This is a genomic window from Streptomyces sp. NPDC001816 (assembly GCF_042892235.1).
GTDB lineage: Bacteria > Actinomycetota > Actinomycetes > Streptomycetales > Streptomycetaceae > Streptomyces.
Genome location: NZ_JBIATY010000002.1, coordinates 114,510 through 169,952 on the forward strand (window position 1 = coordinate 114,510; position 55,443 = coordinate 169,952).

The following is a 55,443-nucleotide window of genomic DNA, read 5'->3' on the forward strand; positions in this document are numbered from 1 at the left end:
TTCCACCACGCCTTCCGCGCCCGGGACGCCCTCCGCCTCACCTGGGCGCCCGGCCCGCTGCACGCCCTGTCGGACGCGCAGATACGCTCCCGGCTCAAGGCCGCCGTGCCCCGGCTCGGCACCCCGCCGCACGGATCGACTCCCGTCGAGGCCGAGTTCGCGTTCGCCTTCGTCGGCCACGCCCCGATGGAGGTGCTCACGGCGGTGGCGGATGTCCGCACCGACCGCGCGGAGCTGTGGTTCTCCTCCCAGACCCCGATGGACGCGCGGGACGCGATCGCCCAGGCGGTCGGTCTGCGCCCGTCGAAGGTCAAGGTCCATGTGGTGCGCGCCGGTGGCTCGTTCGGCCGCAGGCTGAACTACGACGCGGCGATCGAGGCGGCGCTGGTCTCCAAGGCGGCCCGCCGCCCGGTGAAGCTGATGTGGAGCCGCGGCGACGACATCCGGCACGGCCGAATGCGCCCCGCGAGCCACCACCGGATCCGGGCCAGTGTGGCCGGGGGCCGGGTGGTGGCCTTCGAGCAGGTGATGGCCTCGGTGGCGGAGTCGTACGACGCCGCCGGGCTGTCCGCGCAGGGAGGCGTGCGGGCCGCGTCCGGCCCCCTGCCCAGCCAGACGGGCCTGTACAACTTCGGCCGCGTGTCCGGTAATTCGGGCGGCATCGAGCTGGCCGTGCCGCTCGGCGCCTGGCGGTCGGTGGACTCCGGGACCGTGCGGACCGCCGAGGAGATCGTCGTGGACGAGATCGCCCGCAAGCTCGGCAAGGATCCGGTGGCCTTCCGCCGGACCACCTTGCGGAACAAGAAGGTCAGGGCCGTCCTCGACAAGGCGGCGGCCGCCGGGCACTGGGGCCGCACCATGCCCACCGGATGCGCCCAGGGCATCGCCGTGCACGAGGAGTACGGCTCCTGCGTGGCCTGCCTCGCCGAGATCGACGCGACCGACCCGAAGAACCCCCGGGTGACCAAGGTGGTGATGGCGGCCGACGTGGGCATCGCGGTCAACCCCCGTGGTCTGGAAGCCCAGTTGATGGGCACCGTGATCGACGGCATCTCCGTGGTGCTGCAGGCGGGCCTGCACATCGACCGGGGCGCCGTACGCGAGGGCAGCTTCGCCGACTTCCGCTACGCCCGCCAGCGCCACGCCCCGCTCGTTTTCGAGGCCCACGTCCTGCCCTCGACCGGGGAGCCGGGCGGCGCCGGCGAACTCGGCGTCCCCGCGGCGTCCGGCGCGGTCGCCAACGCCTACGCCCGCGCGACCGGCACCGCACCGCGCAGCTTCCCGCTCACCTTCTGACCGCAGACTCATCTTCCGAGGCATCCATGAGTACGTACTCCTTCACCCTCAACGGCAGACGGGTGACCGTTCAGGCCCCCGCCGACATGCCCCTGCTGTGGGTCCTGCGCGACCTGCTCGGCGTCACCGGCCCCAAGTACGGCTGCGGAGTGGGCGTCTGCCGCGCCTGCACCAGCCACCTCGACGGCGCCGAGATCCAGCCCTGCGTGGTCCCGGTCGCCGACTGCGCGGACCGCACCGTGACCACCATCGAGGGCCTGGCCGACGGCGACACCCTGCACCCGGTCCAAAAGGCCTGGCTGGACTGCGACGTGGCCCAGTGCGGCTTCTGCCAGCCGGGCCAGATCATGGCCGCCACCGCCCTGCTGAAGCGGACGCCCCACCCCACGGACGCCGACATCGACGCCATCGAGAACATCTGCCGCTGCGGCACGTACGCCCGCATCCGGGAGGCGATCAAGAAGGCCGCGGAGAGCGGTGGCTGACCCTCAGCCGGCCAACAGCCGCCGCAGCCAGTCCAGTTGGGCTGCCCGGGCCGCCTGGGACAGGGCCGCCTGCGGGGCGAAGCCGTCGAAGCCGTGGAAGCCGCCCGGCCAGACGTGGAGTTCGGCGGTGCCGCCGGCCTGCCAGATGCGGGAAGCGTAGTCGACGACCTCGTCCCGGAAGGTCTCCGCGGAGCCGACGTCGAGGAAGGCCGGCGGCAGGCCGGACAGGTCGCTCGCGCGGGCGGGGGCGGCGTGGGACGGGACGTCGGGGCCGCCCCGGCGCTCGCCCAGCAGCGCCGTCCAGCCGGTCTCGTTGGCGGTGCGGTCCCAGACGCCGAGGCCCGCCATCTGGCGGCTGGAGACGGTCTCGTTGCGGTCGTCGAGCATCGGGCACATCAGCAACTGGCCGATGACCGACGGGCCTTGGCGGTCGCGCAGCAGCAGGGCGAGCGCGGCGGTCAGGCCGCCACCGGCGCTCGCGCCCGCGATGACGATCCGGTCCGGGTCGCCGCCGATCTCCTTGGCGTGCGCGGCCGTCCACAGCAGGCCCGCGTGGACGTCGTCGATCGGCGCCGGGTGCGGGTGCTCGGGCGCGAGGCGGTACTCGACGGACACGACCACCGCGCCCAGCTCGCGTGCCCAGGCCAGCGGGCCGTCCACACCGGCCCGGTTGTCGCCGAGGACCATGCCGCCGCCGTGCATGTGGTAGATCACCGGCAGCGGGGTGGCCGGGTCGGCGGACGTGGGGCGGCAGACGAGGAGGGAAATCTCCGGTGCCCCTTCCGGGCCGGGCACCGTGCGGTCCTCCACCTCGAAGGCCCCGCCCATCGTGAGGTCGAGCAGTCCCAGCAGCTCGACGCCCGCGCCCTGCCGGATGGCGGGGATCTCCTCCATGGTGAATCCGGGCGAGATCTGGTCCTTGATCAGCTCCAGCGCGGCGGCGAGTTCCGGGTCGAACGGGGGCGGGGGCGGGACCTGGGGCATGGCTTCTCCTCACCTGACTCATGCGGCTCGGGCCATTCGTCGCACGACTCGAACGACCCGCGGTGGCTCCTGTGGCCATGATCCGCGTACCCCGAGCAGCCCGGAGGCCGCCGGACGGCGGGTGCCCGGAACAGGCCCGAGTGCCGTAGCGGCCCCAGCGCGGTGAGCAGCGCGACCAAGATGCACACCCCGGCCCGGCCGAACCGCCCGTAGGCCCGCGTGCCCAGCCACGACCCCAGGCTGCCACCGAGGTCGGCGCACGTCATGTACGCGGTGTCGAGGCGGCTGCGGACCTCCCGATCAGCGCCGAGGAGCCCCCGTTGCCGGACCGTCCGGGCAGGGGCACCGCCCCCTGTGGGAGCCGGGGCCCGCCCCCGACGCCTCGCTGCTCGGCGCGCAGCCCGCTGGGGGAGCGGCTGGCGTCGGCATGACCGCGGTGGCACGCGAAAGGAGCCGGAGCATGGCTCCGGCCCCTCGCTGGTGCCGATGGCTCAGGCAGCCGCGCCCACGTTGCCGTGCAGGCGGGCGACGACCTCGGTCAGCTGGGCGGCGACCTCGGTGTCGTCGACCGGGTGGGTCTCGGCGAAGCGGGTCACGGAGCCCGGGATGGACAGCTTGATGTCCTCGATGACCTTGCCGCCGGCGATGCCCACGGCCTTGCGGGCCTCGTCCTGCGCCCACACGCCGCCGTACTGGCCGAAGGCGGTGCCGATGACGGCGACGGGCTTGCCGCCGAAGGCGCCGGCGCCGTAGGGGCGGGACAGCCAGTCGATGGCGTTCTTCAGGACGGCCGGGATGGTGCCGTTGTACTCGGGGGAGAAGAGCAGGAAGGCGTCGGCGGCCTGGGCGGCCTCACGCAGCTTGGCGGCGGCGGCCGGGACGCTGCCCTCGACGTCGATGTCCTCGTTGTAGAAGGGGATCTCGGCCAGGCCCTCGAACAGGTTGACCTCGGCACCCTCCGGAGCGAGCTTGACGGCCGCCTCGGCGAGCTGGCGGTTGTGCGAACCGGCGCGAAGGCTGCCGACGAGCGCGAGGATACGAACAGACATGGCTGTACTCCAAGGGGGTGAAACATCGCTGGCACGATCCGGACCGGGGTCCGTTTATCTTTCTACCAGGCTAACCGGACCGCGGTCCAGTTTCATTCCCGATGCTTTACGCTGTCTTCATGTCCAGCGCCCTGCCGCCCTTCCCGAAGCCTCAGGAGCCCCTCGAAACCCCTCAGTTGCTGGAGGTCGAGTCGGCCCCCGAGGAGCCGTGCCTGCGCGCCGACGCGGCACGCAACCGCGCCCGGCTGCTGGAGGCCGCCGCCCGGCTGATCGCGGAGCACGGAGTGGCCGGAGTGACGATGGAGGCGGTGGCCGCCGCGGCCCAGGTGGGCAAGGGGACGGTCTTCCGTCGCTTCGGCGACCGCAACGGGCTCCTGATGGCGCTGCTCGACCACTCGGCGCGGCAGCTGCAGGCCGACTTCCTGGGCGGGCCGGCACCGCTGGGTCCCGGGGCGCCGCCCCTGGAGCGGCTGCGGGCCTTCGGCGTGGCCGTGCTCTACCGGTCGGCCGAGCAGCTGGAGCTGCAGCTGGCCGCCCAGCCGGAGCCGGCCCGCCGCTTCTCGCACCCCTCGTTCCAGGCCCTGCGCACGCACGTCGCGATGCTGCTGCGGCAGATCGCGCCCACCGCCGACTGCGAACTCCTCTCCCAGACGCTGATGGCGTATCTCGACCCCGCGCTGATCCACCATCTGACCCGGCAGTGCGGGATGCCGATGCAACGGCTGGAGTCCGGCTGGCACGACCTCGTGGCGCGGGTGACGTGCACGGAGCGCTCAGCCTGAGCCGTGGTCAGCCGTGGTCGGCGGTGAACATGTCGAGCAGCCCCTGCGGCGCGTCGGCGCGGAACAGTATCGCGGCGTTGCGTGCGGACTCCGACGCGGAGAACTCGGCGCGCGGGAACAGCCTCTCCTCGTAGGCGGCCAGCGCTGCCTCGGTGTCCCCGGGGTGCGCGGCGAGCGCGAGGCCCAGTTCGGCGCCGTCGAGCAGCGCGAGGTTGGCGCCCTCGCCCGCGAACGGCGACATCAGGTGCGCGGCGTCGCCGAGCAGCGTGACCCCGGGGACCCGGTCCCAGCGGTGACCGACCGGCAGGGCGTGGATCCGGCGCGGCACCAGCTCGCCGTCCGCGTCCGTGACCAGCGCCGTCAGGCTGTCGTCCCAGCCGCCGAATTCCTTGAGTACGGCCGCCTTGGCCGCCTCCGTGTCGGTGAAGTCGATGCCGTCCAGCCAGTCCTCCGGCGCCTCGACGGCGGCGTAGACGTGCAGGCTGCCGTCGGACTCGCGGTGCGCGAGGAAGCCCCGGCCCGCGCCGAGCGCGAACAGCATGCCGCCGCCGACCACCCGCGCGCTCCCGGGGTGGCGCACCTCGGCCCCCAGCAGGTCCGCCTCGACGAACGACATGCCGGTGTAGGCGGGCTGTGCGGACGAGAGCAGCGGGCGGATGCGGGACCAGGCGCCGTCCGCGCCGACCAGCAGGTCCGTGGTGAAGGCGCTGCCGTCCGCCAGTGTCACCTCGTGCCGGCCGGCGCCGAGCGGGCGCGCGCCGGTCACCTTCACGCCCCAGCGGACCGTGCCCTTGGGCAGGGAGTCCAGGAGCAGGTCGCGCAGGTCGCCGCGGTCGATCTCGGGACGCCCGCGGGTGCCGTCGTCGGGCTGCTCCAGGCGGACGGTGCCGTCCTGGTCGAGTACCCGCGTGGCCTCGCCGCCGACGTGGACGCGGGCCAGGAATTCCTCGTGCAGCCGGGCCGCACGCAGCGCCTCCTGGCCGGAGTCGTCGTGGATGTCGAGCATGCCGCCCTGCGTCCGCGCGGCGGGCGAGGGGTCCAGGTCGAATACGGCGGACTCGATGCCGTGCACGTGCAGCACTCGGGCAAGCGCGAGTCCGCCGAGTCCGGCGCCGACTATGGCGATGGGGTGGTGGGGGAGGGTGTGGGCAGGGGTGGTCATGGTGGCCTCCTGGGAGGTGAGGGGATCAGTCGGGTACGGCGGTGCGCTCGATGCCGTTGATCAGCGCCTGGAAGGCCCAGGACAGCCGGGCCTCGGGGGCACCTGACAGCAGGGCGTCGGCGGTCGCGGCGATGTGCGGGTGGGTGTCCTCGGACGCCCCGCGCAGGGCGCTGTCCAGCGCCTGCCAGTCGCCCGGGGACTCCTCCCCGGCGTGCTCGGCGGCGGTCGCGGTGGCGTGCTGCAACAGCAGGTCGACGCCCCAGGCCGCCCGCTCGCGCGGCACCCCGCCCTCGTCGAGCAGGGCGAGCAGCGTCTCGATCAGATTCAGGTAGTGCGGGCCGCTCGGCCGGGCGGTCAGCGCCGAGCGGGCCAGGCTCGGATGTTCCAGCAGCATCCGCGTGCAGTCGGTGAGCACGCGCTCCAGACGCTCGCGCCAGGTGCCCTCGGCCGGAGCGGGTCCGACCGTGCCGAGCAGCTCGTCCAGGACGGCCGCGTGCAGCTCGTCGGTGTTGCGGACGTAGACGTACAGCGAGGCGGGACCCGTGTCCAGCTCCTGCGCCAGCCGCCGCATGGTCACCTTCCGCAGGCCTTCGGCGCGCAGGATCGCCACCGCGGCGGCGACGATGCCCTCGCGGGTGAGGGCGGGCTTGGCGGGACGCTCGCGACGGGAGCGGGGGGAAGCTGTCATGCGTCCACAGTAACGAACATGTTCGCCTCGAACAAGTTCGTAGCGAACGTGTTCGCAATGAGTCGACCTGCGGTTGCTCGACGGAACCTTCGTTCAGCGGTGAAGCACCTTCCCCCGCCCGCCCCCGCCCGCCACCCCTCTGCAAGGATGCGCTCTGTCATGGTGCAGATACCGAACACGTCCCCGTCCGCTGCGCCCGCACCGCACTCCGTCCCCACGAGTGCCGATGTGGCCCGGCTGGCCGGCGTCTCGCGCGCGACCGTCTCCTACGTCCTCAACAACACCAGCGCCGTACGGATCAGCGAGCCGACGCGCCGCCGCGTCCGCGAGGCCGCGCGGGAGCTGGGCTACGTGCCTCACGCCGCCGCCCGCAGCCTGCGCGCCGGACACAGCCGTATGGTCCTGATGCCCGCCCCGACGATCCCGGTGGGCCCCCTCTACAGCCGCTTCCTCAGTGATCTCCAGTCGGCGCTCGGCCGCCTCGACTACACGGTCGTGCAGTACGGCACGGTCGGCCTCCAGGGCGACGAAGCCGCCCGCGCCTGGGCCGAGTTGCGTCCCGTCGCCGTCCTGGTGCCGGGCGCGGGGCTCGGCCCGCAGGGCGTCGCGGTGCTCAAGCGGTCCGGCGCCCGCGCCGTGGTGACCCTCGGCCCCGAACGCGTCGACGGCGCACACGCCCTGCTCATGGACCACGAGGCTGTCGGCCACTGCGCCGGCATGCATCTGTACGCCTGCGGCCGGCGCCGTATCGGTGTGATCGTCCCCGAAGAGCCGGGCCTGGAGTCCTTCTCCCGGCCCAGGCTCGCCGGTGTGCATCAGGCCCTGCACGGCACGGACGCGACCGTGACCGCGCTGCCGCTCGCGTACACGGAGCGGGCCGCCGCCGAACTCGCCGCCCGCTGGCCCGAGTTGGGCCTGGATGCGGTGTTCACCTACAACGACGAGTACGCCATGCTCCTGATGCGCGCTCTGCAGGACCAGGGCGTGCGCATCCCCGAGGACATCGCTGTCGTCGGCGCCGACGACCTGATGCTCGGCCGGCTGCTGCGGCCCCGGCTCAGCACCGTCCACATCGAGCTGCCCTCCGGCCGCGAACTCGCGGAACTCGTCGACCGCGCGGTACGCGACCCCGGCGGCGAGCCCGAGGTGCGCAGGGTGCTGGGGGCCTCGCTCGTCCAGCGCGCCTCCAGCTGAGCCGGTTTCCGGCGGCGGTCAGGGATCCGGAGAGGCGTGACCGCGATGCAGTCTCGCTCAACAAAATAGATCGCGCTCAGGCGGGCCCAAGTGCCATGCAGAGCAGGGGACTTACGTGGCGCCGTACCCCTTCCAGGGCCGCCTGGGGCTGCCGCCCGGTTGTCACTCGCCCTGCGTCTGCTGGGCGGCGATGCTCTTGCGGACCTCCTCCATGTCCACCTTCCGGGCCTGCCCGATGACGTCCGCGAGGGCGGCCTCGGGCAGGGCACCCGGCTGGGCGAAGATCGCGACCTGGTCCCGGACGATCATCAGCGTCGGGATCGACTGGATGCCGAAGGCCTGGGCCAGTTCCGGCTGGGCCTCGGTGTCCACCTTGGCGAACACCAGATCGGGGTTGTCCTCGGCGGCCTTCTCGTAGACGGGCGCGAACTGACGGCACGGCCCGCACCAGGAGGCCCAGAAGTCGATGAGGACGAACTCGTTCTCGGTGACGGTCTGGTCGAAGTTCTCCTTGGTCAGCTCCACAGTGCTGCTCATGGCGTGATTCCCTCTTCCTGATGTGGGGGCTTGTGCCGACGGCGGAAACACGGCGATGCGGTCGCCTATTCCATGCCTGTTCCGTGCGTGTTCCATGCCTGTCCCGTGGGTGCACGGCCGTGTCCCGCGCGCGTACTCGTGTGGCCTGCGCGCCGACCACCCACCAGACTGACCCCATGACGGAAACGGAATCCATCGCGTACGACGTCGTGGTGCTCGGGGCCGGGCCCGTGGGGGAGAACGTCGCCGACCGCACCCGTGCGGCCGGCCTCACCACCGCGGTCGTGGAGAGCGAGCTGGTCGGCGGCGAATGCTCGTACTGGGCCTGCATGCCCAGCAAGGCGCTGCTCAGGCCGGTCATCGCCCAGGCGGACGCCCGCCGCCTGCCCGGCCTGGCCGAGGCGGTCCAGGGTCCCCTCGGCACACCCGCCGTCCTGGCGCGCCGGGACGAGTACACCTCGCACTGGAAGGACGACGGCCAGGTCCGCTGGCTGGACGGCATCGGCGCCGACCTGTACCGCGGTCAGGGCCGCCTCGCCGGCCCCCGCAGGGTCACCGTGACCGGCCCCGACGGCACCGTGACGACCCTGACGGCCCGGCACGCCGTGGCCGTCAGCACCGGCACCCGCGCCCAGCTGCCCGACCTGCCGGGGCTGGCCGAGGTCAAGCCCTGGACCAGCCGCGAGGCCACCAGCGCCAAGGCCGCCCCCGGCCGGCTGATCGTGGTCGGCGGTGGTGTCGTCGCCACCGAGATGGCCACCGCCTGGCAGGCCTTCGGCTCGCAGGTCACCCTGCTGGTCCGCGGCAAGGGCCTGCTGGGCCGCATGGAGCCGTTCGCCGGGGAACTGGTCGCCGAGGCCCTCACCGAGGCGGGCGTCGACGTCCGCACCGGCACCACGGTCGAGTCCGTCGCCCGCGAGAACGGCAGCGTCGTGGCCGTCACCCACACCGGCGACCGCCTCGAGGCCGACGAGATCCTCTTCGCCACCGGTCGCGTCCCGCACACCGACGACATCGGCCTCGACACCGTCGGTCTGGAACCGGGCTCCTGGCTGGACGTCGACGACAGCCTCCGCGTCGACGGCACCGACTGGCTGTACGCGGTCGGCGACGTCAACCACCGCGCCCTCCTCACCCACCAGGGCAAGTACCAGGCCCGCATCGCAGGCGCCGCCATCGCCGCCCGGGCCGCGGGCACCGCCCTGCTGGACGAGCCCTGGGGTGCGCACGCCGCGACCGCCGACCACTGCGCCGTGCCCCAGGTCGTCTTCACCGACCCGGAGGCCGCCGCCGTCGGCCTCTCCCTCGCCGAGGCGGAACGGGCCGGTCACCGCGTCCGCGCCGTCGACGTCGAGTTCTCCTCCGTCGCCGGGGCCGGCCTGTACGCCGACGGCTACAGGGGCCGCGCCCGCATGGTGGTCGACCTGGAGGAGGAGATCCTGCGCGGTGTCACCTTCGTCGGCCCCGGCGTCGGCGAACTGATCCACTCCGCGACCGTCGCGGTGGCGGGCCGGGTCCCGGTGGGCCGCCTGTGGCACGCGGTGGCGTCGTATCCGACGCTCAGCGAGGTGTGGCTGCGGCTGCTGGAGGCCTACCGGGACAACTGACCGCCGGCTCAGGGCAGTTCAAAGCCCAGCGCCTCGGCCGCCGCGTGCGCGGTCGGCTGTCCCCAGCGGGCGGCCACCGCCTCGTTCGTGGACAGGGAACGCAGTTCGGCGCGGTCGATATACAGCAGGCCGTCGAGATGGTCCGTCTCGTGCTGGACGATGCGCGCGGGCCAGCCCGTGAACACCTCGTCCAGCTCGCGGCCGTGCTCGTCCTGCCCGCGCAGCCGCACCTCGGCGTGCCGGGCCACCACGGCCTGCCAGCCCGGCACGCTCAAGCAGCCTTCGAAGAACGCGGCGCGGGCGGTGCCGACAGGCTCGTACGACGGGTTGACCAGGACCCGGAACGGCTGCGGCACCCGGCCCCGGGCCAGCGCCACCTCCTCCGGCACCGGCGCCGGGTCCTCGATGACCGCGATCCGCAGCGGCACGCCGACCTGCGGTGCGGCCAGGCCCACGCCCGGGGCCGCGTGCATGGTGACGCGCAGGGCCTCCACGAAGCGGTCCAGCAGAGCGGGGCCGAGCTGACCGTCGTAGGGTTCGGTGCCCTGGCGCAGGACCGGCAGACCGGCTGCGACGATGGGCAAGGGGCCGCCGGCCGCGAGGAGTTCCTCGACCCGCTCGGCGAGCAGTTCGCGATCACTGGGAGGTGCCATCGCGTCAGGATGCCATGCCCGCCTGCCACATCCTGTGGCACAGGCCACCAACACTCCGGGGAAGCCGGTGAGTTCCCCTCAGCACGGCTCCGCACGGCAGGGGTCTGTCCTTCCATCGGCACGTTTCCGGTGCAGACCGTCTTGATCGTCATGAGCAGCGCCCTCGTCTGACCAGAGGCGACGGCCGACGTGAAGTAGCGTGGTCCGACACGCTCTCGGCACTGGCTCCGGTGCCCCGGAGGCGAACCGAGCGACAGGCAAGGGGACAGCAGGACATGGTGCGGGACGGCGGTCGGGCCCGGCGGCGCGGGCAGGGGGAACTGGAGGGCCAGGTCCTCGGCGCGCTGCGCGAGGCGGACGGGCCGGTCAGCGCCGCCTGGGTGCAGGAGCGCCTCGGCGGCGACCTCGCCTACACCACCGTCGTCACCATCCTCACCCGGCTGCTCGCCAAGGACGTCGTCGCCCGCGAACGACAGGGCCGCTCCTTCCTGTGGACGCCCACCGCCGACGTGGCCCGGCTCGCCGCCCTGCGCATGCGCCGTCTGCTGGACGGCGAACGGGACCGCGAGGCCGTCCTGGCGAGCTTCGTCACCGCCCTGCCGCCCGGCGACGAACAGGTGCTTCGGGCGCTGCTGGAGGCCGCCGAGCCGGGCTCGGTGAACAAGGGGAACACCCCGCACACCGGCGACGGTGGTGCGCAAGACTGACCGCCCATGGGGGTCTTCGTCTTCCTGCCGCTGGTGCTGCCGCTGTCCGCCTGGCCGGTCGCCCGGCTCGCCGAGGTGCACCTGCACCCGCGCACCGCCACCCGGCTGCTCACCGCGGTCGCCGTCGTGATGGCCGTGTGCAGCACGCTCTGCCTGGCCCTGCTGATGGTCGTGGGCACCGCCCAGCTGCCCGGCAACCCCCTCCCGGACGGCTGGTCCGACACCGAGGTGCGGGCGGCCGTCCCGCACGACGAGGTCGCGGGCCGCGCCGCCATCTCCGCGCTCGCCGTGGTCGCCACCGCCTGCGCCCGCACGCTGTGGCGCCACCACCGGGTCACCCGCCGGGCCCACCGCGCCCTGGCCGCCCTGCCCGGACCGACGGTGGCCGTCCTGCCCGACAGTGCGCCGTACGCCTACGCCCTGCCCGGCGGCCGGGGACGGATCGTCGTCACCACCGCCCTGCTGGACGGGCTCACCCCCGCCGAACGGCGCGCCCTGTTCGCCCACGAACGCGCCCACCTCGCCGCCCGCCACCACCGCCACCTGCTCGCCGCCCAGCTGGCCGCCCGGGCCAACCCCTTCCTGCGCCCGCTGCGAACCGCCGTCGTCTACACGGCCGAGCGCTGGGCGGACGAGGAGGCGGCCCGCGCGGTCGGCGACCGGCGCACGGTCGCCCGCGCGATCGGCAAGGCGGCGCTGCTGCCCCACGGCACCCCGGCGCCCACCCTCGCCGCGCTTGCCACGACCGGCTCCGTCCCGCGCCGGGTGGCGGCCCTGCTGGCCCCCGCCCCCGTGGCCCGCTCCTGGCCCTCGGCGTTCACCTCGGTCGGTCTCGCCGCCTGGGGCGCCGCCGCCGGCACCCTGGTGTCGGCGATGTCCTCGGCGAACTCGGCCGTCACCCTGTTCCTGACGCTGCATGCGGCGGCCCCGCTGTGACCTCGGCAGGTCGCCGATGACGGGCACGGTGCGGCGGCCGGTCCAGGACGCACGAAGAGCCCGGTTCCTTGAGGGAACCGGGCCCCGCTCACGTCGTGTCAGTCCTGCGGGAAGTCTCCCGCGAGCGCCGAGGCGATCCGCAGGTGCTGGTCCGCCTCGTCGTGCCGCGCCTGCCGCTGGAGCGTGCGGCCCAGCATCAGCCGGGCGTAGTGCTCCACCGGGTCGCGCTCCACGATGAGCCGCAACTCGGCCTCCGCACGGCGCAGTTGGGCCGAGTGGTAGTAGGCGCGGGCCAGCAGCAGCCGGGGTCCGGTCTGCTCCGGCACCTCCTCGACCAGGCCGGCCAGCACCCGTGCGGCGCCCGCGTAGTCCTGAGCGGCGAAGAACTGCTGTGCGCGCTCCCAGCGCTCGGCGGGGGTGCCGTGGTCGTAGTACGTGGTCTCCACTTGCGTCTCCACTCGTGACCTCCTTCGACGGCCACAACGGAACGCGGTAGTTCAATATTCCACTACTGCATTCCTCTCCTGCGGGGCGGCGGCGGCCGGGTCCAGAGGCGCGTCGAGCAGGGTCGTCAGCTCGCGGGTCAGCTCCCGGGTCCGGGCGCTGTCCAGTCCGCCGAGCGGCTCCAGCAGCTGGGTCAGCAGGCCGTGGACGACGTCGATCGCCCGCCGGGTGGTCTCGAGACCCTCCTCGGTGAGCGCGAGCTGCACCGCGCGCGGGTCGCGCGGGTCCTTCGCGCGCTCCAGCAACCCGGCGGACTCCAGGCTGCGGGCGAGCTTGGAGACGTACAGCGGTTCCAGCCCGGTGTGGTCGGCGAGGCGACGCTGGCTGGGCCGCTCACCGGAGCGCTGCATGCCGTACAGCGACGCCACCAGCGAGTACTGGGCGTGGGTGAGGCCCAGCGGGGCCACCGCCCGGTCGACGGCGACCCGCCACTTCATCGACAGCCGCCACACCAGGAAACCCGGGGTGGCCCCTTCGGATGTCTTGCTCATGGCAGATACGGTACATGGCTACTATGGCGGTCACGATCGCAGCGACTCCTGGAGCGCCGCGTCCCAACAAGGGCCACGACGTCGCCTACTGTGAGCTCGATGAGCCGGTGCAGGTCGGCGCCGTTGAACACGACGTTCTGCGGGTGCAGTTCCAGGGCGACCTTGACGTCGTGGTCACGGGCGAGCCGGTCGGTCTCGCGCCAGAAGTCCGCGACGATCCGCCACTGGTGGTCGAGCACGTCCAGGGCCGCGGAGTTCCACGCGTTGACGATCCAGTTCGGGCGGGACGCGCCCGGCTCGCCGCCGGGCAGGCCCGACATGGTCACCACGCGGTGCTGTCCGAGCCGCTCGGCCAGGCGGATGGAGCGGCGGATGTCCTCGGTGTGCCATGCCCTGCTCGTTGCGCGCCAGGTAATTAATAGGGAAGGTCGGCCTCCTGGGTGACGGCGGCCTGGAGGAGTGCTTGTCCGACGCCGGCGACGTTGCCGTGCCCGAAGATGCCCCACACACCGGGGATCAGGCGCTGCTCCTGGCCGTCGCGTTCGCTGTACTGGTTGGCCAGGAAGCGGACGAGAGCCTGGGCTGTGGTCAGTCGTACGGTGCTCATCGGTTCTCTCCGAAGGGCAGCCGGTCGTCGATGTCCTGGGAGTCCCAGGTCGATCGCACCCAGCCGTGGGCGGGGTCGTCGCAGATCAGCCAGGCGCGGTCCGGGCCGGGGCCGGCCATGACGTTGAGGTGGTAGAGGTCGTAGCCGGGCGAGGCGATGGACGGGCCGTGCCAGCCATGCGGGATCAGCACGGTGTCGCCGGAACGCACTTCGGCGAGCACGTCGATCGGGCGTTCCGGGGTGCCGTGGACGCGCTGGTAGCCGAAGCCGTTCTCCCCGGCGATCTGGAAGTAGTAGATCTCCTCCAGCTCCGATTCCCGCCGTCCGGGCCTGTCTCGGTCGCACCCATCACCGGCTGCGCGCCGGGCCCTGCTTCTCGCAGTGCCCGGCGCGCAACCGGCAGTCGGCACGCCTCGGTGAGGCGTGTCAGAAGCGGGGTGCCTGCGGTGTGTTCTGCGGCATCGGGACGATGTGCTGGTTCACGCCGGGGCTCTGTCGGCCGGACGGCTTGCAGGTGACGTCCTGTGCCGGCAGCTTTCCGTCACCCAGGTAGGCGTTGATGGTGCGTTCGGCGCAGGAGCCCGGGTCGGTGGCGTAGACGCCGTGGCCCTCGCCGCCCTTGACGTACACCATGCGCGAGCCCTTAAGGGCGCGGTGCATGCCGAGGCCGCTGACCAGGGGCGTCTGGGAGTCCCACTGGTTCTGCACGGTGAGGATGCCGACCTTGTTGTCCACCGTGGTGACGGGCTCGACCGGCTTGTCCCAGAACGCGCAGGGCGTGATGTTGGAGCCGAAGTCGCCGTAGAGCGGGTACTTGGCCTTGTCCTGGATCGCGTCACGCCGGTACTGCTCGGGGTCGCGCGGCCAGGCCGTGGTGTCGCCGCAGACCACGGTCCAGAAGGCGGCGCTGCCGTTGTCGGCCGGCGGCTGCGCGGCGGCAGCCCCGGACCGGCGCGGTCCCCGCTGATCGTCCGGCGCCGGGGAACGGTGGGAGACCGCGTGGCCGCCGGCGGCCTTCTTGAGCTCGACGACCGCCTCGGCCGCGCCCTTGGGGCTGAAGAACGCGGGGCGCAGAGAGGCGCGGATGTCGTCCCCGGTGACCTTCTCGCCGCCGTTGTCGATGGGCGTGCGGTCGGCCTGGGCGATCAGGTCCCAGAAGGACTTCTTCACCTTGGCCGGGGTGTCGCCCAGTCGGTAGGTGCGGTTGCGCTGCGCGGTCCACTTCGTCCAGCGGGCGAACGCCGGCTCCGTGCCCTCGGCCCAGACCTGGATCATGCCCCGCCAGACCCGTGCGGGGTCGACCGCGCTGTCCAGCACGAAGCGATCGGTCCGCTCGGGGAACATCTGCGCGTAGACGGCGCCCAGATACGTGCCGTAGGAGTAACCCAGGTAGGAGATCTTCTTCTCGCCCAGAACGCCGCGGATGACGTCCATGTCGCGGGCGGTGTTGCGGGTGGTGATGTACGGGAGCTTGTCGCCGTTCTTGGCACGGCACTTGTCGGCGACGGTCCGGGCCCACTTGACGTCATGGCTGAACGTCCGCGGGTGGTAGGGGTGTTCGATGTTCTGCTCCTTGTCCGTGAGGCCGCAGGTGACCGGGCTGCTGCGACCCACGCCGCGCGGGTCGAACCCGATGAGGTCGTACTGCTCACGGACCTTCTTGGGCATCACATCCTTCATCATGACCGGCATGTCCAGGCCCTCGCCGCCCGGGCCACCGGGGTTGAAGAGGAGTGCGCCGTGCCGCTTGCCCGGGACACTGGTCTTCATACGGGAGATGGCCAGCTTGATCGTCTTGCCGTCGGGGCGGCTGTAGTCGAGCGGGACCTTGAGTGTCGCGCACTGGTACGCGGCGGGCAGCGACGTGTCGCATCTGTGCCACGCGGGCCTCTGGCTCTCGAATCTCTTCAGCGGTTCCGCCGCGGATGCCTGAGCCGGGGCGAGGGCGGGGACCAGCGTTGCCGTGACCCCCACGGCGAGCAAGGGCGCAATGCGTCCTATCCGCACGATGGTCGTTCCTTTCCGTCAACTTCCGGGAAGGTATGACCATTTCGTGTCTGCGGGGGTCGGCGAATCCATCTGCAGGGCGGTCTTGCTACAACTCGCGGCGTACACAGAACAAGACGTGCGGAGGAGAACCCGAACGGGCTGATCACCATCCGCGCTTGTCCGTCGAGACACCGTTGCGGAGGGCGGCGCGGCGCAGTTCGGGCAGCAACTGGTCGACGAGCGCGATGTCCTGACGGCGCTTCGAGTGAGCGCGTGGAGGGTCAGCCGTGCTGTCGCCGCGTCCGGTCGCGGAGCAGGGCGGTGCCCGCCCCGAGCGAGACGACGCCCATGCCGACGCTGGTCATCACCCCCTGGGTGCCGTCGACGGCGAAGGGTGCGACCGCGGCGACGACGAGGTTGAACAGGAACAGGAACCACAGGACCGGACGGGAGGAGAGCAGCTGCTTCACGGACGTTTCCCATCGAGGTGATCGGCGAGGCCGGCACGGTGGACCAGGCGCTGGCGCGCGTCCCCGCACTGCGCCCGCAGGGAGCCGGACGGCCTGCCCGGTCTGACCGGCCGGGAGCGGGAGATCCTGGCGCTCATCGGGGAGGGCCTCACCAACCGGCAGATCGGGCAGCGCCTCTACCTGGCCGAGAAGACCGTGAAGAACCACATCTCCCGCCTGCTGGCCAAGCTCGGCGTGGAGCGCCGTATCCAGGCCGCCGTCATCGCGACGTCTGCTCCGGCCGCCGTGTGACGAGGGACCGTTGGACCCTGTCGAGCGGCCGATCAGGGACTGTTCGGCCCTATGCGGTCCGGGTACCCCTCCGACGATCATGATGCGGCGGCCGGGAGGGGAGCCAGGTCCACACCCGCACAGCACTTCCCGGCTCGCTGTCTTCATGACACAAGGGAAGGGCACCGTCCGGTGGACGAGACGCAGGAACAGCAGGTGACGGCCGTGCGGCCGGGGGACACATGGGTGGTCTCCAGATCCGCAGGGACCGTCGGGCGAACGGAGCAGGTCACGGCCGGACGGCCGTCGTGGGCGGAGTGGTTGACGACCACCGACCACAAGAGGATCGGGACGATGTACCTGGTCAGCGCGTTCGCCTTCTTCATCGTGGGTGGCGTGATGGCGCTGATGATGCGCGCGGAGCTGGCCAGGCCCGGCCTGCAGATCATGTCGAGCGAGCAGTTCAACCAGGCATTCACCATGCACGGCTCGATCATGCTGCTGATGTTCGCGATGCCGCTGTTCACCGGGTTCGCCAACTGGATCATGCCGCTCCAGATCGGCGCCCCGGACGTCGCCTTCCCGCGGCTGAACATGCTTGCCTTCTGGCTGTTCCTGTTCGGCTCGTCGATCGCGGCCTTCGGCTTCCTGACTCCTGGAGGTGCCGCCGACTTCGGCTGGTTCCTCTACGCTCCGCTCTCGGACGCCGTCCATTCGCCGGGGCTCGGTGCAGATCTGTGGATCATGGGTGTGGCGCTGTCGGGCTTCGGCTCGATCCTCGGTGCGGTCAACTTCATCACCACGATCATCTGCATGCGCGCGCCGGGCATGACCATGTTCCGGATGCCGATCTTCACCTGGAACGTGCTGCTGACCGCACTGCTGGTCCTGATCGTGTTCCCGGTCCTGGCGGCCGCGCTGTTCGCGTTGGAGATGGACCGCAAGTTCGGTTCCCACGTCTTCGACGCGGCCAACGGCGGGGCGCTGTTGTGGCAGCACCTGTTCTGGTTCTTCGGCCATCCCGAGGTCTACATCCTGGCACTGCCGTTCTTCGGCATCGTCTCCGAGGTCGTCCCGGTCTTCGCCCGCAAGCCGATGTTCGGCTACATGGGACTGATCGCGGCGACGATCTCCATCGCCGGTCTGTCGGTGACGGTCTGGGCGCACCACATGTACGTCACGGGCGGTGTGCTGCTGCCCTTCTTCTCCTTCATGACGTTCTTGATCGCGGTGCCGACCGGGGTGAAGTTCTTCAACTGGATCGGCACGATGTGGAAGGGCTCGCTGTCCTTCGAGACTCCGATGCTGTGGACCACCGGCTTCCTGATCACGTTCCTCTTCGGCGGCCTGACCGGGGTGATCCTGGCTTCCCCGCCGCTGGACTTCCATCTCTCCGACTCTTACTTCGTCGTGGCGCACTTCCACTACACGGTCTTCGGCACCGTCGTGTACGCGATGTTCGCCGGATTCCACTTCTGGTGGCCCAAGTTCACCGGCAAGATGCTCGACGAACGCCTCGGGAAGATCACGTTCTGGACGCTCACGGTCGGCTTCCACTCCACGTTCCTGGTGCAGCACTGGCTGGGCGCCGAGGGCATGCCCCGCCGGTACGCCGACTACCTGGCCGCCGACGGCTTCACGGCTCTCAACACCGTCTCGACGATCGGATCGTTCCTGCTCGGCCTGTCGATCCTGCCGTTCTTCTACAACGTCTGGAAGACGGCGAAGTACGGTGAGCGGGTGGAGGTCGACGACCCGTGGGGTTACGGCCGTTCGCTGGAGTGGGCGACCTCCTGCCCGCCGCCCCGCCACAACTTCGTTTCCCTCCCTCGTATCCGCAGCGAGTCTCCGGCGTTCGACCTGCACCACCCGGAGATTGCCGCGCTCGAGGCGGCGAAGTAGACCATGTCCCAAGCGGTACTCGCGCTTGGGGCCGCCATGGTGGCAGCGGCAGGCTGCGTCTGGTACCTGCCGGCGCTCGCCGACCTGCGGGCGGGAGCCGACCGGCCGGTGTCCCGTCGCAGGGCGGCTGCCGCCTGCCTCAGCGGCTGGACCACGGTCGGGGTTGTCGCCGTACTGCTGCTCGTCGCGGAAGCATGGTGGGTACCTTCGGGTGCGGCCGTGGCCGGCGCTGTTGTCACGCTGGGCCTTCGGGTCCGGGCGTCCCTGCAGTGCCGTCGCGAGTCGCGCGAGGCCGCAAGCCAGTGGGCGGAGTTGCGCAAGGATCAGCAACCGCCCGACACCGGCCGTGTCCGAACGGCCGTCGTCGCCGTGCTCGTCGGCTTCGGGCCGGCTGCCGCCGTGGTCGCGGCGGCAGCCATGGTGGTCGTAAAACCCGGGCACGGCATGTCCGGATGGATGCTCGCCGCCGTGCCGACCACGATCGTCGCGCTGTTTCTCGGCGTCGCGGCCGCGTCCGGGTGGATGTTCCGCCGTCGTCGCGTCAACGCGAGCGGCCGCCGTCGGTGACACCGCGCCGACGGTCCGGATCCGGCCGTCGGGCGCACCGGTCCGCATGCCTGTGACAGGCGTCACGCCCTGCACGGTGACCGGACCGACGGGCCCTGCCGTCAGGGCGGTTCGGGCGCGGTTGGCCGACCCGGCTGGCCGGCGCCGCCGGGACAGCACGAGACGGTGGTGAACCTCATCAGCCAGGTGCGCGACGCCCACCGCGACGGCAAGATCGCGTACATGGCGGAGCTGGCCCGGGAGATCACCGCCGTGCTGGGCCCCCACACCCAGGTGGAGGAGCACGGACTGTTCCCGGCGATGGCCGCCGACTTCCCCGAGAAGATCGCCGCGCTGGAGGACGAGCACCGGCGCATCGAGGCAGTGCTGGGCGAAGCGGATGGACCGTTCCTGACCGACCCGGACTGGCCCGGACGGCTGATCGAGGCACTCGATCTCCTGCGGGACCACATCCTCAAGGAGTAGGACGGCGTCTTCCCCGCCGCACTGGCGCTCCTGGACACCGAACAGTGGGAGGCCATCGACACGGTACGCGCCCGAGTCGCCACCCGCATGCCGCAGCGTTCCGCCTGACCTGACATCACCGTCCCCGTCCCACCGTCCGCCCGGCGCAACCTCTGCCGCCGGGCGGACCGCTACGATCCGAGGCTCCGGTCAGCCTGTTGGAGAGAACGGGACGACCCACTCGACGACCGTGCCACCGCTATCCTTCGCGCGCTTGCGGAGGTTGGCCAGACCGCTGCGTCCAGTGACCGCCGGATCGACTCCACAGCCGTTGTCCGTCCCTCAGGATGCCCGACGGCCTGTCAGGGGCAAGGGCAGCCCGGTGAGTCATGCCGATATCGGCGGGCCGGAACCGTTATGCCGGTGCAGCGTCCTAGCGTTCGCACGAATGTTTTACCAACCCATGGTTGCCGCCCTCGCGGGTCCGTCAGACTCTTGGTCACCATGCCGTCGGGCAGTTGGTTCTGCTGGTCACGGGGGTGCAGGGGTTCCCCCGCGCTGAGCGGGGAAGTTCATGCACCTCGAGTTCCGGCACCTCCGTATCCTGCTCACCGTCGCCGAGGCCGGCAGCATCCGCAGGGCCGCCGCACGGCTGCAGCTGTCCCAGCCGGCCACGAGCGCTCAGCTGAAACGGATCGAACACGAGCTGGGCGGCCCGCTCTTCATCCGCAGCGCCGACGGGGTGAAACCGACCGAGAACGGACAGTACGTCCTGCGCTGCGCCCGTGACCTCGTCGTCGGCTTCGACCGGCTGCGCGAGTACGCGCGATCGGCGGCCGAGGCGGACAGAAAGGCCGCCGCGCCGCTGAGGGCGGGCGGAACCGCCGGCCCCCTGGTGTCCCTGCTGGTCTCCGCCCTCTTCGAACTCGTCCCGGAGCGCCGGCTCACCATAGATGCCCGCCGTTCCGTGCATACCCTGGTGAAGTCCCTGAGCCAGTCCAAATGCGACATCGCGGTGTTCGGCGAGTTCCCCGGCTTCCCGCTTCCGGTCGGCGAGTCGGTGGCTACCCGCACACTGCTCCGTGAGCCGGTCTTCGTCCTGCTCGCCGAGGACCACCCGCTGGCACGCCAGGAGAGGGTGAGTCTTCATGAGCTGGCCGGCGAGGAGTGGGTCATGCCGGAGGCCGACGAGAGCGGTGTGCACGCGTACCTTCATCTCACCTGTAGGGCAGCGGGATTCACTCCGCGCATCGCCCATGTGACGCCGGATCTGTCCGTGGCGCAGATCCTGGTCGCCGGCCGCCGCGCCGTCTGCGGGGTGTGGCCGACCGCCGACGTCCCCGCCCAGGGCACCGTGCAACGGCCGCTGGTGGACGTCCCGTTCCACCGGCGGCTGCTGCTGGCCTGGAACACGGAATCGGTGCCTGCCGAACTCGCCGACGCGGCCGGCGAGCGTGTGCTGGCCGCCTATCTGTCGCTGGTGCGACAGCGGCCGCAGTACCTGGCCTGGTGGCAGGACGGGGGAGAGGAATTCGCCCTCGGCGAGGGTACGTGACCGGCCGGGCCACGGTTCCCGCTGCCCTATAGCTCCGGGGTTGTATCCCAGATGGAGTCACGTCAGGAACATGTCACCTGGTGAACACTTCGCGTCAACGTCCAAGGACGTCGTCACCCCACGACGAGCGAACGTCCGAAGGCGTCGTCACCCCACGACGAGCGAAGGAATCACCCCGTCATGCCCCGTCCCCTCATTGCCCTTTCCGCGATGGTCGCAGCCGGCGTCATCACCACGGGTGCGATGGCCGTACCCGCGCACTCGCAGACCAACGCGGTGCGAGGCGGAATTTCCGTCCGCGACACAGCGATATCCCAGGCCAAGGCGAACGTGACCCGGCACGCCGACACCTTCGGTCTCGGCGCGGGCCAAAGACTCCACGTCAAGGACGTCGTGATCGACGCCGACGGCACCCAGCACGTCCGCTTCGAACGGACCTACCACGGCCTGACCGTCGTCGGCGGCGACTTCGTCGTCCACCAGAAGGCCGACGGCTCGCTCAAGGGATCCACCCGCGCCAAGGCCCACAAGGTGGCACTCAAGTCCGTCACTCCCGCCGTCGACGCGAGGGGCGCCGCGGCCGGCGCCCTGAAGCGCTCGCACGGGCTGGTGCGCAACGCCAAGTCCGCCCCCGAGCTGATCGTGTGGGCCGCCGACGGCACCCCCCGGCTGGCCTGGCGCACCACCGTGCAGGGCCTGGGCGACAAGGGCCAGCCGCACGGCGAGGTCTTCGTCACCGACGCCACCACCGGCGCCGCGATCGAGAACTACGACGTCGAGCGCGAGGCGACCGGCACCGGCCACTCCGAGTACACCGGTGACGTCGGCATCGACACCACCCAGCAGGCCGACGGCACCTTCGCCCTGATCGACCCGGTGCGCGGCCACATCACCAAGGACGCGCACAACATCTCGTCCTCGTCCCTGAAGAGCACCTCCGGCACCCTGTTCACCGACGCCGACAACATCTGGGGCGACGGCAGGAAGTTCTCCACCGACCGTGCCACCGCCGCCGTCGACGCGCACGCCAACACCGCGGAGACCTTCGACTACTACAAGGCGACCTTCGGCCGCAACGGCATCAAGAACGACGGCCGCGGTGCCACCGTCTTCGTCCACGTCGGCACCAACTGGGACAACGCCCAGTGGTCGGACGCCTGCTTCTGCATGATGACCGGCGACGGCAACGGCACCACCGACCCCGAGCAGGTCGACCTCGACACCATGGGTCACGAGATGACCCACGGCGTCACCTCGGCCACCGCCAACCTGCGCTACAGCGGTGAGTCCGGCGGCCTGAACGAGGCCACCAGCGACATCCTCGGCACCATGGTCGAGTGGTACGCCAACAACCCGCTCGACACCCCCGACTACCTCTTCAGCGACCAGTCCACCCCGCCGTGGCTGCGCCGCTTCGACAAGCCGTCCCTGGACGGCCGCTCCGCCGACTACTGGTCGAAGTCCGTCGGCCGGCTCGACGTGCACAACTCCTCGGGCGTCGGCAACCACTGGTTCTACCTCGCCAGCGAGGGCAGCGGCACCAAGACGATCAACGGCATCACCTACAACAGCCCGACGTACAACGGTTCCACCGTCACCGGCATCGGCAACAAGAAGGCCTCCGCCATCTGGTACCGGGCGCTGACCGTCTACATGACCTCCACCACGGACTACAAGGGCGCCCGCGCCGCGACCCTGAACGCGGCGAAGGACCTCTACGGCGCCACCAGCCCCGAGTACGCCACCGTGGCCGCCGCCTGGAGCGCGGTCAACGTCAACTGACGCACCGCCGCCCCACCTGATCCGCGGGTGCCGGCCCGGACGACGCGTATGTGGTGCATGCTGCCCGGCATGCACGGTCGTCCGGGCCGGCCCCGCTTTCAAAATCGCCGGATCAGCCCTGGACGACGAACGTCTTGGCCTTACCGGAGCGGCTGGAGCAGGACTGCTTCTCCTTCGCGGTCATCTTCCGGGACTTGACGACCACCGCGTTGCTCTGGCCGTCCGTTCCGTTCGGGGCAGGCCCGGTGACGACATCGGGGACGAACCAGAAGTAATGGCCCCATTTCCGGTCGTCGTAATGGGTCTGCCACGTACCGGAGACGGTCTGCATGACCTGCGCACGCGAGATCCAGCCGACTTCACCCGGCTTCACCGTCATGTTGATGGAGCTGGATTCCGAGTGCGAGCTCGACCAGGTGTGGCTGTAGGTCGCCGTCACGCTGAGATCGATGATGTCCGCGATCTTGCCGCCGACGGTCACGGACACGCCCGCCGAGTCCGTGGAACCGACCGTGTCGGACCAGGTCATCGACTGGGTGGCAGCCGAGGTGCTGCAGTTGTAGAGCGAGTCGGAGACCCGGTGGAAGTCTCCGAGGTACGCCTCGCCCAACTGCGGCTCGTTGAAGGTGCACTTCCCCAGCCCCGAGTCGCAGTCGGCTATGAGCTGTGCCCGGGTGGGCTGGTCGTCGGCCGAGGCCGGGGCGGCCATCGCCGCGACCATGCCCAGGGCAGCCGCCGAGAGCGCCAGCGCGCGTCCGCTATAGCGCATCCTGCGGTTGTTCGCCATACATGTGCCTTTCGCTGTGCATGAGGGGGGTCGGCGATCGCAGGAAGAGCATCCAAGCCACCACGATCACCGCCTGTTGCGATCCAGGAGACGCAACAACTGACTTATCTACACCACCAGTTGATGAAATCCCAGCCGTGGGCGGCCTTCTGCCTGTAAATGATCGGTGGGACCCGCTTCGCAGCAGGTGGGTGCGGCGAGTCCGAGAGAGGCCAGATTCAGGCCGGGGCGGCGCAGCCACCGGCGCAGCTCCGATGGCATGATCGGCTCTCGACACTGCATGACCAACATCTAACAATCGGCCGAACAATTGATACCTAGAGTCTCGCGGGCACTCTCGCGAATAGACGGCAGAACCATGTTCGCCGCATGGCGTCAACCGCGGTCGATGCTGTGGGCCGCGGCGGGTGTGGCGGCCCTCGGACTCCTCGTCGCGCTGGAGATCGCCGCACGTCGCTATGGCCTGCCGGGGCCGATCACCAACCAGGTGAAAGGGGTGATATTCGCCCCCAAGGCGGGGCCGCTGTATGCCGGTTTGGCGTTGATGATGGTGGTGCTCACCTGGCGGCAACGGTTCATCGCGGCCGGTGTCGCGATCAGCATCGACGTCGTCTTCTTCCTGGCGCGGTGGGCGGTCGGCGCCAGGACGCCCGACGGCCATTTCTTCGGCAGCGGCGCGTTGTGGGTGATGTTGGGCTGTGCGGTCATCGCTGTCACGCGCCGCACCGGCCGGGACCGTGTCCTGCTGCTGAAGGGTGTCGGGCTGGGCCTGCTGCTGGTGGCCGCCCGCAAGACCGGCGACACCTGGCTGCTCATCACGGCGAAGACCCGCCCCCTGGTGCTCGACCCGTATGTGGCAGCCGCCGATCACGCGCTGGGCAACCCGTCGTGGCTGGTGGGCCGGATGGTCAGGGCCACCGACCCGATCGGCACCCATCTACTCGACTTGGTCTACGCCCAGCTTGCGGTGGCCGCGGTCGTCGTCGCGCTGTACCAGCTGCGCAACGTGGCGGCCGAGCGCCGCTTCCCGCGCCATCATCTGCTGCGCACCTTTCTGGTGATCGGCCTCCTCGGTCCGGGCATCTACATGCTCTTTCCGGTGGTCGGACCGGTCTTCGCCTACGGCCCAGGCGCCTCCGGCACCGGCGGCGTGCAGTGGGCGGTGGCCAACCTGTGGCCGGACACGCCACCGCCGATCAGTACCCCGCACCCGGTGCCGTACGACTCGATCACCCCTCGCAACTGCATGCCCAGCCTGCACACGGCGTGGGCCACCGCGATCTTCATCCATTCCCGCAAGGGCCCGCGCATTCTGCGGTTCGCAGGTGCGTTCTGGCTGATCGCCACGCTCACCGCAACGCTGGGCTTCGGCTACCACTACGGCGTGGACCTCATCGCCGGCGTGGTGTTCACGCTCACGATCGAGGCAGCTCTGCGCGCGCTCGACCATGGCTGGGACCGGTCGGCAACCCAGCTGGTCGCGTACGGCACAACGGTCTTCGCTGCGCTCCTGCTGTCCTATCGCTACCTGCCGACGGACATGGCCGAGCATCCGTACCTGTTCGGACCACTTCTCGTTCTGGCGATGGGCTCAGTGATCTACGGCTACGTGCGAACCACCAGACTGTGGGAACCGAAGGCCGCGCCGGCGGCGCAACGGGACCCACAACCCGAACTGGTCTGAATCAGGTGGCAGAGGTGCGGCGGCCGCCTCGGCGGTCGGAGCTGCGGCCTCCGGTCCCGGCCGCGCCACCCGTGGCTGCGCCGGCCGCCGCACGTCGGCCGGATCCGCGGACGACCTTGCCGGAGGCGGCACCGGTCGCCGCACCGGCCGCGGACCGGCGCTCTGAGCTGCGGTCGCCCGCGCCGGCGGCACCGCCCGATCCCGCCCGGCGGTCGGAGCCCCGGCCCCCGGTCCCGGTGGCAGCACCTGTCGGCGCCTTGGCCCCGCCGCCGCTGCGGCGTCGGCGGCCCGATCGCGCGCCGGGCTTGGCATCGGTCCTGCGGTCCGGGCGGGACGCCGCCGGTGCCGCCGGCTGGGGGACCTCGATGGTGACGGCCACGCCGGACGGCTCACGGGCGCCGGTGATGGTGGCCAGCGCCGCGTCGCTCGACGTGATGCGGGCCGTCCGGGGCCGGATGCCCGCATCCGACATGAGCCGGGTGACGTCCCGCTTCTGGTCGGGCAGGACCAGCGTGACCACGCTTCCGGAACCGCCGGCACGGGCCGTGCGGCCGCCCCGGTGGAGGTAGTCCTTGTGGTCGGTGGGGGGATCGACGTTCACCACGAGGTCGAGGTCGTCGACGTGTATGCCCCGGGCCGCGACGTTCGTCGCCACCAGGGCGGTGACCTGGCCGTTCTTGAACTGTTCCAGGGTGCGATTGCGCTGGGGCTGGGAGCGGCCGCCGTGCAGTGCCGCCGCGCGGACACCGACGGCCAGCAGCCGCTTGGCGAGCCGGTCGGCGGACCTCTTGGTGTCGAGGAAGAGGATGACCCGTCCGTCACGGGCCGCGATACGCGTGGTGACGGCCTTCTTGTCGGTCTCGTCCAGGACGTGGAGCACGTGGTGCTCCATGGTGGTCACCGCACCCGCGGACGGGTCCACGGAATGCACCACGGGGTCGGTCAGGAACCGTTGCACCAGGCGGTCGATGTTCTGGTCCAGGGTGGCCGAGAACAGCATGCGCTGTCCGTCGGGCCGCACCTGCTGGATCAGCTTGGTGATCTGCGGCAGGAAGCCCATGTCGGTCATCTGGTCGGCTTCGTCCAGCACCGTGATGCGTACCTGGCCGAGCACGCAGTCCCCGCGTTCCACGAGGTCGTTGAGCCTGCCGGGCGTCGCCACGAGCACCTCGGCACCGCGCCGGAGCGCACCGGCCTGCTTGGTGATGGACAGCCCGCCGACCACGGTGGCCAGCCGGAGGTTGACCGCCGTCGCGTAGGGGGTCAGCGCGTCCGCCACCTGCTGGGCGAGTTCACGCGTGGGTACCAGCACGAGGGCGAGGGGTGCCTTGGGCTCCGCACGCAGTCCGGCGGTGCGGGCCAGCAGCGCGAGCCCGAACGCGAGGGTCTTGCCGGAGCCGGTGCGTCCGCGTCCCAGCAGGTCACGGCCTGCGAGCGAGTTCGGCAGCGTGGCGGCCTGGATGGGGAAAGGGGCGGTCACGCCCTGCACGGTGAGGGTCTTCAGCAGCGCCGCGGGCATGTCCAGGCCGGCGAAGTCCTCGACGGCGGGAAGCGCGGGTGTCGTGCTTTCCGGAAGCCGGAATTCCCTCGGCGACGACGCGGACGGTCGGGGCGACGAGGTGCGCCGGTTCGGCTTCTGGGACCTGCGGGACATGCGGTTATCTGCCTTCCTGGAAACAGCACAAACCGAGGTCCGCACCATGACGGTGCGGACCCCGGTGAGCGGATACGCGTCCGGTGATCAGGCGGGGACGATGTTCTCCGCCTGCGGGCCCTTCTGGCCCTGCGTGACGTCGAACGAGACCCGCTGGCCCTCCTGGAGCTCACGGAAGCCCTGGGTCGCGATGTTCGAGTAGTGGGCGAAGACGTCCGGACCGCCGCCGTCCTGCGCGATGAAGCCGAAACCCTTTTCAGAGTTGAACCACTTCACGGTTCCCTGTGCCATGACCTTCTCCTTCAGTAGGCAGAGGCCCCATCCGGAGAAGCCGGAAAAACAAATAAGCGCCCGAGGAAAAACATTATCCGTCAGGCGCACATAGGTTCATGGGTACCACAACTGCAACTCCGAAACCCTAGCACAGCTCGGCGGCCCGTCGTGCATCACCGAGACGCGCACCCGCTCAGAGGCCCGCCGCGTGGTCGGGGACGTAGGTCTGCAGATCGCGCGGGGGTCGCTCGTAGCCGGTGGACGGCGGCCGGTCCGGGAGTTCCAGCACCGGGGGCGGCACCTCGTGGTACGGCAGGGAGCCCAGCAGATGGGCGATCATGTTCAGCCGCGCCCGCCGCTTGTCGTCGCTCTCCACGACGTACCACGGCGCCTCGCGGATGTCGGTGTGCACCAGCATCTCGTCCTTGGCCCGCGAGTACGCCTCCCAGCGGGTGATCGAATCCAGGTCCATAGGCGACAGCTTCCAGCGCCGCAGAGGATCGTCCAGCCGGCGCCGGAAACGCTCCTGCTGCTCGGTGTCGCTCACCGAGAACCAGTACTTGCGCAGCAGGATCCCGTCCTCCACCAGCATCCGCTCGAAGATCGGGCACTGGCGCAGGAAGAGCTGGTGCTCCTCCTTGGTGCAGAAACCCATCACGTGCTCGACCCCGGCCCGGTTGTACCAGCTGCGGTCGAACAGCACGATCTCCCCGGCAGCGGGAAGGTGCTCGACGTACCGCTGGAAGTACCACTGGGTGCGCTCGCGCTCAGTGGGCTTGGGCAGCGCCGCGATCCGTGCCACCCGCGGGTTGAGGTATTCGGTGACCCGCTTGATGGTGCTGCCCTTGCCCGCCGCGTCCCGCCCCTCGAAGACCACGACCAGGCGGGCGCCCTCCGCCCGCACCCACTCCTGGACCTTGACCAGCTCCGTCTGCAGACGCAGCAGTTCCTTCTCGTACACCTCGCGCGGCAGCTTCGCCGCCTTCTTACCGGCCATGCCGTCTGCGTACCCCTGAGCGCGGAGGAGTTCAACACCATGACCGTACGTGTCGGCGTCAGCGGTTTCGGGCCCCCTTCCACTGCGGCCACTGCTCCAGCGCGGTGGTGACGCGGTCCGTCAGGGGTGAGAGGACCTTGCCTGCCTCTTTGTAGGCGTCGAACAGCTGCTCCAGCATCCTCGTGTTGCGCTGCACGTCGTCCGTCTGCGAGTCGAGCACGGACGTGCACTCGCGGGCCGCGTCCCGGCTCTTGATCAGCAGAGTGGACCATGCGCGGCCCAGCTGGGGGTCGGGTACGCCCAGATGATGCTGGGCGGTGGCCGTGTCGCGGGTGAGGCCGGTGCAGACGGGACGCAGGGTTGTGCCGTCGACGGCACCGGTCTCGGCGTCGGTCGACTCCTTGAGCCACTTGGCGAGGTCCGTGTAGCGAGAGGCCAGGGCAACCATGTCGGCCTGGCCGCTCATCTTGAACCAGGCCAGTAACTGGAAGCTGCCCACCCTTTCGTTGCTGTCGGCGGCCGAGGGACGGTTGGGAACGGCCAGGGCCGTGCCGTCGCCCGTCACCGAACGTACGGCGACGACGGACGACATGACGGCCAGGACCGTGACGGCCGCCACGGCGATCCGGATCGGCCAGGACCGCCGTACGGCTTCGGCGGGCGCCGAAGGTCTTTCGGCGCGGGGGAGCCGGGCCAGGGGGGAGGCGATCAGGGCGGCGCCGAACATCGCCGGCGCGGCCGTCTGTACCAGGAGTTCGGTCAACGACCACGAGGCGTCGGGCAGCCAGTGGCAGGTGTTGCCCATGACCCGCAGCGGGCCCAGACAGCCGTCGGCGGACTGGAGCAGGAACTGCCCTGCCAGCGCCGTGATCTGGGCGATTCCCGCGGCGGCGAGGGCGCGGGGCAGCCGGTGGGTTCGGGTGGTCGCGGCGACGACGGCCGCCGTCACGGCCGCGCCGGTCCACAGGGCGACGGTCCGCCACCACATGTAGACGACTCCGAAGGCGACGCCTCGCCCGTCGAGCGGAGGGCGCCAGGAGTGGACGTACGCCATCACCACCGCCACGGCGGCGACGCCGAACACACCGCCGGCCAGTCCGGCGAGGACCGTGGACGGCAGCCCCGTCGCCCGTGGCCGCCTGAGCAGCAGCGCGGCCGGATAGACCCACAGCACCACCGCGGCCGCTGCGATCAAGGGGGCCGAGCCCGCGACGCTCGCGCTCACGAGAGCCGAGGAGATCCAGGGCAGGACCGTCGCGTACTGCTCGACCTGGTTCCAGGGGCCGGGGAAGAGCTGACGGATGTGCTGCTCCATACCGCCCGCGTGGTACAGGTCCCCGGCCAGCCACAACTGGCCCTCGCCCAGCCACCAGCCGAGACCCGCCGCCGCCACGACACACCCCGCGACGGCCGCGACGAGCACCGCCCCGCGCAGCGCGGGCAGGGTGCCCGGCATGTCCCGCAGGCGCAGCCGGGCGCACTGGGCCAGCCAGCAGACGTAGACCACGGCGCCGAGGAAAGGGAAGAGCAGTGGCTCCAGGTGCGCGGGCCACCAGCCGGGGCCGATGCCCGCCCCGGACAGCAGCTCCCCGCAGACCAGGCCGAGTCCGAGAGCCAGGCCGGCCCGCACACCCGAGGGGCCGGGGGCGTCCCGGTGCGCGGCGTACAGGGCCGCACGCCAGACCGAGACCGTCAGGAGGGCCGCCGCCAGACCCCCGATGACCCAGGCGGCCGGACGGGTTCCCCACAGGTTGCTCAGCGCGTTCCCGGTGACCAGGGTCACCGCGCCGAGCAGGAACAACGGCACGCCCGTCAGCGCGAACAGGCCCGCCGGATCCCCGAGTACGCGGCACCGCTCCTCCCAGGAGGGGTGACTGCGCCACAACGCCGAGACGCCCCGGGCCGGGCGGCCCTGTGTCACGGCGGCCTCGGCCCGCGACCGCCAGACGTCGGGGTCGGCACCCAGGGCCACGGCCCCCCGGTCGGCGTACAACTCGCGGTGGCGCAGGGTGTCGGCGCGGGCCAGGACGACCAGCAGGAACAGGAACGCGGCGGTCGCGATCTCCCTGACCAGGTACGGTCGGGCGGCGGGCCAGAAGACGGCGTCGGCGCCCATGAACCAGCCGAAGTGCGCCGCGACGAGGGTCCCGCCGACCACGAGGGTGAACGGGACGGCGGCCAGGGTGAGGAAGGCCCGCCAGAGTGCCGTCACGGCGTAGGCGATGTCCACGTCCCGGTGGCGCAGGTGGGCCAGTTCGTGCAGGACCACGGCATGGAAACGGGCCGGCTGGGAGCGGCGGACGTGCAGCAGGTCGTTGTTGAGGCAGAGGGTGCGCCTGCCCGCACGGCCGAACACCACCGCGCCGGCATCGAGGGCGGTCAGGTCGACCACGAGGGCGGGCAGGGTGCGCACCCCGGCGACCCCGGCCAGCCGGGCGATCTCGGCTCGGACCTCACCCTGCGGGTCCCGGCCGTGCAGCGGCACCAGACCGCGCCGCCGCCGCTTCCAGCGCGGCAGCAGCAGGTACACCGCGGTGGCCGCCAGCAGGACGACGACGCTGCCGGCCAGGCCGTACCAGTCCGGCGTCACGGGGGCGCCCTTGGCGCACTCCTTGATCGCCGCTGCCTGGGCGTTGCTCCGTGTCACGTTGTCGATGAGATTGCCGCCCGGGTCGTAGCCCGCCGCGAACTCGCAGAGGAACTCGACGTTCTGGGCGGGGTACGGCCGCAGGATGTCCCTCAGCATCTCGAGCGTGGCCGCCGCCATCGCGACGACCAGGACGAGGAAGCGCAGGGTGGTCCCGGCGGGCAGCGCGCCGGGGTCGGGGGCCGACGGCACGGGGGCCCGGCGGGGCTCAGCCGCCTCCGTGCCCCCGCTCACCGGACCTCTCCGTTCTCCTGGCGACCACCACCATCCCCCGACTCACCGGGCTCACCGGGCTCACCCGAACCGCCGGGCTCACCGGGCTCACCCGAACCGCCGGGCTCACCGGACTCGGCGTCGTGGGGATCTTCCGTGCCCGCCAAGGCCAGCCGTGCGACCACGCTGTCCGCGAGGCCGTCGGCCTCGGTGTCGGGGAGGCCGCGGCGGATCGCCTCCTCACGCACTCGCCGCCGTACCGACGCCAACTGCTCCCGGTCGAGGTCGGGCACCTCGGGAGGAGCGGCTGTGCGGCGGGCGGACGGTCGCAGCCGTCCGAGGGCGGTCGTGGCCCGGTTCACCAGCCGCCCGGTCCCGTCCGCGACGGCGGCGCGGCACGCCTCGTCGACCACCATCAGTACCCACGGCGTGAGCATGCTCGCGATGTCGTCGAGGCCGAAGCCCAGCGGGTCGCCCCGTCCGGCGGAGGACGCCTGCCGCATCCGCCGTATCACGAGGCCGTACTCCAGATCCGCCAGGTCCTCGACCAACTGCCTTTCCTGTGGCGCGTGTTGGCCAACGACGTCCCGCACCACATCCAGCACGGTCGCACGCATGCGTCCGCTCCCTCCCTCTGTGCGCCCCCTCAGCGAGCGCGCCTGATGCGGTATTCCCGCGGGGGCACGCCATACGCCTGACGGAACGCACAGCTCAAGGGAACCGGATCAGCGGCCGAGCAGTTGCTTCACCTTCCGGCCCGCGGCGGACTCGTCCAGCGTGTCCCACAACTTGGCCGAACCGGTGTACGTATAAACGCCCGGAGCGCCCTGTGCCGCGCAGCCGTCGCCGTACGACACGATGCCCACCTGGTAGACCCCGCGGCGGCCCGGGAGCTTCCGGAACATCGGTCCGCCGCTGTCACCCTGGCAGGAGTCCTTGCCCTCGACGCCCGCACAGACGTTGACCTTCTTGTCGTAGCTCGAGTAGGACGCCTTGCACTCGATGTGGGACACGATCGGGACGTCCACCGCTCGCAGGCGGTCCGGATAGTTCGGCACTTCCGTGTCCGTGTTGCCCCAGCCGATGACCGTGGCCTTGGCGCCCGGGCGGATGAGCGCGTCCGTGCCCACGGTCGGCAGGTTGACCGGCGCGGTACCGGTGACGGGCTTGTCCAGCATCAGGAACGCGATGTCGTACGCCTCCTGGCCCCTGGCGTAGCGGGGGTGGACGACGATGTCGGTGACGTTGCGCAGGTGGCCCTGGTTCTTCTTGGACAGTACGGTGCGGCCGACGACCGTTTCGAGCTGCTTGGGCTGCTCGTCGACGACGCAGTGCGCGGCCGTCATGACGACGTACGGGTCCAGCAGGCTGCCGCCGCAGAACTGCCGGTCGAGCGGGTTGCCCCGGCCCTTGGACAGTAGCGCCGCCATGAACGGATAGGAGCCGACGGGCTTCTCGGTGCCGCCGATGATGGGACTGTCCGGCCGGCCGGGGTGCGTCGGTGTCGCCGCGCCGGCCGTACCGGTGGACGTACCGACGAGGCCGAGCACCGCGCCGGCGGCGATCGAGACGGCGGCGATCCGTCGGGTCGCGGTTCTGGGGGCGGTGGAAAGACGCATGGGGGGTGTCTCCAATCTCCGAGGGGCCACCACGACGGACACTCCCGAGGCGCCCGACCGGGCCGGACATCGCGGGATGACCCGTCGACGGTGGCATGCCGCCCTGTCAGAGGGGATCTTGCAGAGCGCGGTTCCCGAAGGTCCTCGACGGTGCACAAGGGTGTCCCGCTCGCGGAGTGTTCAGCGCCGGTGCCGCCCGAAGCCGATGTAGGCGTAGGCAAACGCCTCGCCCGTGCGTGGCGCCCGGGTCCAGGACCGGGTGGTGAAGGTGCCGAGCCTGCCTTGGGTCAGTGCGAAGCGGGGGAGCGAGAGCCCGAGTTCGGTGTGCAGGGCCTCCAACACGCGCAGTTCGCAGTCCAGTTCGGTGTCTTCGGGGCGGAACAGCCGTGTGGGGTCCAGAGCCTCGGGTATCGCGCCGGAGCGCTCGGTCTCCGTGCCCCGCACGGTGAACGCGTACAGCTCCTCGCCCTGTTCGGCCACCGACAGGTGGAACGCAGTCGGGTGGTCACCCGGGGTCGAGCGCCTCGGGTCGCGCCACACCACCACCGCGCGGCCGGACGAGGAGGCGGCCGGAGCGGGGGACAGGAACAGGTTGTTCAGGCGGCGGTGGGAATGGCCGTCGAAGGCGAAGGCCCACCCTTCGGCGGTGCGGCCGACGGCGACCACGGCCCGGTCCTCCCAGAGTTCCACACCCTCCCGCTCGTGGGGCTCGGGTGCCTGCCAGGACGCCTTGCGCGGATCCGTGGGCGCGCTCAGTTCGGCGCCTTCCTCGCCGATCAGGGCGGGCAGGCCGGCGGGGTCGATCCCCTCGACCCAGACACAGCGGTAGCCGTCGAACGGCTGCCGGTTCGCGGCGGGCTCCGTCAGCCAGGTGAGGCCCGGCGGGTCGAGATCGGGCACCGGCTCGGGAGCGGGTCCCGTCTCCCCGGCCCGCGGTGTCGCGAGGATCTCCCGCCCACGCTCCGGGGTGATCAGCGGACCCAGGACCGGATCGGCGAGCAGGCCGATCGGGGCGATCAGCAAGGGCCCGGGAGCCTCCCAGGACGGGAGCGCGTCCCGCAGCACCCGCCACGCGGCGTCGGTCGCCCCCCAGCGGGCCGACTCCCGGGCCTCGGCGACGGCCCGGCCCCATGGACCCGGAGGCGCGTAGCGGTGGGTGCCGTCCCGCATCGCGCTCAGTACGGCCTCGGCGGTCTTCCGGGCGGCCCCGCGGGCGGTCATCATCCCGAGCCAGTGGTCGTCCCCGCCCAGCCGCCATTCGCCGCGGGCCGGCGTCATGGCCGCCACGGGCAGAATCTCGGGCAGGTAGCGCGGGTCGGCCACCAGGTTTCCGTAGTCCCGGGAGTCGCGCGGAGCCGGCAGATGCCGGAGCTGGTTCAGCAGGACGCCGCTCCGTGGCCGTCCGAAGGACAGCGCCTCCTCCAGCAGGGGCAGGGCCTGCTCGTACCGTCCGCGCAGGGCCAGCAGGCGGGCCTCCTCCACCTGGGCGTCCTGGGCGCGCGTGGTCGCGTTCACGAAGTCGCGTCTCTGCGCCCGGTCGCCGTGGAAGCCGCGGTACATGGCTTCCATGTACGCGCGGAACGACGGGTAACGGTCCGGCAGTTCACCGCTCCAGCCCTTGTAGACGTACAGCGCCCACTCGCCGTCCTGGTCGCTGTCGCCCGGGTCGAGCAGGGCGTACGACATGTCGGAGTCCGTCTCCAGCCGTAGCGCCCGTTGCCACATCCCGGCCAGCAGGACGTCCTCCTCGCGAGGGTCGTCGTCCAGGTGCTCCTCGTACAGCGGGGTCATGTCGTACGGATCCCGGAACCAGTCGATGTCCGCGGCGCCACCGAGCTGATAGACCCCGGCCATCTGGTCCACGTGCCACCCGTCGCTCACGGCCAGGAACTCCCGGTACGAGGGCGGCAGCCGCCGCCCCAGCCGCTCCTCGGCCGCGGCGATGGCCGCCTCGTCCGCCCCGGGCCTGCCCAGCGGGACGACGGTCTGCCCGCCGTTCCCGTCCCGGTCCGCGCGCGGAACCCACTCCGCCTGCCAACGTCCGAGGAACTCATGCCAGTTGAAAAACTCGCCACTCATGGCCGGATCGTGTCACCCAGCACTGACATCGGCGCCCGACTGCCTCCACGGTCACCGTCCTAAAACCGCGCCACTGACCAGCCTGAACACGTCAACGATCAAGAAATGCAGCTGCCGTGACACATATTCACACCCTCTGCATTTTTGCCTGGCGTTGACAGACCACAGTTTCGGACGGTTATATAGCTGCCATCACGGGGACGGGATGGCAAACGGGGGCGAGTGCGACCACACCCGCCAGTAAACGGATCACGGTATTCCTCGGTAAAACGGATCCCAGTATTCCGCAGAGAGCGGATCGCGATATTCCGTAAAGAACGGATCGCGGGTATTCCGTCGAGGAGTGGGCCCGAGAGTCCAATGCCGCAGACGCGTTGTGTCCACCTGCTTGCCATCTCCAGTTTGGGGGAGATGTCATGAGTAGAATCAAGCGTGCCCTGCCGATCGCTACCACCGCCATTGTGTTGACGGCTGCGAGCATCGTCGGCCCCACCTTCTTCCTGGCCGAGACGTCGAATGCGGCGCCGGCCGTGAGTAAATCGACTGCCACCACGACCCCGGCGGACCGCAGCGGTAAGCCGGCCGCCGCCAAGACCCCCGCCGAGTTGCTGCAGCTCTTGGGCGAGAGGATCAAGGCCAAGGACGTGGACGGAATCATCGCTCTCCAGGAGCCCGAAGCGGCGATCGTCAACTACGACGGGTCGATCATCAGAGGCCGCGAGGACATCAGGGCGTTCTACGTCGAGTGGTTCAAGTCGGATCCGGTGCTCACGGTCAACCCTCTCCAAACTGTCCTGGCGGGAGGGAAGCGCGCAAAGGACGGCACGGTACGCGGCCGCTCGGCGTCCATCATGGGCAAATACACCCTGGAGCAGACTCGCGCGGATGGTACCCGCGAGAGCTTCAGTGGGAATTTCTGCGACACCGTGCATGAGCAGCCGAACGGTACGTGGCTGTACGTCCAGGACAACCCGTACCCGCCCCACGGCGGAACAGCGCTTTCGCACCACCACTGACAGGGCTGCCTCGGCGGTCTCGTCTTCCTTTTGCTCGTTAGAACGGGAGTCTGTTCCGCCGTACCCAAAATCAAGCGTTTCGGGGCAACCCCTGCCACCTTATTGGGCTTTTTCATTGGCCATTGGAGAAAGCTTGAACGTCACCTCGGTCGAAGTTTCACAGGCCCCGGTTGTGCGGCAGCAGCCTCAATGGAGAGACCCGGCACAGGTCGAGCAGGTCCGGGATGTACTGGCGGCCCTTCCCCCGCTCGTGGAGGCCGAATCGCTGGGCAGGCTCCGGGAGTTGCTCGCCGGAGTTGCCGCCGGGCAGGCACAGGTGGTGCAGGCGGGTGACTGCGCGGAGGATCCCGCGGAATGCACCGCAGTCGACGTGGAGCGGAAGGTGGGACTCCTCAACGTGCTCGCCGGCGTCATGAACGCGATCACTCATCAGCCGGTGGTGCGGGTGGGCCGGATCGCAGGCCAGTACGCCAAGCCCCGGTCGGCGCACACCGAGCGGGTCGGTGGCGTCGAGCTTCCGGTGTACCGCGGGCACATGGTGAACGGTCCGGAGCCGAACCCGGAAGCACGGCGGCACGATCCCCGGCGCCTGTTAGCGGGCTACCGGGCGGCGAGCCAGCTCATGGCCAACCTCAGCCCGACGCCACGGGCGCGCATCGATCCGGCGGTGTGGACCAGCCACGAGGCTCTGCTGCTCGACTACGAGATTCCGATGCTGCGCCGGGATCGGGAGGGCCGAGTCGCGCTCACTTCCACCCACTGGCCGTGGGTCGGCGAGCGAACCCGCCAGCTCGACGGAGCCCACGTCGCGCTGTTGGCAGATGTGGTCAACCCGGTCGCGTGCAAGGTCGGACCGCGTATGACGGTCGCCGAGCTGCTCGGGCTGTGCGCGCGGCTCGACCCTGAACGGGAGCCGGGCCGGCTTACCTTGATCGCTCGGATGGGTGCTGACGCGACCATGGATCTGCTGCCGCCGTTGGTCCAGGCCGTGCGCGCCGCCGGACACCCGGTGATCTGGCTGGTCGACCCCATGCACGCCAACACGGTGACCACCGCTGAGGGACGCAAGACCCGCATGGTGGAGACGATCGTCCGGGAAGTCACGGCCTTCCAGGTCGCCGTTCGCACAGCCGGCGGAATTCCGGGCGGGATACACCTGGAGACCACTCCCGACGACGTGACCGAATGCGTCGACGCCCGATGCGGCACCGACCGGATCGGCGAGAACTACACGACGTTGTGCGACCCGCGCCTCAACCCTCGCCAGGCAGTATCGGTGGTCTCGGCCTGGCAGACGCAGATGATGATGAACCGGGCCGAGGGAGAACCGTGCCGGGCATAGCGCCGATTCCAGCCTACCCATTGCCCACGACGGAAGAACTGCCCGTCAGCACCGCGCAGTGGACCCTCGACCCGCGCCGGGCGGTGCTGCTCGTGCACGACATGCAGCGCTATTTCCTCGCGCCGTTTCCCTCGTCGGTGCGTGACCCGCTGGTGCGCCACTGTGTGCTGCTGCGGGAGCGCTGTACTGCGCTCGGGGTCCCGGTGTTCTACACCGCGCAACCCGGTGGCATGACGGATGAGGAACGCGGCCTGCTGAAGGACTTCTGGGGTCCGGGGATGAAGGTGGACCCCATCGACCGTCAGATCGTCTCGGAGCTCGCACCCCGGCCGGCGGACCAGGTGCTCACCAAGTGGCGCTACAGCGCGTTCTTCCGCTCGGACCTGCTGGCGCAGATGCGCGACCAGGGCCGAGACCAGCTGATCGTCTGCGGGGTGTACGCGCATGTCGGTGTACTGGTGACGGCCCTCGAGGCATTCACCAACGACATCCAGCCGTTTCTGGTGGCCGACGCCGCCGGCGACTTCTCCGCCGAGTACCACCGGCTGGCTCTCGACTACGCGGCCACTCGCTGCGCGGTGGTCACCACCACCGAGGAGGTCTTCCAATGAACTCGCCGCAGTTACTCCAGCAGGTGCTGGGGCCCGATCCGGGCGCCTTCGCCCTGCTGCACCGCCCCGAGACGCTGGGCCCGGACCGAGTGGAGATCCTGCTGGGCCAGGTCAGCACCCCGGCCCGGCTCGCCGACATCCCGCTGGCCGATGTGGCCGATCTGGCCGGACGGCCCGGCGAGGCCCGGCATGAAGCGCTGGTCCTGGTGCCCCACCAGCAGATCACCGAGCGCGGCTTCGCCGCCGCCGCGGACGGCTCACCGCTGCTCGCGATGTCAGTGACCCGCCAAGGGCAGATCACCACGTCCGAGGCGCTGAAATCCCTGCCGGACGAGCCGATCACCCTGACCGGGGGGCGTTTCGACACCGAGGACGACGCCTACGCCGACACGGTGCGCGCGGTGCTCGACAACGAGATAGGCACCGGAGAGGGCTCGAACTTCGTCATCAAGCGCTCGTTCGTCACCACGATCACCGGGTACTCCACGCGCAGCGCACTGAGCCTGTTCCGCCGGTTGGTCACCCGGGAGAGCGGCGCCTACTGGACCTTCCTCGTGCACACCGGCACTCGGACCTTCGTCGGCGCCACACCGGAGCGCCACGTCAGCCTGCGGGACGGGATCGCGGCGATGACCCCGATCAGCGGCACCTACCGCTACCCGCCGACAGGACCGGTCCTGTCGGAGGTCATGGATTTCCTCACCGACGGCAAAGAGACCGACGAGTTGTACATGGTCCTGGACGAGGAACTGAAAATGATGGCCCGGGTCTGCCAGGGCGGTGGGCGGGTGGTGGGCCCGTTCCTGCGGGAAATGGCGTGGCTCGCGCACACCGAGTACATCATCGAGGGGCGCAGCGACCTCGATCCCCGGGACATCCTGCGGGAAACAATGTTCGCCCCCACGGTGACCGGCAGCCCGCTCGAGAACGCCTGCCGGGTGATCGCCCGCTACGAGCCGCGCGGCCGCGGGTATTACGGGGGCGTCGCGGCCCTCATCGGCCGCGACGCCGGGGGCGCGCGCACCCTGGACTCGGCCATCCTCATCCGCACCGCCGACATCAGTACCTCGGACGTCGACGACAGCGGTCATGTCGAGGTCGGGGTGGGCGCAACCCTGGTCCGGCACTCCGACCCCGACACCGAGGTCGCCGAGACCCGCACCAAGGCCGCAGGCCTGCTCTCGGCGCTGGGCGCCGACGAGCGGCTCGACGAGCACCCGCTGATCCAGGAAGCTCTGGGCAGGCGCAACGCGACGATCGCGAACTTCTGGCTCACCGACGCAGACGCGCGAGCGCAGCCGCATCCGGTGCTGGCCGGCCGCCGGGCGCTGATCATCGATGCCGAGGACACCTTCAGCTCGATGCTGGCCCACCAGCTGCGCGCCATCGGGCTGACCGTGCAACTCAGCCGCTTCGACGCACCCCACCGCTTCGACGACCACGATCTCGTCGTACTGGGCCCCGGACCCGGCGACCCGCGGGAGGCCGACCACCCCAGGATGGCTCACCTCACCTCGGCGATCGAGCACTTGCTGGCCCGGCGCATCCCCTTCCTGGCTGTGTGCCTGAGCCATCAGTTGCTCTGCCGGCACCTCGGGCTCGGGCTGAGGCGCCGGGAGGTCCCGAACCAGGGCACCCAGCGCGAGATCGACCTGTTCGGCTCGCGGGAACGGGTGGGCTTCTACAACTCCTACGTGGCCTGCGGACGGGCTGAGCAGTTGGAGTGTCCTGGCGTTGGCGAGGTGAAGGTCAGCCTCGACGCCGGCACGGGCGAGGTGCATGCCCTGCGCGGGCCGCACTTCAGCTCGGTGCAGTTCCACCTCGAATCGGTGCTCACCCAGGACGGGGAGCGCGTCCTGGGTGAACTGCTGGCGCCGCTGATGGAGACCAAGGAGGCACTGAAGGGATGAAAGCCACCATCTCCTGGTGGGACCTCTCCGGGTCCGACCAGACCATCGACTCGTTACGCGTCTACCTGCGAGACGAGGGCGTGGAACCGTGGGCGCAGATTCACGGGCTGCGGCTGAAGTTCTGGATCTCCGACCCGCAGACCAACCGCTGGGGCGCGGTGATGCTGTGGGAGTCCACAGCCGACCTGACGGCACCGATGCCGCCGAACCGTGCCACCGAGCTCATCGGATACCCGCCGACCGACCGCATGATGACCGACATCGAGGCCATCGTCGAAGGTGTCCACTCCGGCCGGCTGGTCGATCGCGGCCTGGCCTTCGAACCGACAGGGAAGTCGTCGTGAGCGCATCGCCCCAACCCCGGCCGGCCGAAGAGTTCGTCACCCCGCCCGCCGACCCGATGGGCCTGCTCCGGGCCTGGTTCGACAGCGCCGTCGCGAACGCCGTCCGAGAGCCGGGGGCGCTGGCGCTGGCCTCCGCCGATGCCCGCGGTCACGCCTCCAACCGGATCGTGCAGGTGCTCGCCGTCCGCGATACGGGTCTGGTGTTCACCAGCCACGCCGACAGCCGCAAGGGCCGGGACCTGGCCGAGACGGGCTGGGCATCAGGCGTGCTCTACTGGCGCGAGGCCGGCCGCCAGGTGAGCGTGACCGGCCCGACCCATCCGCTGCCCGACGAGGAGTCCGACGCCCTGTGGGCGGCCCGGCCGGTCGGCGCGCACCCGATGTCGGTGGCTTCGCATCAGAGCGCGCCGCTGCTGGACGAGGACGCGCTGCGGAAGCAGGCCGAGGAACTGGGTCGCGACGGCTTGGCGCTGCCTCGCCCGGCCCGCTGGCTGGGCTATCTGCTGGAGCCCGCGGCGGTCGAGTTCTGGCAGGCCGACCCGGACCGGTTGCACCAGAGGCTGCTTTATGAGCGTGACGGTTCCGGCTGGCGTACTGGCCGGCTCCAGCCCTGACCGTGCCCTGGGCAGTGCATTCGAGAGGAAGAAAGGCAAGTCGATGTGTGGAATCACGGGCTGGGTCTCGTTCGATCGGGATCTGACTCAGCAGCGCGCGGAGCTGGACGCGATGACAGCGACCATGGCCTGCCGGGGACCGGACGCCGAAGGCACCTGGGTCGACCGGCATGCGGCGCTCGGCCATCGAAGGCTGGCGGTCATCGACATCGAAGGCGGCACCCAGCCCATGGAGGTGCGCACCGACGACGGCGCGGTGGCGATCACCTACAGCGGTGAGGTCTACAACTTCACCGAACTCAGGAGCGAGTTACTCCGTCGTGGCCACCGGTTCCGGACCCGCAGTGATACCGAGGTGGTGCTCCACGGCTACCTGGAGTGGGGCGAGGCAGTCGCCGAACGCCTCAACGGCATGTACGCCTTCGCCGTCTGGGATGCCAGGACCGACAAGCTCGTGATGATCCGCGACCGGATGGGCGTCAAGCCGCTCTATTTCTCCAGCACCGACGACGGGGTGCTGTTCGGCGCCGAGCCGAAGGCGATCCTCGCCAACCCGCTGGCGGACCGCGCGGTCGACCTCGACGGACTGCGTGAGCTGGTCAGCTTCACCCAGACGCCGGGGAGTGCGGTGTGGTGCGGGATGCGCGAGGTGGTACCGGGCGGCGTGGTCACCGTCGACCGCGCCGGCCTGCGCGAGCGGCGCTACTGGACCCTGCCGACCCGTACGCACACCGATGACCGGAAGACCACGGTCGCCCACGTGCGCGACCTGCTCGAGGACATCGTGAGCCGGCAACTGGTCTCCGACGTGCCGCGCTGCACCCTGCTTTCCGGCGGGCTGGACTCCAGTGTGATCACCGCGCTGGCCGCCGCCAAGCTCGGCAGGCCCGGGGAGCACGGCGAGCCCGGGGAGAAGGTGCGCAGCTTCGCGGTGGACTTCGTCGGGCGGGAGGACGATTTCGTCGCTGACGAGCTGCGCGCCACGTCGGACGCCCCCTACGCGCTGGAGGTGGCCGCACACGTCGGCGCGCAGCACGAGACCATCGTGCTCGACCATGCCGCGATCGCCGACCCGGCGGTGCGCCGTGCGGTCATCACCGCGCGCGACAGTCCGCTCAGCCTCGGCGACATGGATGCCTCGCTCTACTTGCTGTTCCAGGCCATCCGCGAGCAGTCCACGGTCGCCCTGTCCGGGGAGTCCGCCGACGAGGTCTTCGGCGGGTACAGGTGGTTCCACCAGCCGGAAGTCCAGGCCGCGGACACCTTCCCCTGGATGGCCGTCTTCGTCAGCGGCGCGCGGGCCCAGGTGTCCGACCGGTTCAATGCCGACATCACCGCGGCCCTCGACCTGCCCACCTACATTCGCGACCGCTACGCCGACGCGGTTGCCGAGGTCGAGCGGGCCGACGGTGAGAGCGACCACGAGATGCGGATGCGGGTGATGTGCTACCTCCACCTGACCCGCTTCGTCCGCATGCTCCTGGAGCGCAAGGACCGGATCAGCATGGCCGTCGGACTGGAGGTCCGGGTCCCCTTCTGCGACCATCGGCTCACCGAGTACGTCTACAACACCCCGTGGTCGTTGAAGACCTTCGACGGCAGGGAGAAGAGTCTGCTCCGCGCCGCAACTGCCGACCTGCTGCCCCAGTCGGTGCTGAGCCGGGTGAAGGCTCCCTACCCGGCGACTCTGGATCCGCACTACACCGGCGCGCTGCTGCAGCAGTGCAAGGAACTGCTCACGACCGACGACCCGGTGTTCGATCTGGTCGACCGCAGCTGGCTGCAGGACATCACGCGGCAGGACTCGGGTGCGATGCCCATCGACGTCCGCAACGGGATGGAGCGCGTACTCGATCTGAGTACCTGGTTGGACATCTACCGCCCCGAGCTCCGGCTCTGACCGATATCGCCGCCGCTGCCTGCGAGCGGAGACGGTCGCAGGCAGCGGTCGGCAGCCCAGCCGCACGCACCGATCACGAGCGACAACATCCACGCCCACATCACGGATTGAGGGGTTCGAGATGGGAACAGACAACACTCGGCCTGGCGGCTTCGAGACCGACCTCGACCTGCGTGCCCGGCACCGTGCCGTCGTCGCGGATTACATGAGCCGGAAGGGCGAGAACCGATTGACGCGGTATCAGCTCTTCACCGAGGACGGCAGCGCCGGCCTCTGGACGAGCGATACCGGTGAGCCGATCGCCTCCCAGGGGCACGAGAAGCTCAAGGCGCACGGCGAGTGGTCATTGCGCATGTTCCCCGACTGGGAATGGAAGAACGTGGAGATCTTCGAGACACAGGACCCCAACAGGTTCTGGGTCGAGTGTGACGGAGAGGGTCAGATTCTCTACCCGGACTACCCGCCCGGCTACTACAGGAACCACTTCATACACTCGTTCCTGCTCGAGAACGGAAAGATCAAGCAGAACCGCGAGTTCATGAACCCGTTCCAGCAACTGCGTGCGTTGGGGATCGAGGTACCGAAGGTCAACCGCGGCGGGATCCCTACATAGGGCCTGCCCGCTGCCGGGTTCAAGTTTTTCGCACCCACAGCAAGGAACATCGGATGGAATCTCGGCTCAACCCGTACATCGCCTTCAACGGGAACGCACGGCAGGCGATCGAGTTCTACCAGGAAGTCCTCGGCGGCAAGCTGGAGATCGGCACGTTCGGGGACTTCGGCTCGTCGGAGATGCCCGACGCCGACAAGGTCATGCACGCCGTGCTCGACACCGCGGACGGGTACCGGGTGATGGCGTGGGACGTCCCGGAGCGGGTGCCCTTCAACCCGGGCAACAACGTTGCGCTGTACCTCGGCGGAGACGACACCAAGCTCCGCGACTACTTCGAGAAGCTGGCCGTCGATGGCACCGTGACGATGCCGCTGGAGAAGCAGTCATGGGGTGACGAGGCCGGCACGCTCGTCGATCGGTTCGGGATCACCTGGATGGTCAACATCACCCAGCGGCAGTCCTGATCGACCACGACGGCCGTCAGACGCCCTACTGCGGACATCCCGTCTTCGAATGGAGAGGTCTCAATGACAGTCGACGTGCAGGCCACTCGAGACGTGGTCGACATCATCACCGGTGGATGGAGGGCGCAGGCACTCTACACCGCCGTCAAACTGGGGCTGCCGGACCATATCGAGGCCGGCCGGGCCACCTCCGTCGAACTCGCCAAGTCGACCGGGGCGAATGAAGAGGGCATTCACCGCCTGATGCGCCTTCTGGTGGCCATGGGCGTATTCGAGGGCAACGAGTCGGCCGGCTACCGGAGTACCGATGTGAGCGCGGCACTGCTCGACGGCCCTCAGTCCCTACGCGACATGTGCCTGCTCTACGGCGAGGAGTTCTACTCCGCCTGGGGCCACGCCCACCACGCCATCAGTACGGCAAGCTCGGGTTTCGAGGTCGCCTACGGCCAGTCGTTCTACGACTATCTCGGTCAGGATGCGGCCACCGCCAGGCGATTCCAGCACACCATGAACGCCGGAAGCATGTTCTTCCACCAAGTACCCGAGATCTTCGACTTCTCCGGCGGCAAGATGGTCGTGGACGTGGGTGGAGGGGGCGGACACCTGCTCGCCACGATCCTCGGCGCCGCACCGGATGCCAGAGGCACGCTCTTCGACCGCGAACACATGATGCCCAAGGCGCGTGAGCACCTGGCCGCCACCATCGGACTGGACCGCGTCGACCTGGTCGGTGGCGACATGTTCGAAGGCGTCCCGACCGGCGGGGACGTCTACATCCTCTGCCGAGTGCTGGCCGGCTGGGACGACGACGCGGTCGTCAAAGTCTTCGACAACTGCCGCCGCGCCATGGCGGACTCCTCGTCGCGACTGCTCATCCTCGACCGTTTCGTCGAGGACGAGAACTCCACCATGCTGCCCGCTCTGTGGGATCTGCACCTCCTGATGACAACCGGCGGCCGGCACCGCACCGTTGAGGGGATCACGGCGCTGCTGAACCGGGCCGGCCTGGACGTCGGGGCGGTCACCGAGTTGCCCATGGAGACGACCGCCCTGATCGCTCGATCTCGATGAGGAGATCTCCAGTGCTCACGATGGCAACCATCGGCGTCTATGGCTTCGACGGCGATTCCTTCCTGCAACAACTACAGCGGGCGAACGTTCGTCTACTGCTCGACGTACGTCAGCGCCGCGGCGTCCGCGGACCCGACTACGCCTGGGCGAACTCACGCCGGCTGCAGGCGGCCCTCGCCGACGCCGGGATCGCCTACGAACACCACCGGGAACTCGCCCCGACCACCGAGCTGCGTCAGCTCCAGTACGCCGAGGACGACCGCCTCGGGGTCGGCAAACGCTCCCGCCGCGAACTCGCTGCCGAGTACACCCGCCGCTACACGAGCGAGATCCTCGACCACGCCGACCTCGCGCCGATCGTGTCGGCGCTGCCGAGCGACGGAACCGCGGCGCTCTTCTGTGTCGAGCGCGACCCCGAGGCCTGCCACCGATCGTTGGTCGCCCAGCGGCTGACCGAACGGCACCACGTCACGATCGAGCACCTGCGGCCATGGTGACAAGCGACATTCTTCCGGCCGGCGCGCCGCGACCGCGGATCGCGGTGTTCGCCGGGCCGACGGCGACGATTCTGAACACACCAGACCTGATCACATCGAACAAGGCACGCACACGCCACGGTCTCCCGCTACGCCCCTCTCACTTCGACGTCCTGCGCCCTCAGCGGCTCGCAGCACCTGTGACGGTCTACATCGAGGCGTTCAGCGCGCATCCACTCGAACGAGATGCGGCCGGCTTGTACGCCCCTCCGGACGGCTGGCTCGACAAAGACGGCAACTTCCACCAGGAGCAGCCTTTCGACGACGCCACACCGGTGTATGTCGTCGAACTCGATCCCGCCGACGGTCTCTATCCCCTCCCTTACATGGCCAGACGGGCGAATGGATCCCCTTGGGAGGAAACCTCGACGACACCGTTCGCACCACCGGGAGCCGCTCGGCAGACGTTCTACCCCGACGCTCGCCGCTTCTACGAGGAGATCGAGCGGTTCGGCCTTGCCGACCACGGCACGCCCGTCGAGCTCTGGTCGAGCGCCGACTTCGACTTCTTCCGCGCTGCTCCGTCGGGCGGATACACCGCAGACCCCGATGCCGAGCGCCATGGGCAGGACTTCTTCGTCTACTACCCCTACCACCTGCAGAGCGAACCCGGCCTGACGAACCTCGCCGAGGCGACCAACCAGGTCCAGGCCGTCCTCGCCACGGGAAAGTACGCCGGCGTCCAATGGCTCGAGGGGAGTCCGACTGTCGAGGAGACCCTGTACTGGCTCGGACTGGTGGTCGACACGACGGTGCCACTCGTCGGACACGCGGCTCAACGCCGTCACCAGTCGTTGAGCGCCGACGGCGACCGCAACGTGGTGGACGGCGTGAAGTACATCGCGTCGGGTGTCGCCCTGAACGAGCGGGGCGAAGACCGCGTCGGTGCCTGCGTGATCGTCGATGAACTCGTCTACTCGGCCCGGGACGTGACCAAGGTCGACGCCCGACCGGGCGGTTACGAAGTCACCGGCGGTCATGGAGGAGTCGTTGCCGACCTGGGTGGCTATGGCCCCCCTCAACTCACGTACCTCCCGGTCCGTCGCCACACACATTGCTCGGAGCTACGCCTCACCGTGCTCCCCGAGCGGGTGCCCGGCGTCACCGGGACCTTGGACACGGGCGTGTCCTTGGCCGACGTCTCGACCAAGGACGCCGACGGACTCGTACCCACCGCCATGCCGCACGTCACGATCACCAAGTACACCCGGTATGCGGCAACACGGACCGGCACCGACGGTGCGCCCACCGCCGACGACGAGGTCGAGATCTTCGCACGGATCAACGCCAATCTCGCCGGTGCGCCACTGGCCGGTTTCGTATGTGAAGGCATGTCGCCGTTCGGGATGGCCGACCCGACCAGGAACGCGGCATTGAGCGTCGCCCTCTTCGCCGGCATGCCGGTGGTCCGCACCGGCCGCGGCAACACCGGAGGCATGGCGTACCGGACCGACCCGACGTTCATCTCGGGCAACAACCTCACAGCCACCAAAGCGCGCATGCTTCTCATGGCCGCGCTGCTCAAACTCGGTGCCCTGCCCCCTGCCGCAGATCCGTTCAACCCGACTTCTGACGAGCGTGCCGCCACAGAAAAGGCAGTCGCTCGATACCAGACCCTGTTCGACACCCACTGACCCGACACGTGTCCACCGACTCCCCACTTCGAGAACGGGAACCCATGGGTACATATGAGTACGTGGTGGCCGACGTCTTCACCGACGTCGCGCTGGAAGGAAACCCGACCGCGGTCTTCGTGGATTCCTCCCGCATTTCCCCCGAGCGCATGCAGCAGATCGCGCAGGAGATGCACCTGTCGGAGACCGTTTTCGTCCTTCCCGCGGAAGGCGACGGTGATGTGCGGGTCCGCATCTTCACCCCGGTGAACGAGTTGCCGTTCGCCGGGCATCCGACCCTGGGTACTGCCATCGTGCTCGGCGAGTTGAAGGCGGCGGAGACGCTCCGCATGGAGACCGCCATGGGCACCGTGGCGTTCGATCTCGAGCGGGCCGGCGACGGCGCGGTCGGCGCGGCTCGCATGTGGCAACCCGTCCCGACGTGGGAACTCTACGACCGTGCCGACGAATTGCTCGCCGGTCTCGGTCTGGCGGCCTCCGCCTGCACCCTGCCGGTCGAGGTCTACTGCAACGGACCGCGGCACGTGTTCGTCGGCCTCGACAGCGTGGCTGCGCTCTCAGGTCTGGAGCCGGACCAGAGGATTCTCGCCAGGCTGCCCGACATGGCCGCCAACTGCTTCGCCGGTTCGGGCTCACGATGGCGGCTGCGGATGTTCTCGCCCGCCTATGGCGTAGTGGAGGACGCGGCCACCGGCTCGGCCGCTGGTGCGCTCGCGGTACACCTGGCCCGGCACGGACTGATTCCCTTCGGGGAGTGGATCGAGATCCAGCAGGGTGTCGAGATCGGCCGTCCTTCGACGATGCGGGCCCGGGCCATGGGGACGCCGCAACGGATCGAGTCGGTCCAGGTGGCGGGATCCGCCGTCGTCGTCGCCCGGGGAACGCTGTACGCGTAAGTGCCGAGAACCACAGGACGTAGGGTCCTTTTCATGAGTTACCGACCCATCATTCGGACCGGGTTAGGACGAGGCGACCGAGCACATCGGACGCGCAGCCGACTCCGACACCAAGGTGTGCTCTGTGTCGAGGGACGGGGGGAGTGATGACCGCCGAGGGGGAGGGGCTGTTCGAGTTGCCGGCGTCCGACACCCCGCCCGCTGAACCCGTGCGGGCCACCGCGCCGTTGGCGGTGCGGATGCGGCCGCGCGCGCTCGACGAGGTCGTCGGGCAGTCACACCTGCTGGGCCCCGGCGCGCCGCTGCGGCGGCTGGTGGAGGGCGGGGAGGCGGCGTCGGTGCTGCTCTACGGCCCGCCCGGCACCGGCAAGACCACGATCGCGCGTCTGCTCGCCACCGGCGCCACCCGGTACTTCGTCGCCCTCTCGGCGCTGTCCAGCGGAGTCAAGGAACTGCGCGAGGTGATCAACGACGCACGCCACCGCCACCACCGTCACAACCGGCAGACCGTGCTGTTCATCGACGAGGTCCACCGCTTCTCCAAGACCCAGCAGGATGCGTTGCTCGGAGCCGTCGAGGACAGGCTCGTGCTGCTCGTTGCTGCCACCACGGAGAACCCGTCCTTCTCGGTGGTCTCGCCGCTGCTCTCGCGGTTGCTGGTGTTGCAGCTCCGGTCCCTGAGCGAGGACGAGGTCCGCGAACTGCTGCGGCGGGCGGTGACGGATCAGCGCGGCCTCGACGGTTCGGTCTCGCTGTCGGCCGAGGCCGAGGACGCCCTGGTGCGCCTTGCCGCCGGCGATGCCCGTAGCGCGCTGACCGCGCTGGAGGCGAGTGCCGACGGGGTGGCTGACACGGGTGGCAAGGTGATCGACGTGCCGGCCGTGGAGCGGGCCGTCGCCCAGGCCACCGTGCGCTACGACCGGCAGGGTGACCAGCACTACGACGTCATCAGCGCGTTCATCAAGTCGATCCGCGGCTCGGACCCCGACGCCGCGCTGCACTACCTGGCACGCATGCTCGTGGCTGGGGAGGACCCACGGTTCGTCGCGCGGCGGCTGTTGGTGCACGCCAGTGAGGACGTCGGGCTGGCCGACCCCACAGCGCTGCAGGCCGCCGTCGCCGCGGCGCAGACGGTCCAGCTGATCGGGATGCCCGAGGCCCGACTCGCCCTGGCGCAGGCCACCGTGCATCTGGCCCTGGCGCCGAAGTCGAACTCGGTGATCGTCGGGATGGACGAGGCCATGGCCGACGTCCGGGCGGGCGCCGTCGGTGAGGTACCCGCTCACCTGCGACAGGGACGCTACGCAGGCGCCGCGGAGCTGGGCAACGCGGTCGGCTACCGCTACCCCCACCGCACGTCCGACGGAGTCCTGGAGCAGCAGTACCCGCCGGACGAACTGGTGGGGAAGGATTACTACCGCCCCACGCAGCACGGCGGGGAACGCATCCTGCACGAGCGTCTCACCAAGCTCCGCCGCGCAGTGCGCGGCGGGTAGAGGTAGTGCCGCTGTCGTCAGGGTGCGGAAATCACTCACCTGCCCGGCTGGTCGTGCCGGTTGAACCGGCACGACCAGCCGAGGTCGCATCACGCGACGGCGGTTCCCTCGAGCTCGACCATCTGGCCGGGGATCGCCAGTCGCTTCACCTCGAGCATCGTGGTGGTCGGCGCCACCCCCGCGGCGCCCAACCGCCCCGCCAGCACGCCGTAGTGCTGGAAGAGCAGATCGACGTCGGTCGTGTAGACGTTGAGCCGGACGAGGTTCGCGAAGGACATGCCGGCCTCGCCGAGCACGGCCTCCACGTTGTCGATGCTCAGCTTCAACTGAGCCGCCATGTCATCGTCATGCAGGGGCTTGCCGTCGCCGCTCATCGCGGTCTGCCCCGAGATGTACAGGGTCCGTGTGTGTCCGGAGACGACCTCCCCCTGGTTGAATCCCATCTCCACCGACCACGGCACCGGGTTGACCGCCGCTCGTTCCATTGCCACCCCAACTCGATTCGATTCATTGGCAGTACGTCCGTCCGTGGGCTCGCTCGTCGCCGGTTCGGACGTCGCGATCATGAGCCTCCCAAGAAATCACGACATCCTCAGTCATGTATTCCGTTACAGTTTTCGTATGCGCGCCGACCGGTTGTTCTCGCTGGTGCTGCTGCTGCGCCACCGGGGTCGGCTCACTGCGGACGAGCTGGCTCGCGAGCTGGAGGTATCCACCCGCACCGTGCTGCGCGACATCGAGGCGCTGTCCGCGGCCGGTGTCCCGGTCTACGCCGAACGCGGGCGGCACGGCGGTTTCGCCTTGTTGCCCGGTTTCCGGACCGAGCTCGCCGGACTGAACCACGACGAGGCCCTTGCCTTGCTGACCGCCGGATCGGGGCGCGGCGAGCAGGTGTTCGGCCTCGGCTCGGCGCTCGCCTCGGCCATGCGCAAAGTGGTCGACGCGCTGCCCGAAAGCCACCGGGCCTCCGCGAGCGACGCGACCCAGCGATTTCTCGTCGACCCGGAGACCGACCTGCTCTCACGCCGGCCGGCCACCGCGGAGTTACCCGACACCACAATGATCGAGATCCGGCGCGCGGTGCTCGCCGGACACAAGCTGCGCATCCACTACGCGGCCACGGGCCAGGCACCGCAGTGGCGCACGGTGGACCCGATCGGCCTGGTCACCGTACGCGACCGGGGATACCTGCTGGCCACAAGATCCGGCGCAGACCGCACCTACCGGCTGTCGCGGGTGTTGGCCGCCGAGGAACTCCCCGAAGCGGCGCAGCGACCGAACCGGGTTGACCTGGACCGGATCTGGCGGGAACGCTCCGCGCAGTTCCTCTCCGGCGGCGACCACATCACCGTGCTGGTGCGGGTCAACCCGGCGCGGCGGGAGGACCTGCTGGACACCGCGCTGGCCGTCCGCGCAGAAGACCCCGACGCAGACGGCTGGTTGCGGCTGGAGGTCACCTTCCAAGATGCACGACACGCCGAATGGGCGCTGTGGCAGCTCAGTACGGACGCGGAAGCGCTGGCCCCGCAATCGCTGCGCACCTCCCTGCACAACCGCGCGACCGCGGTCGCCACCCGCTACAGACACTCACCCTGAGAGTGAGAAGCCGCTCACAGCCGTCATTCGACGCGGGTCATCCAGTCTTGTGGCCCCACTGCGGGCCGACAAGTTCCCATTCCCTGTCCCACTGCTCGATGCGTTGCCGTTCGAGCTTCCACCGGGCGAGGCCTCCAACGCCGAGGGCGAGGCCGGCGAATGCCAGTACGGCCCCGGTGGCCAGGAGACCGGCTTCTACGGCCGAATCGGAGGGACTCGGGGGCTCCGTGACGACCTGATCCCTGTCGTCCGTCCAGACCAGGACCCTGGATCCGGCCTTGAGACCGGTATTCACCAGGGCCTTGTCGGTGTGGACGGATCCTTCGGGCGCCGTCCACCGTACCCGCGTGGAGATCTTGTCGATCGTGGTCCAGCTCCCCGTCGGCTTTCGAGGTACGTCGGTGAGGAGCACGGCGTGCACGGGATGTCGCTCCAGTCGCTGCCGGGTGAACACCTCACTGGCCGAGTGGGTTGTCAGCAGGCCGACGACGGTGCCTCCCACGGCGACAACCACCCATATGGCCAGTACCACCCAGGCCTCGACGATGTCGCCATGCCGCCGTAGGGGATTGTTCCGCCATCGCCAAAGCATCTTCTTGGTACGCCGGTTGCCGTTCATGACCCTCCCTCGCGCCGTCATCGCACTGCCCATGAAGGTGACAGCCGGAAGCGAGCCGCGGCATGGGCCGACCAGGCCGTCATGGAGGGGCTATCCGGACCTGCTCGCAGCCGCGCCTGGTCCGTTCGTCCCGGTCCCCGCAGGTAGTGAGCCGGCGGCGCTTCCGGTTGCCTCAGGGTCGCTCTCCGGCACCGTCGGGACCCATGGGCCCTGATCCCCGGGCGTCATCCGGCGCAAGGTGAGAGAACGAAGTACCGCCGCACCCCATGGCTGAGGACAGACTGACCGATGTTCCCCGATGACGGCTTCCGCGAACTTGCGCGGCACGAGTGCCTGCGGCTGATGGCCAAGGCACCCGTCGGTCGCATCGTCTACACGCGCCAGGCCCTCCCTGCCGTGTCGCCGGTCAGCTTCAGCCTCGAAGCCGATGGTGCTGTGGTGGTGCGCACTTGCGAAGCTTCGGACCTGGTCCGCGCTGTCGACGGGGCAGTGGTCGCCTTCGAGGCCGATGACGTCGACACGGCCCGGCGGTCAGGGTGGAGCGTGGTCATCACAGGCGCGGCCACGGTGGTGACCGACCCCGCCGAGCACGAAGACCTGGCCCGCACGGGCCCTGTCTCCTGGGCGACGGCGTCGAAGGAGGTCTTCATCCGCATCGAGCCGGAACTGGTCACCGGCCGGGAGATGGTGTCGTCTGCCGCTGAGTCCTGCGCCTAGCAGGGCGGGCTGTCTGCCGGTAGGGCCGTTCGGGCATGCTGTCTCCCATGGTCAGGGAAGACGACGAGGGCACCGGCACGGACGAGCGGTCCGGAGCCGAGCGTTCCGGCGCGGTATCGCCGTTGCGGATGGACGCGCTCCTGAGCGAGCTGCAGGAGCACGTGGAGCGGGTCCGCGGTGGGCGGGACCGCATGCACACATTGCTGGACGCCGTGATGGCGATCGGCAGCGACCTCGATCTGGAGGATCTGCTGCGACGGATCGTGCAGTCGGCCGTCGATCTGGTGGACGCCACCTATGGCGCGCTGGGCGTGCTGGGCGAAGAGGGTACGATCCGGCAGTTCATCACGGTCGGCATGGACGAGGCGGCGATCGCGAAGGTCGGCCACTACCCCGAGGGGCGCGGCATTCTGGGCCTGCTGATCCGGGAACCCCAGCCGCTGCGACTGGACCATCTCGGGGAGCACCCGGCGTCGGTGGGTTTCCCGCCGGGACATCCGCCCATGCGTACGTTCCTGGGCGCCCCCGTGCAGGTGCGCGGGAAGGTCTTCGGCAACCTCTATCTGACGGACAAGCGTGGCGGTCTGGCCTTCGACGCCGACGACGAGGTGGTGCTGCAGAGCCTCGCCGCCGCCGCGGGCGTGGCGATCGACAACGCCCGCCTGTACGACGGCAGCCGCCACCGCGAGCGTCGCCTGTCCGCCAGCGCGGACATGACCCGTGCCCTGTTGTCGGGGACGCCCCCCGAGGAGATCCTGCGGTCCCTGGCCGACACGGTCCGGCAGATGACCGAGAGCGACCTGGTCACCCTGGCCCGGCCCGTGCGGGACGGCTCGGATCTGATCGTGGAGGCCGCGGCCGGTGAGCGGGCCGACGAGGTGCTCGGCCTGGCGCTGCCGGCGACCACCCTGGCGGCGAAGGTGTTCACCACCGGAGAGCCGATCACGAGTGAGACCCTCAGCGACGACCCCCGAGGAGCGGGTGGCAGCGCCTCCGCGGTGCGCCTGGGCCCTGCCTTTTTCGTGCCCGTAGGGGACAGCGAGGGGGTACGTGGTGTGCTGCTGGTGGCCAATGTGCCCGGCAGACCCTCTTTCAGTGACGCGGCCTTCGACATGGTCCTCACCTTTGCCGATCAGGCGGCCCTGGTGCTGAAGATCGCCGAGCACCGTCGGGAATCCGAACAGCTCACGCTGCTCGGTGACCGCGACCGCATCGCCCGCGACATGCACGACCAGGTCATCCAGCGTCTCTTCGCGGACGGACTGACGCTCCAAGCCGTGCTCGGCCACGTGCGCGACCAGCCCACCGCTGTCGAGCGCATCCAGCGGGTCGTGGACGACCTGGACGACACGATCAAGATCATCCGCTCGACCATCTTCGGCCTGCAGCACCGCGGCCGGCAGGAGCGATCCGGTGGACTGCGCGCCGAGCTGCTCGGCCTCACGGACGAAGCCACTCGGGTCCTCGGCTTCGCCCCGGCTCTGCGCATGACCGGTCTGCTGGACACCGACGTGCCCGCCACGCACGCGGGCCACCTCCTCGCGGTCCTGCGCGAAGCCCTGACCAACGCGGCCCGGCATGCCGAGGCCACGACGGTGGAGGTCACCGCCGAAGCCTTTGACCGGACGCTGCGGCTGACCGTCGCCGACAACGGACGCGGCGTCGACCCGGCCGTCACTCGCCGCAGCGGGCTGGCGAACCTGCGTAGCCGTGCCGAGGAACTCGGCGGTACCTTCGACGTCGCTCGCCGTGACCCTTCCGGCACGCTTCTGGAGTGGACCGTACCCCTGCCGGTCGGCGGCGAGACTGCTCGGGCGGGCGGGTGATCTGCCCAGGAAGACACTTCTTCACGCCCTGACGAGGGTTTCGGCCATGGTCAGAGGAAAGCCGGATCCAGGGCACGGCCGGAAGGGCCGTTCGACCCCCGGTGAACGGCATGCGCGCGTGGGCCACTCTCCGGTCAGCGCGGGACGGGTGGCACTCACCCACGGCGGCGGCCGGGCTCAGCATGGACGGAACCCATGCACCGGTCGAGGGAGGGCTGGCTCATGCACCCCAACGACGGATTCCGCGAACTCGGTCGCGCCGAGTGCCTGCGCATGCTGGCGACAGCACCCGTGGGCCGGCTCGTCTACACGCGGCAGGCCCTGCCCGCGGTGGTGCCGGTCAACTTCGGCCTTGACACGGACGGAGCGGTGCTGCTGCGCACATCGGCGGCGTCCGAGCCGGCCCGCGCGGTCGACGGTGCGGTCGTCGCGTTCGAGGCGGACGCGGTCGACGTGGCACGGCAGGCCGGCTGGAGTCTCGTCGTCACCGGCCGGGCCGAGATCGTGACCGACGGGCCGGAACTGGAACGCCTTGAGCGGATGTCCCCACGCTCCTGGGCCCCGTCGCCCGACGAGGTCATCGTCCGTATCGACCCCGAACTGGTCACCGGGCGTGAACTCGTCGGCGGCCGGACCATGTACGGCGTACCCCTGTCGGCCTGACGCCCGCGCATCGCCTCTCACCACCGGGACCGAACGTCCCTACGACGGTGGGGTCGGACGGCAGGGCAACGGGCTCCCGCAGGCCCTGCCTCCCGCGGTGACGGGCGAGGAGCATCGTCGGTGGAGCCGCCCACGGGACCTTCCCTGAGCGGTGTCGCGAACGATGGAGGCAGAGATGACCGTGGCACCCCACCCGGACGTGGCCGCACCCACCGAGGCCTGGCGGGGTTTCGCCGGACCGCGGTGGCGCGAGAGTGTCGACGTGCGTGACTTCATCCAGGCCAACTACACGCCGTACGAGGGCGGTCCCGAGTTCCTGGCCGGCCCGACCGAGCGCACGCTCTGCGTATGGCACAAGGTCAGCGCCCTGTTCCCCGAGGAGCGCCGCAAGGGCATCCTCGACGTGGACGCCGCCACCCCTGCCACGATCACCGCGCACGCGCCCGGCTACATCGACCGGGAACGTGAGCTGATCGTCGGGCTGCAGACCGACGCCCCGCTGAAGCGGGCAATCATGCCGAACGGCGGCCTGCGGATGGTCGAGAACGGGCTGAAGGCGTACGGCTACGCACCCGACCCGTTCGTGACCAAGGTTTTCGGCACCTACCGCAAGACCCACAACGACGGCGTCTTCGATGCCTACACCCCGCAGATGCGCGCCGCCCGCAAGGCCGGCATCATCACCGGGCTGCCCGACGCCTACGGCCGGGGCCGGATCATCGGCGACTACCGGCGCGTCGCGCTCTACGGCACCGACCGGCTGATCGAGGCCAAGCGGGCCGAACGCGCCCTGCTGGACGCCCAGCCCTCCACCCCGGACGTCATCCGCGACCGCGAGGAACTGGCCGAGCAGATCCGCGCGTTGGGTGAGCTGACGCGGATGGCGGCGTCGTACAACTGTGACGTGTCCCGGCCGGCCGCCACCGCGCAGGAGGCCGTGCAGTGGCTCTACCTCGGCTTC

The 55,443-nt window shown here is 70.1% G+C and carries 53 protein-coding genes and 3 pseudogenes (2 of these 56 running past the window's edge); 33 read left to right on the plus strand and 23 right to left on the minus strand.

Annotation, left to right across the window (positions count from 1 at the left end; genetic code table 11):
* A protein-coding gene (locus tag ACFYZZ_RS06170) for a molybdopterin cofactor-binding domain-containing protein (RefSeq protein ID WP_389173635.1) crosses the window boundary here: on the plus strand, positions 1 to 1,296 show its 3' portion. The gene continues 783 nt to the left of window position 1, outside the view; the window shows 1,296 of its 2,079 coding nt (coding positions 784-2,079); the start codon falls outside the window, past its left edge; the stop codon is at positions 1,294 to 1,296.
* A 26-nt stretch (positions 1,297 to 1,322) separates the two neighbouring features.
* Positions 1,323 to 1,781, plus strand: a complete 459-nt coding sequence (locus tag ACFYZZ_RS06175) for a (2Fe-2S)-binding protein (RefSeq protein ID WP_389172228.1) — start codon at positions 1,323 to 1,325, stop codon at positions 1,779 to 1,781.
* Positions 1,782 to 1,784: 3 nt separating this feature from the next.
* Here the strand turns inward: ACFYZZ_RS06175 and ACFYZZ_RS06180 are convergent, their stop codons facing one another.
* Positions 1,785 to 2,765: an alpha/beta hydrolase gene (locus ACFYZZ_RS06180; protein WP_389172230.1), complete on the minus strand. Its 981-nt coding sequence runs from the start codon at positions 2,763 to 2,765 to the stop codon at positions 1,785 to 1,787.
* A 491-nt stretch (positions 2,766 to 3,256) separates the two neighbouring features.
* Complete coding sequence (locus ACFYZZ_RS06185; RefSeq protein WP_386576769.1) at positions 3,257 to 3,814, minus strand: NAD(P)H-dependent oxidoreductase; 558 nt, start codon at positions 3,812 to 3,814, stop codon at positions 3,257 to 3,259.
* Between the two features lie 101 nt (positions 3,815 to 3,915).
* On the opposite strand from ACFYZZ_RS06185, the gene ACFYZZ_RS06190 reads away from it, so the two are divergent.
* Positions 3,916 to 4,596: a TetR/AcrR family transcriptional regulator gene (locus ACFYZZ_RS06190; RefSeq protein WP_389172232.1), complete on the plus strand. Its 681-nt coding sequence runs from the start codon at positions 3,916 to 3,918 to the stop codon at positions 4,594 to 4,596.
* Positions 4,597 to 4,603: 7 nt separating this feature from the next.
* Here the strand turns inward: ACFYZZ_RS06190 and ACFYZZ_RS06195 are convergent, their stop codons facing one another.
* Both ACFYZZ_RS06195 and ACFYZZ_RS06200 read right to left on the minus strand, forming a co-directional pair.
* Positions 4,604 to 5,758: an FAD-dependent oxidoreductase gene (locus ACFYZZ_RS06195; RefSeq protein WP_389172234.1), complete on the minus strand. Its 1,155-nt coding sequence runs from the start codon at positions 5,756 to 5,758 to the stop codon at positions 4,604 to 4,606.
* A gap of 25 nt (positions 5,759 to 5,783) precedes the next feature.
* Positions 5,784 to 6,446, minus strand: coding sequence for a TetR/AcrR family transcriptional regulator (locus ACFYZZ_RS06200; RefSeq protein WP_389172236.1), 663 nt, complete (start codon positions 6,444 to 6,446; stop codon positions 5,784 to 5,786).
* 147 nt (positions 6,447 to 6,593) lie between these two features.
* Between ACFYZZ_RS06200 and ACFYZZ_RS06205 the strand changes: the two genes are divergently transcribed.
* Complete coding sequence (locus ACFYZZ_RS06205) at positions 6,594 to 7,640, plus strand: LacI family DNA-binding transcriptional regulator (protein ID WP_389172238.1); 1,047 nt, start codon at positions 6,594 to 6,596, stop codon at positions 7,638 to 7,640.
* A 162-nt stretch (positions 7,641 to 7,802) separates the two neighbouring features.
* On the opposite strand, the gene trxA is transcribed toward ACFYZZ_RS06205, so the two are convergent.
* Positions 7,803 to 8,177: a thioredoxin gene (gene trxA, locus ACFYZZ_RS06210; protein WP_389172240.1), complete on the minus strand. Its 375-nt coding sequence runs from the start codon at positions 8,175 to 8,177 to the stop codon at positions 7,803 to 7,805.
* Positions 8,178 to 8,353: 176 nt separating this feature from the next.
* Between trxA and ACFYZZ_RS06215 the strand changes: the two genes are divergently transcribed.
* On the plus strand, positions 8,354 to 9,784 hold the full coding sequence (locus ACFYZZ_RS06215) for a dihydrolipoyl dehydrogenase family protein (protein WP_389172242.1): 1,431 nt from the start codon (positions 8,354 to 8,356) through the stop codon (positions 9,782 to 9,784).
* An 8-nt stretch (positions 9,785 to 9,792) separates the two neighbouring features.
* Here the strand turns inward: ACFYZZ_RS06215 and ACFYZZ_RS06220 are convergent, their stop codons facing one another.
* On the minus strand, positions 9,793 to 10,437 hold the full coding sequence (locus tag ACFYZZ_RS06220; RefSeq protein WP_389172244.1) for a peptide deformylase: 645 nt from the start codon (positions 10,435 to 10,437) through the stop codon (positions 9,793 to 9,795).
* A 275-nt stretch (positions 10,438 to 10,712) separates the two neighbouring features.
* Here ACFYZZ_RS06220 and ACFYZZ_RS06225 point away from each other — a divergent pair, with 275 nt between their 5' ends.
* Positions 10,713 to 11,144, plus strand: coding sequence for a BlaI/MecI/CopY family transcriptional regulator (locus tag ACFYZZ_RS06225; RefSeq protein ID WP_389172246.1), 432 nt, complete (start codon positions 10,713 to 10,715; stop codon positions 11,142 to 11,144).
* Positions 11,145 to 11,150: 6 nt separating this feature from the next.
* A complete protein-coding gene (locus tag ACFYZZ_RS06230; protein ID WP_389172248.1) occupies positions 11,151 to 12,080 on the plus strand; it encodes a M56 family metallopeptidase in 930 nt (309 codons plus the stop codon).
* Positions 12,081 to 12,178: 98 nt separating this feature from the next.
* Here the strand turns inward: ACFYZZ_RS06230 and ACFYZZ_RS06235 are convergent, their stop codons facing one another.
* The 7 genes and pseudogenes from ACFYZZ_RS06235 to ACFYZZ_RS06265 all read right to left on the minus strand — a co-directional run bounded on the left by ACFYZZ_RS06235 (position 12,179) and on the right by ACFYZZ_RS06265 (position 16,141).
* Positions 12,179 to 12,526, minus strand: coding sequence for a tetratricopeptide repeat protein (locus tag ACFYZZ_RS06235; protein ID WP_389173637.1), 348 nt, complete (start codon positions 12,524 to 12,526; stop codon positions 12,179 to 12,181).
* Positions 12,527 to 12,577: 51 nt separating this feature from the next.
* Complete coding sequence (locus ACFYZZ_RS06240) at positions 12,578 to 13,075, minus strand: MarR family winged helix-turn-helix transcriptional regulator (RefSeq protein ID WP_389172250.1); 498 nt, start codon at positions 13,073 to 13,075, stop codon at positions 12,578 to 12,580.
* A complete protein-coding gene (locus ACFYZZ_RS06245; protein ID WP_389172252.1) occupies positions 13,072 to 13,581 on the minus strand; it encodes a sugar phosphate isomerase/epimerase family protein in 510 nt (169 codons plus the stop codon). Before ACFYZZ_RS06245 ends, ACFYZZ_RS06240 begins: the two co-directional genes overlap by 4 nt.
* Positions 13,494 to 13,682, minus strand: a pseudogene (locus tag ACFYZZ_RS06250) (3D-(3,5/4)-trihydroxycyclohexane-1,2-dione acylhydrolase (decyclizing)); the annotation flags it as partial. The gene ACFYZZ_RS06245 and the pseudogene ACFYZZ_RS06250, both read right to left, overlap by 88 nt.
* A pseudogene (locus tag ACFYZZ_RS06255) lies at positions 13,679 to 14,023 on the minus strand (5-deoxy-glucuronate isomerase); the annotation flags it as partial. The pseudogenes ACFYZZ_RS06255 and ACFYZZ_RS06250, both read right to left, overlap by 4 nt.
* An 85-nt stretch (positions 14,024 to 14,108) precedes the next feature.
* Positions 14,109 to 15,689, minus strand: a complete 1,581-nt coding sequence (locus ACFYZZ_RS06260; protein ID WP_389172254.1) for an alpha/beta hydrolase — start codon at positions 15,687 to 15,689, stop codon at positions 14,109 to 14,111.
* A 263-nt stretch (positions 15,690 to 15,952) separates the two neighbouring features.
* Positions 15,953 to 16,141 carry a hypothetical protein gene (locus tag ACFYZZ_RS06265; RefSeq protein WP_389172256.1) on the minus strand — a complete coding sequence of 63 codons (189 nt, stop codon included), beginning with the start codon at positions 16,139 to 16,141 and terminating at the stop codon, positions 15,953 to 15,955.
* Positions 16,142 to 16,222: 81 nt separating this feature from the next.
* On the opposite strand from ACFYZZ_RS06265, the pseudogene ACFYZZ_RS06270 reads away from it, so the two are divergent.
* The 6 genes and pseudogenes from ACFYZZ_RS06270 to ACFYZZ_RS06295 form a co-directional block, all read left to right on the plus strand.
* Positions 16,223 to 16,432 (plus strand): annotated as a pseudogene (locus ACFYZZ_RS06270) (helix-turn-helix transcriptional regulator); the annotation flags it as partial.
* 171 nt (positions 16,433 to 16,603) lie between these two features.
* The gene (ctaD, locus tag ACFYZZ_RS06275; RefSeq protein WP_389172258.1) at positions 16,604 to 18,313 is read left to right on the plus strand and encodes a cytochrome c oxidase subunit I; all 1,710 of its coding nucleotides are present in this window, start codon (positions 16,604 to 16,606) and stop codon (positions 18,311 to 18,313) included.
* A gap of 3 nt (positions 18,314 to 18,316) precedes the next feature.
* Entirely contained in the window at positions 18,317 to 18,880 is a 564-nt protein-coding gene (locus ACFYZZ_RS06280; RefSeq protein ID WP_389172260.1) for a hypothetical protein, read from the plus strand.
* 165 nt (positions 18,881 to 19,045) lie between these two features.
* Positions 19,046 to 19,345 (plus strand): hemerythrin domain-containing protein, encoded by a 300-nt coding sequence (locus tag ACFYZZ_RS06285; protein WP_389172262.1) that lies wholly within the window; start codon positions 19,046 to 19,048, stop codon positions 19,343 to 19,345.
* A 553-nt stretch (positions 19,346 to 19,898) separates the two neighbouring features.
* A complete protein-coding gene (locus ACFYZZ_RS06290) occupies positions 19,899 to 20,879 on the plus strand; it encodes a LysR family transcriptional regulator (RefSeq protein WP_389172263.1) in 981 nt (326 codons plus the stop codon).
* 180 nt (positions 20,880 to 21,059) lie between these two features.
* Complete coding sequence (locus tag ACFYZZ_RS06295; protein ID WP_389172265.1) at positions 21,060 to 22,661, plus strand: M4 family metallopeptidase; 1,602 nt, start codon at positions 21,060 to 21,062, stop codon at positions 22,659 to 22,661.
* Positions 22,662 to 22,773: 112 nt separating this feature from the next.
* Here the strand turns inward: ACFYZZ_RS06295 and ACFYZZ_RS06300 are convergent, their stop codons facing one another.
* Positions 22,774 to 23,448 (minus strand): hypothetical protein, encoded by a 675-nt coding sequence (locus tag ACFYZZ_RS06300; protein ID WP_389172267.1) that lies wholly within the window; start codon positions 23,446 to 23,448, stop codon positions 22,774 to 22,776.
* A 358-nt stretch (positions 23,449 to 23,806) separates the two neighbouring features.
* On the opposite strand from ACFYZZ_RS06300, the gene ACFYZZ_RS06305 reads away from it, so the two are divergent.
* On the plus strand, positions 23,807 to 25,132 hold the full coding sequence (locus ACFYZZ_RS06305) for a phosphatase PAP2 family protein (protein ID WP_389172269.1): 1,326 nt from the start codon (positions 23,807 to 23,809) through the stop codon (positions 25,130 to 25,132).
* Between the two features lies 1 nt (position 25,133).
* Here the strand turns inward: ACFYZZ_RS06305 and ACFYZZ_RS06310 are convergent, their stop codons facing one another.
* The 7 genes from ACFYZZ_RS06310 to ACFYZZ_RS06340 form a co-directional block, all read right to left on the minus strand.
* Positions 25,134 to 26,786, minus strand: coding sequence for a DEAD/DEAH box helicase (locus tag ACFYZZ_RS06310; protein WP_389172271.1), 1,653 nt, complete (start codon positions 26,784 to 26,786; stop codon positions 25,134 to 25,136).
* Between the two features lie 87 nt (positions 26,787 to 26,873).
* Positions 26,874 to 27,077, minus strand: a complete 204-nt coding sequence (locus tag ACFYZZ_RS06315) for a cold-shock protein (RefSeq protein ID WP_020943502.1) — start codon at positions 27,075 to 27,077, stop codon at positions 26,874 to 26,876.
* Between the two features lie 175 nt (positions 27,078 to 27,252).
* Entirely contained in the window at positions 27,253 to 28,056 is an 804-nt protein-coding gene (ppk2, locus tag ACFYZZ_RS06320) for a polyphosphate kinase 2 (RefSeq protein WP_389172273.1), read from the minus strand.
* 58 nt (positions 28,057 to 28,114) lie between these two features.
* Complete coding sequence (locus ACFYZZ_RS06325; RefSeq protein WP_389172275.1) at positions 28,115 to 30,937, minus strand: M48 family metalloprotease; 2,823 nt, start codon at positions 30,935 to 30,937, stop codon at positions 28,115 to 28,117.
* A complete protein-coding gene (locus tag ACFYZZ_RS06330) occupies positions 30,934 to 31,533 on the minus strand; it encodes a hypothetical protein (protein WP_389172277.1) in 600 nt (199 codons plus the stop codon). Before ACFYZZ_RS06330 ends, ACFYZZ_RS06325 begins: the two co-directional genes overlap by 4 nt.
* Positions 31,534 to 31,641: 108 nt before the next feature.
* Positions 31,642 to 32,535, minus strand: a complete 894-nt coding sequence (locus tag ACFYZZ_RS06335) for a S1 family peptidase (RefSeq protein WP_389172279.1) — start codon at positions 32,533 to 32,535, stop codon at positions 31,642 to 31,644.
* Positions 32,536 to 32,715: 180 nt separating this feature from the next.
* Entirely contained in the window at positions 32,716 to 34,614 is a 1,899-nt protein-coding gene (locus tag ACFYZZ_RS06340) for an SMI1/KNR4 family protein (protein ID WP_389172281.1), read from the minus strand.
* A gap of 416 nt (positions 34,615 to 35,030) precedes the next feature.
* On the opposite strand from ACFYZZ_RS06340, the gene ACFYZZ_RS06345 reads away from it, so the two are divergent.
* The 14 genes from ACFYZZ_RS06345 (at position 35,031) to ACFYZZ_RS06410 (ending at position 49,061) form a co-directional block, all read left to right on the plus strand.
* Positions 35,031 to 35,630 carry a YybH family protein gene (locus ACFYZZ_RS06345; RefSeq protein ID WP_389172282.1) on the plus strand — a complete coding sequence of 200 codons (600 nt, stop codon included), beginning with the start codon at positions 35,031 to 35,033 and terminating at the stop codon, positions 35,628 to 35,630.
* Between the two features lie 133 nt (positions 35,631 to 35,763).
* Positions 35,764 to 36,972 (plus strand): 3-deoxy-7-phosphoheptulonate synthase, encoded by a 1,209-nt coding sequence (locus tag ACFYZZ_RS06350; protein ID WP_389172284.1) that lies wholly within the window; start codon positions 35,764 to 35,766, stop codon positions 36,970 to 36,972.
* Entirely contained in the window at positions 36,960 to 37,583 is a 624-nt protein-coding gene (locus ACFYZZ_RS06355; protein ID WP_389172285.1) for an isochorismatase family protein, read from the plus strand. Before ACFYZZ_RS06350 ends, ACFYZZ_RS06355 begins: the two co-directional genes overlap by 13 nt.
* The gene (locus tag ACFYZZ_RS06360; RefSeq protein ID WP_389172287.1) at positions 37,580 to 39,493 is read left to right on the plus strand and encodes an anthranilate synthase family protein; all 1,914 of its coding nucleotides are present in this window, start codon (positions 37,580 to 37,582) and stop codon (positions 39,491 to 39,493) included. Before ACFYZZ_RS06355 ends, ACFYZZ_RS06360 begins: the two co-directional genes overlap by 4 nt.
* A complete protein-coding gene (locus ACFYZZ_RS06365; RefSeq protein WP_389172289.1) occupies positions 39,490 to 39,837 on the plus strand; it encodes a hypothetical protein in 348 nt (115 codons plus the stop codon). The genes ACFYZZ_RS06360 and ACFYZZ_RS06365 overlap by 4 nt, the downstream gene beginning before the upstream one ends.
* The gene (gene phzG / locus ACFYZZ_RS06370) at positions 39,834 to 40,451 is read left to right on the plus strand and encodes a phenazine biosynthesis FMN-dependent oxidase PhzG (protein WP_389172291.1); all 618 of its coding nucleotides are present in this window, start codon (positions 39,834 to 39,836) and stop codon (positions 40,449 to 40,451) included. The genes ACFYZZ_RS06365 and phzG overlap by 4 nt, the downstream gene beginning before the upstream one ends.
* 43 nt (positions 40,452 to 40,494) lie before the next feature.
* On the plus strand, positions 40,495 to 42,351 hold the full coding sequence (asnB, locus tag ACFYZZ_RS06375; protein WP_389172293.1) for an asparagine synthase (glutamine-hydrolyzing): 1,857 nt from the start codon (positions 40,495 to 40,497) through the stop codon (positions 42,349 to 42,351).
* Between the two features lie 121 nt (positions 42,352 to 42,472).
* The gene (locus ACFYZZ_RS06380; RefSeq protein WP_389172294.1) at positions 42,473 to 42,964 is read left to right on the plus strand and encodes a PhzA/PhzB family protein; all 492 of its coding nucleotides are present in this window, start codon (positions 42,473 to 42,475) and stop codon (positions 42,962 to 42,964) included.
* A gap of 53 nt (positions 42,965 to 43,017) precedes the next feature.
* Positions 43,018 to 43,428, plus strand: a complete 411-nt coding sequence (locus ACFYZZ_RS06385; RefSeq protein ID WP_389172296.1) for a VOC family protein — start codon at positions 43,018 to 43,020, stop codon at positions 43,426 to 43,428.
* A 63-nt stretch (positions 43,429 to 43,491) separates the two neighbouring features.
* Entirely contained in the window at positions 43,492 to 44,499 is a 1,008-nt protein-coding gene (locus ACFYZZ_RS06390) for a methyltransferase (RefSeq protein ID WP_389172298.1), read from the plus strand.
* Positions 44,500 to 44,519: 20 nt separating this feature from the next.
* A complete protein-coding gene (locus ACFYZZ_RS06395; RefSeq protein ID WP_389173638.1) occupies positions 44,520 to 44,996 on the plus strand; it encodes a DUF488 family protein in 477 nt (158 codons plus the stop codon).
* Complete coding sequence (locus ACFYZZ_RS06400) at positions 44,990 to 46,669, plus strand: asparaginase domain-containing protein (protein WP_389172300.1); 1,680 nt, start codon at positions 44,990 to 44,992, stop codon at positions 46,667 to 46,669. The genes ACFYZZ_RS06395 and ACFYZZ_RS06400 overlap by 7 nt, the downstream gene beginning before the upstream one ends.
* A gap of 62 nt (positions 46,670 to 46,731) precedes the next feature.
* Entirely contained in the window at positions 46,732 to 47,565 is an 834-nt protein-coding gene (locus ACFYZZ_RS06405; protein WP_389172302.1) for a PhzF family phenazine biosynthesis protein, read from the plus strand.
* A gap of 146 nt (positions 47,566 to 47,711) precedes the next feature.
* Entirely contained in the window at positions 47,712 to 49,061 is a 1,350-nt protein-coding gene (locus tag ACFYZZ_RS06410; protein ID WP_389172304.1) for a replication-associated recombination protein A, read from the plus strand.
* Positions 49,062 to 49,150: 89 nt separating this feature from the next.
* On the opposite strand, the gene ACFYZZ_RS06415 is transcribed toward ACFYZZ_RS06410, so the two are convergent.
* Complete coding sequence (locus ACFYZZ_RS06415; protein ID WP_389173640.1) at positions 49,151 to 49,546, minus strand: RidA family protein; 396 nt, start codon at positions 49,544 to 49,546, stop codon at positions 49,151 to 49,153.
* A 136-nt stretch (positions 49,547 to 49,682) separates the two neighbouring features.
* Here ACFYZZ_RS06415 and ACFYZZ_RS06420 point away from each other — a divergent pair, with 136 nt between their 5' ends.
* Positions 49,683 to 50,657, plus strand: a complete 975-nt coding sequence (locus ACFYZZ_RS06420) for a helix-turn-helix transcriptional regulator (RefSeq protein WP_389173642.1) — start codon at positions 49,683 to 49,685, stop codon at positions 50,655 to 50,657.
* Between the two features lie 37 nt (positions 50,658 to 50,694).
* Here the strand turns inward: ACFYZZ_RS06420 and ACFYZZ_RS06425 are convergent, their stop codons facing one another.
* On the minus strand, positions 50,695 to 51,276 hold the full coding sequence (locus ACFYZZ_RS06425) for a hypothetical protein (RefSeq protein ID WP_389172305.1): 582 nt from the start codon (positions 51,274 to 51,276) through the stop codon (positions 50,695 to 50,697).
* Between the two features lie 288 nt (positions 51,277 to 51,564).
* Here ACFYZZ_RS06425 and ACFYZZ_RS06430 point away from each other — a divergent pair, with 288 nt between their 5' ends.
* The 4 genes from ACFYZZ_RS06430 to pflB form a co-directional block, all read left to right on the plus strand.
* Positions 51,565 to 51,993, plus strand: a complete 429-nt coding sequence (locus ACFYZZ_RS06430; RefSeq protein ID WP_389172307.1) for a pyridoxamine 5'-phosphate oxidase family protein — start codon at positions 51,565 to 51,567, stop codon at positions 51,991 to 51,993.
* A gap of 47 nt (positions 51,994 to 52,040) precedes the next feature.
* A complete protein-coding gene (locus tag ACFYZZ_RS06435) occupies positions 52,041 to 53,819 on the plus strand; it encodes a GAF domain-containing protein (protein ID WP_389172309.1) in 1,779 nt (592 codons plus the stop codon).
* A 222-nt stretch (positions 53,820 to 54,041) separates the two neighbouring features.
* A complete protein-coding gene (locus tag ACFYZZ_RS06440; RefSeq protein ID WP_389172311.1) occupies positions 54,042 to 54,482 on the plus strand; it encodes a pyridoxamine 5'-phosphate oxidase family protein in 441 nt (146 codons plus the stop codon).
* 175 nt (positions 54,483 to 54,657) lie between these two features.
* Positions 54,658 to 55,443, plus strand: the 5' portion of a protein-coding gene (gene pflB / locus ACFYZZ_RS06445) for a formate C-acetyltransferase (RefSeq protein ID WP_389172313.1). 1,476 nt of this gene lie beyond the right edge of the window; the window shows 786 of its 2,262 coding nt (coding positions 1-786); it begins with the start codon at positions 54,658 to 54,660; its stop codon lies beyond the right edge, outside the window.

Excerpts from the sequence above, each read along its gene's own strand:
- ACFYZZ_RS06380 (WP_389172294.1), top strand. The coding sequence starts at position 42,473 with ATGGGAACAGACAACACTCGGCCTGGCGGCTTCGAGACCGACCTCGAC.
- ACFYZZ_RS06185 (WP_386576769.1), bottom strand. The coding sequence starts at position 3,814 with ATGTCTGTTCGTATCCTCGCGCTCGTCGGCAGCCTTCGCGCCGGTTCG.
- ACFYZZ_RS06195 (WP_389172234.1), bottom strand. The coding sequence starts at position 5,758 with ATGACCACCCCTGCCCACACCCTCCCCCACCACCCCATCGCCATAGTC.
- ACFYZZ_RS06345 (WP_389172282.1), top strand. The coding sequence starts at position 35,031 with ATGAGTAGAATCAAGCGTGCCCTGCCGATCGCTACCACCGCCATTGTG.
- ACFYZZ_RS06330 (WP_389172277.1), bottom strand. The coding sequence starts at position 31,533 with ATGCGTGCGACCGTGCTGGATGTGGTGCGGGACGTCGTTGGCCAACAC.
- ACFYZZ_RS06175 (WP_389172228.1), top strand. The coding sequence starts at position 1,323 with ATGAGTACGTACTCCTTCACCCTCAACGGCAGACGGGTGACCGTTCAG.
- trxA (WP_389172240.1), bottom strand. The coding sequence starts at position 8,177 with ATGAGCAGCACTGTGGAGCTGACCAAGGAGAACTTCGACCAGACCGTC.
- ACFYZZ_RS06290 (WP_389172263.1), top strand. The coding sequence starts at position 19,899 with ATGCACCTCGAGTTCCGGCACCTCCGTATCCTGCTCACCGTCGCCGAG.
- ACFYZZ_RS06340 (WP_389172281.1), bottom strand. The coding sequence starts at position 34,614 with ATGAGTGGCGAGTTTTTCAACTGGCATGAGTTCCTCGGACGTTGGCAG.
- ACFYZZ_RS06360 (WP_389172287.1), top strand. The coding sequence starts at position 37,580 with ATGAACTCGCCGCAGTTACTCCAGCAGGTGCTGGGGCCCGATCCGGGC.
- ACFYZZ_RS06335 (WP_389172279.1), bottom strand. The coding sequence starts at position 32,535 with ATGCGTCTTTCCACCGCCCCCAGAACCGCGACCCGACGGATCGCCGCC.
- ACFYZZ_RS06410 (WP_389172304.1), top strand. The coding sequence starts at position 47,712 with ATGACCGCCGAGGGGGAGGGGCTGTTCGAGTTGCCGGCGTCCGACACC.
- ppk2 (WP_389172273.1), bottom strand. The coding sequence starts at position 28,056 with ATGGCCGGTAAGAAGGCGGCGAAGCTGCCGCGCGAGGTGTACGAGAAG.
- ACFYZZ_RS06215 (WP_389172242.1), top strand. The coding sequence starts at position 8,354 with ATGACGGAAACGGAATCCATCGCGTACGACGTCGTGGTGCTCGGGGCC.
- ACFYZZ_RS06300 (WP_389172267.1), bottom strand. The coding sequence starts at position 23,448 with ATGGCGAACAACCGCAGGATGCGCTATAGCGGACGCGCGCTGGCGCTC.
- ACFYZZ_RS06415 (WP_389173640.1), bottom strand. The coding sequence starts at position 49,546 with ATGGAACGAGCGGCGGTCAACCCGGTGCCGTGGTCGGTGGAGATGGGA.
- ACFYZZ_RS06205 (WP_389172238.1), top strand. The coding sequence starts at position 6,594 with ATGCGCTCTGTCATGGTGCAGATACCGAACACGTCCCCGTCCGCTGCG.
- ACFYZZ_RS06180 (WP_389172230.1), bottom strand. The coding sequence starts at position 2,765 with ATGCCCCAGGTCCCGCCCCCGCCCCCGTTCGACCCGGAACTCGCCGCC.
- ACFYZZ_RS06400 (WP_389172300.1), top strand. The coding sequence starts at position 44,990 with ATGGTGACAAGCGACATTCTTCCGGCCGGCGCGCCGCGACCGCGGATC.
- ACFYZZ_RS06440 (WP_389172311.1), top strand. The coding sequence starts at position 54,042 with ATGCACCCCAACGACGGATTCCGCGAACTCGGTCGCGCCGAGTGCCTG.
- ACFYZZ_RS06395 (WP_389173638.1), top strand. The coding sequence starts at position 44,520 with ATGGCAACCATCGGCGTCTATGGCTTCGACGGCGATTCCTTCCTGCAA.
- ACFYZZ_RS06225 (WP_389172246.1), top strand. The coding sequence starts at position 10,713 with ATGGTGCGGGACGGCGGTCGGGCCCGGCGGCGCGGGCAGGGGGAACTG.
- ACFYZZ_RS06385 (WP_389172296.1), top strand. The coding sequence starts at position 43,018 with ATGGAATCTCGGCTCAACCCGTACATCGCCTTCAACGGGAACGCACGG.
- ACFYZZ_RS06230 (WP_389172248.1), top strand. The coding sequence starts at position 11,151 with ATGGGGGTCTTCGTCTTCCTGCCGCTGGTGCTGCCGCTGTCCGCCTGG.
- ACFYZZ_RS06365 (WP_389172289.1), top strand. The coding sequence starts at position 39,490 with ATGAAAGCCACCATCTCCTGGTGGGACCTCTCCGGGTCCGACCAGACC.
- ACFYZZ_RS06200 (WP_389172236.1), bottom strand. The coding sequence starts at position 6,446 with ATGACAGCTTCCCCCCGCTCCCGTCGCGAGCGTCCCGCCAAGCCCGCC.
- ACFYZZ_RS06190 (WP_389172232.1), top strand. The coding sequence starts at position 3,916 with ATGCTTTACGCTGTCTTCATGTCCAGCGCCCTGCCGCCCTTCCCGAAG.
- ACFYZZ_RS06220 (WP_389172244.1), bottom strand. The coding sequence starts at position 10,437 with ATGGCACCTCCCAGTGATCGCGAACTGCTCGCCGAGCGGGTCGAGGAA.
- ACFYZZ_RS06430 (WP_389172307.1), top strand. The coding sequence starts at position 51,565 with ATGTTCCCCGATGACGGCTTCCGCGAACTTGCGCGGCACGAGTGCCTG.
- ACFYZZ_RS06425 (WP_389172305.1), bottom strand. The coding sequence starts at position 51,276 with ATGAACGGCAACCGGCGTACCAAGAAGATGCTTTGGCGATGGCGGAAC.
- ACFYZZ_RS06280 (WP_389172260.1), top strand. The coding sequence starts at position 18,317 with ATGTCCCAAGCGGTACTCGCGCTTGGGGCCGCCATGGTGGCAGCGGCA.
- ACFYZZ_RS06305 (WP_389172269.1), top strand. The coding sequence starts at position 23,807 with ATGTTCGCCGCATGGCGTCAACCGCGGTCGATGCTGTGGGCCGCGGCG.
- ACFYZZ_RS06240 (WP_389172250.1), bottom strand. The coding sequence starts at position 13,075 with ATGAGCAAGACATCCGAAGGGGCCACCCCGGGTTTCCTGGTGTGGCGG.
- ACFYZZ_RS06435 (WP_389172309.1), top strand. The coding sequence starts at position 52,041 with ATGGTCAGGGAAGACGACGAGGGCACCGGCACGGACGAGCGGTCCGGA.
- ACFYZZ_RS06420 (WP_389173642.1), top strand. The coding sequence starts at position 49,683 with ATGCGCGCCGACCGGTTGTTCTCGCTGGTGCTGCTGCTGCGCCACCGG.
- ACFYZZ_RS06310 (WP_389172271.1), bottom strand. The coding sequence starts at position 26,786 with ATGTCCCGCAGGTCCCAGAAGCCGAACCGGCGCACCTCGTCGCCCCGA.
- asnB (WP_389172293.1), top strand. The coding sequence starts at position 40,495 with ATGTGTGGAATCACGGGCTGGGTCTCGTTCGATCGGGATCTGACTCAG.
- ACFYZZ_RS06295 (WP_389172265.1), top strand. The coding sequence starts at position 21,060 with ATGCCCCGTCCCCTCATTGCCCTTTCCGCGATGGTCGCAGCCGGCGTC.
- ACFYZZ_RS06315 (WP_020943502.1), bottom strand. The coding sequence starts at position 27,077 with ATGGCACAGGGAACCGTGAAGTGGTTCAACTCTGAAAAGGGTTTCGGC.
- ACFYZZ_RS06390 (WP_389172298.1), top strand. The coding sequence starts at position 43,492 with ATGACAGTCGACGTGCAGGCCACTCGAGACGTGGTCGACATCATCACC.